The sequence below is a fragment of the Bacillus sp. ISL-77 genome (assembly GCF_018613105.1).
Window position 1 is genome coordinate 115,344 of sequence record NZ_JAGGQY010000031.1, and the last position, 57,671, is coordinate 173,014.

53 protein-coding genes (2 of these 53 cut by a window edge) are annotated in these 57,671 nt (G+C 38.7%); 1 reads left to right on the forward strand and 52 read right to left on the reverse strand.

Annotated features, from left to right (window positions below):
- From J7E77_RS11825 to J7E77_RS12025, 41 genes are all read right to left on the reverse strand, one after another.
- Positions 1-4,272: the 5' portion of a PolC-type DNA polymerase III gene (locus tag J7E77_RS11825; RefSeq protein ID WP_214714551.1), read on the reverse strand. The gene continues 54 nt to the left of window position 1, outside the view; 4,272 of the gene's 4,326 nt are visible here — the first part of the coding sequence; its start codon is at positions 4,270-4,272; its stop codon lies beyond the left edge, outside the window.
- Between the two features lie 185 nt (positions 4,273-4,457).
- Positions 4,458-5,717, reverse strand: coding sequence for an RIP metalloprotease RseP (gene rseP, locus J7E77_RS11830; RefSeq protein WP_214714553.1), 1,260 nt, complete (start codon positions 5,715-5,717; stop codon positions 4,458-4,460).
- Between the two features lie 60 nt (positions 5,718-5,777).
- Complete coding sequence (gene dxr, locus J7E77_RS11835; RefSeq protein WP_214714555.1) at positions 5,778-6,920, reverse strand: 1-deoxy-D-xylulose-5-phosphate reductoisomerase; 1,143 nt, start codon at positions 6,918-6,920, stop codon at positions 5,778-5,780.
- A 36-nt stretch (positions 6,921-6,956) separates the two neighbouring features.
- The gene (locus J7E77_RS11840) at positions 6,957-7,751 is read right to left on the reverse strand and encodes a phosphatidate cytidylyltransferase (protein WP_214714557.1); all 795 of its coding nucleotides are present in this window, start codon (positions 7,749-7,751) and stop codon (positions 6,957-6,959) included.
- A gap of 25 nt (positions 7,752-7,776) precedes the next feature.
- The gene (locus tag J7E77_RS11845) at positions 7,777-8,553 is read right to left on the reverse strand and encodes an undecaprenyl pyrophosphate synthase (RefSeq protein ID WP_214714559.1); all 777 of its coding nucleotides are present in this window, start codon (positions 8,551-8,553) and stop codon (positions 7,777-7,779) included.
- Between the two features lie 369 nt (positions 8,554-8,922).
- Positions 8,923-9,480, reverse strand: a complete 558-nt coding sequence (gene frr / locus J7E77_RS11850; protein ID WP_098933008.1) for a ribosome recycling factor — start codon at positions 9,478-9,480, stop codon at positions 8,923-8,925.
- Positions 9,480-10,205, reverse strand: coding sequence for a UMP kinase (gene pyrH, locus J7E77_RS11855; protein WP_168242772.1), 726 nt, complete (start codon positions 10,203-10,205; stop codon positions 9,480-9,482). The genes frr and pyrH overlap by 1 nt, the downstream gene beginning before the upstream one ends.
- Before the next feature lie 210 nt (positions 10,206-10,415).
- A complete protein-coding gene (gene tsf, locus J7E77_RS11860; protein WP_214714562.1) occupies positions 10,416-11,297 on the reverse strand; it encodes a translation elongation factor Ts in 882 nt (293 codons plus the stop codon).
- Between the two features lie 132 nt (positions 11,298-11,429).
- Positions 11,430-12,134, reverse strand: a complete 705-nt coding sequence (gene rpsB, locus J7E77_RS11865) for a 30S ribosomal protein S2 (protein WP_088086379.1) — start codon at positions 12,132-12,134, stop codon at positions 11,430-11,432.
- Positions 12,135-12,330: 196 nt separating this feature from the next.
- Positions 12,331-13,110 (reverse strand): GTP-sensing pleiotropic transcriptional regulator CodY, encoded by a 780-nt coding sequence (codY, locus tag J7E77_RS11870; RefSeq protein WP_168242771.1) that lies wholly within the window; start codon positions 13,108-13,110, stop codon positions 12,331-12,333.
- 124 nt (positions 13,111-13,234) lie between these two features.
- The gene (gene hslU, locus J7E77_RS11875) at positions 13,235-14,638 is read right to left on the reverse strand and encodes an ATP-dependent protease ATPase subunit HslU (protein ID WP_214714564.1); all 1,404 of its coding nucleotides are present in this window, start codon (positions 14,636-14,638) and stop codon (positions 13,235-13,237) included.
- A 20-nt stretch (positions 14,639-14,658) separates the two neighbouring features.
- Complete coding sequence (hslV, locus tag J7E77_RS11880) at positions 14,659-15,201, reverse strand: ATP-dependent protease subunit HslV (protein ID WP_088086376.1); 543 nt, start codon at positions 15,199-15,201, stop codon at positions 14,659-14,661.
- A 330-nt stretch (positions 15,202-15,531) separates the two neighbouring features.
- Positions 15,532-16,839 (reverse strand): FADH(2)-oxidizing methylenetetrahydrofolate--tRNA-(uracil(54)-C(5))-methyltransferase TrmFO, encoded by a 1,308-nt coding sequence (gene trmFO / locus J7E77_RS11885; RefSeq protein ID WP_214714566.1) that lies wholly within the window; start codon positions 16,837-16,839, stop codon positions 15,532-15,534.
- Positions 16,840-17,006: 167 nt separating this feature from the next.
- Positions 17,007-19,085, reverse strand: coding sequence for a type I DNA topoisomerase (topA, locus tag J7E77_RS11890; RefSeq protein WP_214714568.1), 2,079 nt, complete (start codon positions 19,083-19,085; stop codon positions 17,007-17,009).
- Between the two features lie 338 nt (positions 19,086-19,423).
- Positions 19,424-20,311: a DNA-processing protein DprA gene (gene dprA / locus J7E77_RS11895; RefSeq protein WP_214714570.1), complete on the reverse strand. Its 888-nt coding sequence runs from the start codon at positions 20,309-20,311 to the stop codon at positions 19,424-19,426.
- A 90-nt stretch (positions 20,312-20,401) separates the two neighbouring features.
- The gene (gene sucD / locus J7E77_RS11900; RefSeq protein WP_088086372.1) at positions 20,402-21,304 is read right to left on the reverse strand and encodes a succinate--CoA ligase subunit alpha; all 903 of its coding nucleotides are present in this window, start codon (positions 21,302-21,304) and stop codon (positions 20,402-20,404) included.
- A gap of 22 nt (positions 21,305-21,326) precedes the next feature.
- Positions 21,327-22,487, reverse strand: coding sequence for an ADP-forming succinate--CoA ligase subunit beta (sucC, locus tag J7E77_RS11905; protein ID WP_214714572.1), 1,161 nt, complete (start codon positions 22,485-22,487; stop codon positions 21,327-21,329).
- Positions 22,488-22,722: 235 nt separating this feature from the next.
- Positions 22,723-23,490 (reverse strand): ribonuclease HII, encoded by a 768-nt coding sequence (locus J7E77_RS11910; RefSeq protein ID WP_214714574.1) that lies wholly within the window; start codon positions 23,488-23,490, stop codon positions 22,723-22,725.
- 96 nt (positions 23,491-23,586) lie between these two features.
- Positions 23,587-24,492: an L-serine ammonia-lyase, iron-sulfur-dependent, subunit alpha gene (gene sdaAA, locus J7E77_RS11915; protein WP_214714575.1), complete on the reverse strand. Its 906-nt coding sequence runs from the start codon at positions 24,490-24,492 to the stop codon at positions 23,587-23,589.
- A gap of 30 nt (positions 24,493-24,522) precedes the next feature.
- Positions 24,523-25,185, reverse strand: coding sequence for an L-serine ammonia-lyase, iron-sulfur-dependent subunit beta (gene sdaAB, locus J7E77_RS11920; RefSeq protein WP_214714577.1), 663 nt, complete (start codon positions 25,183-25,185; stop codon positions 24,523-24,525).
- Between the two features lie 130 nt (positions 25,186-25,315).
- On the reverse strand, positions 25,316-26,179 hold the full coding sequence (gene ylqF / locus J7E77_RS11925) for a ribosome biogenesis GTPase YlqF (protein WP_214714579.1): 864 nt from the start codon (positions 26,177-26,179) through the stop codon (positions 25,316-25,318).
- A gap of 20 nt (positions 26,180-26,199) precedes the next feature.
- Positions 26,200-26,757, reverse strand: coding sequence for a signal peptidase I (gene lepB / locus J7E77_RS11930; RefSeq protein ID WP_088086366.1), 558 nt, complete (start codon positions 26,755-26,757; stop codon positions 26,200-26,202).
- Between the two features lie 221 nt (positions 26,758-26,978).
- Complete coding sequence (gene rplS, locus J7E77_RS11935) at positions 26,979-27,323, reverse strand: 50S ribosomal protein L19 (RefSeq protein WP_026566443.1); 345 nt, start codon at positions 27,321-27,323, stop codon at positions 26,979-26,981.
- A 145-nt stretch (positions 27,324-27,468) separates the two neighbouring features.
- A complete protein-coding gene (trmD, locus tag J7E77_RS11940) occupies positions 27,469-28,209 on the reverse strand; it encodes a tRNA (guanosine(37)-N1)-methyltransferase TrmD (RefSeq protein WP_214714635.1) in 741 nt (246 codons plus the stop codon).
- On the reverse strand, positions 28,209-28,727 hold the full coding sequence (gene rimM, locus J7E77_RS11945) for a ribosome maturation factor RimM (RefSeq protein ID WP_088086364.1): 519 nt from the start codon (positions 28,725-28,727) through the stop codon (positions 28,209-28,211). Before rimM ends, trmD begins: the two co-directional genes overlap by 1 nt.
- Positions 28,728-28,739: 12 nt before the next feature.
- The gene (locus J7E77_RS11950) at positions 28,740-29,126 is read right to left on the reverse strand and encodes a YlqD family protein (protein ID WP_214714580.1); all 387 of its coding nucleotides are present in this window, start codon (positions 29,124-29,126) and stop codon (positions 28,740-28,742) included.
- Positions 29,127-29,273: 147 nt separating this feature from the next.
- On the reverse strand, positions 29,274-29,504 hold the full coding sequence (locus J7E77_RS11955) for a KH domain-containing protein (RefSeq protein WP_214714582.1): 231 nt from the start codon (positions 29,502-29,504) through the stop codon (positions 29,274-29,276).
- Positions 29,505-29,517: 13 nt separating this feature from the next.
- Complete coding sequence (rpsP, locus tag J7E77_RS11960; protein ID WP_214714584.1) at positions 29,518-29,790, reverse strand: 30S ribosomal protein S16; 273 nt, start codon at positions 29,788-29,790, stop codon at positions 29,518-29,520.
- Between the two features lie 267 nt (positions 29,791-30,057).
- On the reverse strand, positions 30,058-31,410 hold the full coding sequence (ffh, locus tag J7E77_RS11965; RefSeq protein ID WP_214714586.1) for a signal recognition particle protein: 1,353 nt from the start codon (positions 31,408-31,410) through the stop codon (positions 30,058-30,060).
- Between the two features lie 12 nt (positions 31,411-31,422).
- On the reverse strand, positions 31,423-31,755 hold the full coding sequence (locus J7E77_RS11970) for a putative DNA-binding protein (RefSeq protein ID WP_214714588.1): 333 nt from the start codon (positions 31,753-31,755) through the stop codon (positions 31,423-31,425).
- A gap of 95 nt (positions 31,756-31,850) precedes the next feature.
- Entirely contained in the window at positions 31,851-32,837 is a 987-nt protein-coding gene (gene ftsY, locus J7E77_RS11975; RefSeq protein WP_214714590.1) for a signal recognition particle-docking protein FtsY, read from the reverse strand.
- A 17-nt stretch (positions 32,838-32,854) separates the two neighbouring features.
- Complete coding sequence (smc, locus tag J7E77_RS11980) at positions 32,855-36,421, reverse strand: chromosome segregation protein SMC (RefSeq protein ID WP_214714592.1); 3,567 nt, start codon at positions 36,419-36,421, stop codon at positions 32,855-32,857.
- A gap of 55 nt (positions 36,422-36,476) precedes the next feature.
- Positions 36,477-37,217 (reverse strand): ribonuclease III, encoded by a 741-nt coding sequence (gene rnc / locus J7E77_RS11985; protein WP_168242755.1) that lies wholly within the window; start codon positions 37,215-37,217, stop codon positions 36,477-36,479.
- A gap of 170 nt (positions 37,218-37,387) precedes the next feature.
- Positions 37,388-37,621 carry an acyl carrier protein gene (acpP, locus tag J7E77_RS11990; protein WP_026566432.1) on the reverse strand — a complete coding sequence of 78 codons (234 nt, stop codon included), beginning with the start codon at positions 37,619-37,621 and terminating at the stop codon, positions 37,388-37,390.
- A gap of 69 nt (positions 37,622-37,690) precedes the next feature.
- On the reverse strand, positions 37,691-38,434 hold the full coding sequence (gene fabG / locus J7E77_RS11995; RefSeq protein WP_168242754.1) for a 3-oxoacyl-[acyl-carrier-protein] reductase: 744 nt from the start codon (positions 38,432-38,434) through the stop codon (positions 37,691-37,693).
- On the reverse strand, positions 38,431-39,378 hold the full coding sequence (gene fabD / locus J7E77_RS12000) for an ACP S-malonyltransferase (RefSeq protein WP_214714594.1): 948 nt from the start codon (positions 39,376-39,378) through the stop codon (positions 38,431-38,433). Before fabD ends, fabG begins: the two co-directional genes overlap by 4 nt.
- Before the next feature lie 12 nt (positions 39,379-39,390).
- Positions 39,391-40,395, reverse strand: coding sequence for a phosphate acyltransferase PlsX (gene plsX / locus J7E77_RS12005; RefSeq protein ID WP_214714596.1), 1,005 nt, complete (start codon positions 40,393-40,395; stop codon positions 39,391-39,393).
- 15 nt (positions 40,396-40,410) lie between these two features.
- Positions 40,411-40,977, reverse strand: a complete 567-nt coding sequence (fapR, locus tag J7E77_RS12010) for a transcription factor FapR (RefSeq protein WP_214714598.1) — start codon at positions 40,975-40,977, stop codon at positions 40,411-40,413.
- 142 nt (positions 40,978-41,119) lie between these two features.
- Positions 41,120-43,168 carry an ATP-dependent DNA helicase RecG gene (recG, locus tag J7E77_RS12015; protein ID WP_214714600.1) on the reverse strand — a complete coding sequence of 683 codons (2,049 nt, stop codon included), beginning with the start codon at positions 43,166-43,168 and terminating at the stop codon, positions 41,120-41,122.
- A gap of 217 nt (positions 43,169-43,385) precedes the next feature.
- Positions 43,386-45,068: a DAK2 domain-containing protein gene (locus J7E77_RS12020; protein WP_214714601.1), complete on the reverse strand. Its 1,683-nt coding sequence runs from the start codon at positions 45,066-45,068 to the stop codon at positions 43,386-43,388.
- 37 nt (positions 45,069-45,105) lie between these two features.
- Positions 45,106-45,468, reverse strand: coding sequence for an Asp23/Gls24 family envelope stress response protein (locus tag J7E77_RS12025; RefSeq protein ID WP_088086349.1), 363 nt, complete (start codon positions 45,466-45,468; stop codon positions 45,106-45,108).
- A gap of 284 nt (positions 45,469-45,752) precedes the next feature.
- Between J7E77_RS12025 and rpmB the strand changes: the two genes are divergently transcribed.
- A complete protein-coding gene (rpmB, locus tag J7E77_RS12030) occupies positions 45,753-45,941 on the forward strand; it encodes a 50S ribosomal protein L28 (protein ID WP_026566424.1) in 189 nt (62 codons plus the stop codon).
- Between the two features lie 155 nt (positions 45,942-46,096).
- On the opposite strand, the gene spoVM is transcribed toward rpmB, so the two are convergent.
- The 11 genes from spoVM to priA all read right to left on the reverse strand — a co-directional run.
- A complete protein-coding gene (gene spoVM, locus J7E77_RS12035; protein ID WP_035445740.1) occupies positions 46,097-46,180 on the reverse strand; it encodes a stage V sporulation protein SpoVM in 84 nt (27 codons plus the stop codon).
- A gap of 105 nt (positions 46,181-46,285) precedes the next feature.
- Positions 46,286-46,933: a thiamine diphosphokinase gene (locus J7E77_RS12040; protein ID WP_214714603.1), complete on the reverse strand. Its 648-nt coding sequence runs from the start codon at positions 46,931-46,933 to the stop codon at positions 46,286-46,288.
- Positions 46,934-46,988: 55 nt separating this feature from the next.
- Positions 46,989-47,633 (reverse strand): ribulose-phosphate 3-epimerase, encoded by a 645-nt coding sequence (gene rpe / locus J7E77_RS12045; RefSeq protein ID WP_088086347.1) that lies wholly within the window; start codon positions 47,631-47,633, stop codon positions 46,989-46,991.
- Between the two features lie 2 nt (positions 47,634-47,635).
- Entirely contained in the window at positions 47,636-48,517 is an 882-nt protein-coding gene (rsgA, locus tag J7E77_RS12050; RefSeq protein WP_214714605.1) for a ribosome small subunit-dependent GTPase A, read from the reverse strand.
- Between the two features lie 89 nt (positions 48,518-48,606).
- Positions 48,607-50,598 carry a Stk1 family PASTA domain-containing Ser/Thr kinase gene (pknB, locus tag J7E77_RS12055; RefSeq protein WP_214714607.1) on the reverse strand — a complete coding sequence of 664 codons (1,992 nt, stop codon included), beginning with the start codon at positions 50,596-50,598 and terminating at the stop codon, positions 48,607-48,609.
- On the reverse strand, positions 50,595-51,353 hold the full coding sequence (locus J7E77_RS12060) for a Stp1/IreP family PP2C-type Ser/Thr phosphatase (protein ID WP_308160559.1): 759 nt from the start codon (positions 51,351-51,353) through the stop codon (positions 50,595-50,597). The genes pknB and J7E77_RS12060 overlap by 4 nt, the downstream gene beginning before the upstream one ends.
- A gap of 5 nt (positions 51,354-51,358) precedes the next feature.
- Positions 51,359-52,450: a dual-specificity RNA methyltransferase RlmN gene (gene rlmN / locus J7E77_RS12065; protein WP_168242744.1), complete on the reverse strand. Its 1,092-nt coding sequence runs from the start codon at positions 52,448-52,450 to the stop codon at positions 51,359-51,361.
- A gap of 3 nt (positions 52,451-52,453) precedes the next feature.
- Positions 52,454-53,803: a 16S rRNA (cytosine(967)-C(5))-methyltransferase RsmB gene (gene rsmB, locus J7E77_RS12070; RefSeq protein ID WP_214714611.1), complete on the reverse strand. Its 1,350-nt coding sequence runs from the start codon at positions 53,801-53,803 to the stop codon at positions 52,454-52,456.
- Position 53,804: 1 nt separating this feature from the next.
- On the reverse strand, positions 53,805-54,743 hold the full coding sequence (gene fmt / locus J7E77_RS12075; protein WP_214714613.1) for a methionyl-tRNA formyltransferase: 939 nt from the start codon (positions 54,741-54,743) through the stop codon (positions 53,805-53,807).
- On the reverse strand, positions 54,740-55,225 hold the full coding sequence (def, locus tag J7E77_RS12080) for a peptide deformylase (protein WP_214714615.1): 486 nt from the start codon (positions 55,223-55,225) through the stop codon (positions 54,740-54,742). Before def ends, fmt begins: the two co-directional genes overlap by 4 nt.
- A 116-nt stretch (positions 55,226-55,341) precedes the next feature.
- Positions 55,342-57,671: the 3' portion of a primosomal protein N' gene (gene priA, locus J7E77_RS12085; protein WP_214714637.1), read on the reverse strand. The gene runs 82 nt beyond the window's last position; only the last 2,330 of its 2,412 coding nucleotides appear in the window; its start codon lies beyond the right edge, outside the window — the gene reads right to left on this strand; the stop codon is at positions 55,342-55,344.

The following is a 57,671-nucleotide window of genomic DNA, read 5'->3' on the forward strand; positions in this document are numbered from 1 at the left end:
GTCTAAATATTCAAGGATAGTCTTAGATACCTTTCCTCGTTGCTGTAAATCTTCTTTGGATAAAAATTCTCCTGATTCCCTTGCCTTGACAATATTATAGGCCGCATTCGTTCCTAAGCCTGGAATCGAATTAAACGGCGGTATTAAGGTATTGCCTTCAATGATGAATTCGGATGATGAAGATTTATATAAATCGTAGTTCTGGAAAACAAAGCCCCTTTCAGTCATTTCAAGTGCTAGTTCCAAAACCGTTAATAAGTTTTTTTCTTTGTTAGATGCTTCTAGGCCTTTTGCATTTATTTCTTCTATTTTTGCACGTATCGATTCTGAACCGCGCGACATTGCTTCAATGTCAAAGTCTTCCGCGCGGACAGTAAAATAAGCGGCGTAATAAAGGAGCGGCAGATGTACCTTGAAATATGCAATTCTAACTGCCATAAGTACATATGCAGCAGCATGGGCCTTTGGGAACATGTATTTAATCTTCTTACAAGAGTCGATATACCATTCTGGAACTTCGTTTTTCCGCATCTCTGCTTCCATTTCTTCACTTAAGCCTTTACCCTTACGAACTGATTCCATAATTTTAAAAGCAAAGGATGGGTCCAGTCCCTGATAAATTAGGTAGACCATGATATCATCACGACAGCCAATAACTTCACTAAGATTACATGTTTGATTATGGATTAATTCTTGGGCATTCCCAAGCCATACATCGGTACCATGTGATAGCCCCGATATTTGAACAAGTTCAGAGAACGTTGTTGGTTTCGTATCCTCAAGCATTTGCCGAACGAATCGAGTTCCAAACTCTGGAATACCAAGCGTTCCAGTTTTACACATGATCTGCTTTTCTGTTACGCCTAATGACTCGGTCCCGCTGAAAATTTTCATGACTTCAGGATCATCTGTAGGGATTGTTTTCGGATCCATTCCGCTCAAGTCCTGAAGCATCCTAATCACGGTCGGGTCATCATGTCCGAGGATATCTAGCTTTAGGACATTATCATGGATGGAATGGAAATCGAAATGTGTTGTCTTCCATTCTGAATTTCTATCATCTGCCGGGAATTGAATCGGTGAAAAATCATAAACATCCATGTAATCAGGTATAACAATAATACCACCTGGATGTTGACCCGTTGTTCTTTTAACACCAGTACAGCCTGAAGCAAGGCGTTCTACTTCGGCACCACGCAGTTGTAGATTGTTATCCTGTTGATATGCTTTAACATATCCAAAAGCAGTCTTGTCTGCGACTGTACCAATCGTCCCAGCGCGGAATACATTATCCTCACCAAACAGGACCTTTGTATAATTATGGGCCCGCGGCTGATATTCACCAGAGAAGTTTAAATCGATATCAGGAACTTTGTCCCCTTTAAAGCCAAGGAACGTTTCGAACGGAATATCGTGCCCATCCTTATGGTATTTTCCACCACATTGCGGACAATCCTTATCAGGTAAATCAAAGCCTGAACCGACAGAACCATCATTAAAAAACTCTGAATGCTTACAGGTTGGACACACATAATGAGGTGGTAGTGGATTTACCTCGGTAATTTCTGTCATTGTAGCTACAAGTGATGAACCCACAGATCCCCTTGAGCCTACAAGGTAACCATCATCCAAGGACTTTTTAACAAGCTTATGAGAAATCAAATAAATTACGGCAAAGCCATGCCCAATAATACTTTTCAATTCCTTTTCTAACCTGGCTTCCACTATTTCCGGCAAGTTGTCACCGTAAATTCTCCGCGCCATTGCATAACTCATTTCACGCATTTCTTCATCGGCGCCTTCAATTTTCGGTGTATACAAATCGTCTTTAATTGGTTTAATGACTTCAATCATATCCGCAATTTTATTCGTGTTAGTTACAACAATTTCTTTTGCCTTCTCTATTCCTAAAAATGAAAAAGCATCAAGCATTTCATTAGTTGTCCTAAAGTGAACATCGGGAAGTTCATGGCGATTTAGCGGGTTAGCTCCACCCTGGGAATTAATTAATATTTTTCGATAAATTTTATCATTTTCATTAAGGTAATGGACATTTCCAGTTGCAACAACTGGCAATCCTAATTTATCACCAAGCGTAATGATTTTCGCAATAATATCTTCCATTGCTTTTTCATCGCTAACCAATTCCATTTCAATCAACGGTGCATTTACTTCTTTCGGCATGACTTCAAGATAATCATAAAAACGGGCAGCGCTTTCCACTTCCTCTGGGGATTTTTGCATCATCCCTTCAAATACCTCACCTTTATTACAACCGGAGCCAACTAAAATCCCTTCCCTGTATTTTTGCAAAACAGATCTTGGTAATCTAGGAACTCGATAAAAATATTCAAGGTGTGATATAGATACGAGTTTAAAAAGGTTTTTTAATCCCGCTTGTGTTTGGGCTAAAAGTGTACAGTGATAAGGACGTGCCCGTTGGTAGGCATTTCCTTTCCCCATATTATCATTAAACTGGTCATGGTATTCAATTCCTTTTTCGAGGGAATCCTTTAACATTTTCAAAAGTAGATAACCGGTTGCCTCTGCATCATAAATGGCGCGGTGATGTTGGGTTAATTCAATATCAAACTTCTTAGTTAGTGTATTTAAACGATGGTTTTTCATCTCTGGATAGAGAAATCGTCCAAGTTCAAGTGTATCAATAACAGGATTCTTAGCCTTTTCAAAGCCTATTTTTCTATATCCGACATTGAGGAAACCCATATCAAAGGAAGCATTATGGGCTACAAGAACAGCATCACCAGCCCAATCACTAAAATTCCGAAGAACTTCCTCAATTTCTGGGGCGGTTTGGACCATATCATCGGTAATTCCAGTGAGATTGATCGTTGTTGCCGATAAACGGTGATGAGGATTGGCAAAAGATTCGAAGCGGTCAATGATTTCACCGTCATGTATTTTCACAGCAGCAAGCTCAATAATTGTATTGTACACCGCTGATAGTCCCGTAGTTTCAACGTCAAATACAACATAGGTATCCTCAGCTAGTTGACGATGTGCGTCATTATAGGCAATTGGCACCCCATCATCCACTAAATTTACTTCCACCCCAAAGAGAATTTTAATATCATTTTTCTTCCCAGCACCATACGCTTCAGGGAATGATTGTGCAACCGCGTGATCGGTTACTGCAATTGCTTTATGTCCCCATTTTTTCGCCTGTGCAATCAGTGCGCTAACAGGTGTGACTGCATCCATTTGACTCATTGGTGTATGAAGATGGAGTTCTACACGTTTCTGATCTTCGGGTGCAGTATCCTTTCGGCCAACAGGCTTAATTTCATTAATATCATTTCCAATCATCACGAGGTCACGAACAAAGGTATCATTCTGAATGCTGCCTCGAACTTTTACCCACATTCCTTTTTTGACAAGCTGGAACAGGGCCGCATCCTCTTTATCGCGTGAAAACATTTTTACCATAATAGAGCTTGTGTAATCAGTTATTTTGAAGGTCAGCAGGGAACGGCCGCTCCTGAGTTCACGTATTTCCGCATCAAAAATAAACCCTTCTACAGCTATTCGTCTTTCTTCATCAACAATATCAATCAGACTTCGGAAGTCATTATTATCCTTAATGGTAAGACCAATAGTAAGCGGTCCAGATGGAAGATCACCAGATGCCTGATCCTTTTCAGCTTCTTTTCTCTGCAATTCAACCATTGCTTGAAGTCCGCGTTCTTGATCTTCCTTTTGCTTTGCAAGAAGAAATTGTTGATATTCTTCATTTTTCTCGTTACTTTTTATTACTGTCTCAATCGATAAATTGGGAAATCCAAATGATTGGTAGATTTTAGCGATCGTCTCGCCATATTTCCGCTTTAGTGCTTGTCCCTCAGTATCATTACGAACTGAAATTGTAAGCTTATTACCGTTCACTTCGGGAAGTTGTTCATGTAATAGTTTTAAAAGCGGCGGAGCAATTCCATCAATTTGCTGAATGCTATAACTCCAATAATCTCGTAATAATTCCGGTGAAATAATTTGATTTGTTACATTTATATGGAAGGAAATCGTTGCAATGTTTGAAAATGTCCGTTCAAGCTGTGACGTAAACATTACATAAACATTATAGGGAAGTATATTTTCAAATAAAAATTGAAAATGCCACTTTCTAGCTTTTTTTTCAACTAATAACCTTTCAATTTGCGCATTGTTGAAATGCACTACAACAGCATCCTCAATCAATTGCAGCTGCTGGAGCAAGAGTTGGAATCGCTCTTTTTTGCCTAGGGCATGTTCGCTCATCGTTCTCTCTCCCATCTATTAAATATCGCTTTTTTTATCTCGTCAAAAAGTAATTATATCATATGACTCAAAATGATTCGGCTTTATTCGACAGAAAAATTTCTCCATTTTAGTCAAATAGTTTTCTTTAAAAATAAGAATAGGGGCCGTATTAACGGCCCCCAAAATAAATTAAAGATTACATACTACAAGAAAAACCTTTGAATGTCATTCCAAGTTACAACTAGCATGAGCAGCATTAAGAGGGCGAATCCTATAAAATGAACCATACCTTCCTTTTGACGGTCTATCGGCTTGCCTCTAACAGCTTCGACAGCAAAAAACATTAATCTTCCACCGTCAAGAGCGGGAATAGGTAATAAGTTCATAATACCTAAGTTAATGCTTAAAATCCCTGCCCATTTCATTAAATAATAAATACCCGATTTAGCTACAGAATCTGTTGCTTGGTAAATACCAACAGGACCAGAAAGTGCATCAATTGAAAATTGGCCAGTGACTAATTTACCAACCATTACAAAAATCTGTTTCGTCCAAAAATAGGTTTCTGTGAAACCTGCCTTAATTGCTTGAATAGGAGACTTTTCAACAGGACTATAAACACCAATAAGCCCAATTTTCTTCCCTTCAACCGTTTTTTCAATTGGGGTTACCGTGATATCTAAATCCTTTTTGTCACGGCGAATAGAAAAGTCGAGCTTTTCATTTGGATTTTTCCGAATGACCTCCACTACATCAGACCAACTCGAAATTTCTGAACCATTAATCGTCTGGATGAGATCACCTTTTTTAAGACCAGCAGCCATCGCTGCCCCATCAGGAGTTATTTCACCTAACTTAGGTTCATTCGTAGGTACCCCCTGTATAAAAGCAATAATAATAAATAAAATGAATGCAAGTACAAAATTCATCATCGGACCAGCAAAAATAGCCATCGTTCTTTGTCCTAATGTTTTTGATCCGAATTGACGGTCAATTGGAGCAATCTGTGACTCGATTCCATTTTCCACGATGACTGCTTTTGGGTCAATGATAAAGGTTTTTAATACTTCATCTTCATCTTCAGGAAATCCTTTAATAACTAAATCCTTTTCGATATCAGCATATTCCACTTCAACGATCCGACAATTAGGAAACTTCTCTTTATTATTTAAGATGATTTTATTTACTTTTTCATCCTTATCAAACAACAAGCCAATACGATAACCAGGCTTTATTTCAATCATTTCCGGGTCTTCGCCAGCCATGCGCACAAATCCACCAATCGGAAGTAACCGAATGGTATAGGTTGTCTCCGCTCTTTTATGGGAAAATACTTTTGGGCCAAAACCAATTGCAAATTCACGGCATAAAATACCAGCCCTTTTTGCGAAAATCAAATGACCTAATTCATGAAAGAATACGAGTGCGCCAAAAATCACTATAAAGGCAATAACTGTAGTCAAAATAAAACCACCTTTTTTTTCAGGATAAGAGAGATTCTTTTACTTGCGCTTCCGTTTTTCTTACAGGAGTGAATGAACATATTCTCTTGTTTCTTTGTCTATCTCTTGGATTGAAGTTAGGCTAGGGTGTTCCGTGATTTGGTGGGCGGTTAGGGCTTTCTCAATCAAATCTTCAATCTGCAAGAACCGAATTTTCCCTTCTAGAAAAGCTGCCACGGCCACTTCATTCGCTGCATTCAATACCGTTGGCATCGATCCACCTTTTTTCCCAGCCTCATAAGCAAAACCAAGACAGCGGAATCTCGCGGCATCCATTTCCTCGAAATGCAATTTCCCAATCCTTGCCAGATCCAAACGTTTAGATGAAGGCAATGGCAAACGATCAGGATAGGTGAGCGCATATTGAATCGGCACTCTCATATCTGGTGTTCCAAGCTGAGCAATGATACTGCTATCGTGAAACTCAATCATTGAATGGATGATGCTTTCTTTATGAAGCAGTACATCAATTTTTTCATATGGCATATTGAAAAGCCAATGAGCTTCAATTACTTCTAAACCTTTGTTCATCATTGATGCCGAATCAATTGTGATTTTTGCCCCCATCGACCAATTTGGATGGTTTAGTGCTTGCTCCACGGTAACATTTTTCAATTCTTGCCTGGAGAGGTCACGAAAGCTCCCGCCGGAAGCAGTTAGAATTAATCTTTCAATGTTTTTCTCCTTTTCCCCCTGCAAGGCTTGAAAAATGGCAGAATGTTCACTATCGACCGGAAGGAGTGGTACATTATTTCTTTTAGCCGCATCCATAACTAAATGACCTGCAGTAACCAGTGTTTCTTTATTGGCAATAGCGATTATCTTCCCACATTCAATTGCTTGTAAAGTCGGGTTTAACCCCACACTTCCAAGAACTGCGTTGACAAGAATATCGGCTTTTTCATAAACTGCTGTCTCGATTAGTCCTTCCTGACCAAAAGTGAATTTAATATTAGGAAATTCTGCTTTTAATGTATTACAGTCATGATAGTCTTGTACAGAAACAAGCTCAGGCTGAAATTCAACAATCATTTTTCGAGCCAAATCGATATTTTTACCCACAGAAAAGGCTGCTAATGTAAATTCAGATGGATGCTCACGGATAATATCTAAGGTTTGGGTTCCTATCGATCCGGTTGCACCCAATAAGCTAATGGTTTTCAATAAAAAGTCAACTCCTAAATGTGAAGCGCACGCGCTCTATAACCAAAGGTGAAAAAAATGTAACAAGGGCCAAACAAATAATAGGCTGTCAAATCGATCAAGAATTCCACCATGACCTGGCAAGATTGTACCAGAATCTTTGACATTAAAATGACGCTTAAAGGCTGATTCAACTAAGTCACCAATTTGTCCAAAAACGGAAAGGACGATTGTAATTCCCATTAAAGTTAAAAGACCGACGTTAATGTTTGAGAGGAGTACAAATATGACAGCCACAACAACTGCGCAGGCGATTCCGCCAATCGACCCTTCAACTGTCTTATTCGGGCTAATTTCGGGCCATAGCTTCGTTTTACCAAGAGCTTTTCCAATAAAATAAGCACCTGAATCAGTAGCCCAAATCATAAATAAAGAATACAAAATATAGACAAGTCCCCCATCCTGCCTCGTTTCAAAGAAAAAGTAAAAGCCAATACCTACATAAATGGCTGATAGGATAGAAAAAGAAACGTCTTCAAATGTAAATTGATTTTTGGTAATTACGGTGTAAGTTAATAACAAAAGAATTAATGCCATGCATATTTCTATTTTTGAATAATAGAAGGAATCTATAACGGAATGATATTCTCCGGGGAAGAGCAACACCCATAGAAATAAAAGTGCTAATATACCATTAACCGAAAAAATAGGAAGTTTTTTCATTTTCAATAACTCATACAATCCGATCGTCGCTAAAAAGTACGTTAAAATTATAAGTGGAAATCCACCATAATAGACAATTGGTAAAAATAGTGCAGCTGCAATGACTCCTGTTATGATTCTTTGCTTCATCTAATTTTTCAACACCTTTGTTGTTCTATATGCCACCAAACCGACGCTGTCGTTTCTGGAACGTTTCAATTGCTTCAAGTAAATGTTCTTCATTAAAGTCTGGCCATAAGACTTCTGTAAACCAAAACTCTGAGTAAGCCAACTGCCAAAGCATAAAGTTACTCAAGCGGATTTCACCACTAGTACGGATTAAAAGATCTGGGTCTGTAAAATTAGCAGTCATTAAGTAGGAAGAAAAGACTTTTTCGTCTAACTCCGTCTCGTTCAGTTTACCACTTTTGCTGTCATTTAAGACTTGCTTCACAGCATCAAGAATCTCAGCCCTGCTCCCGTAATTTAATGCAAAGTTTAATACTAATCCATCATTATTTTTTGTTTCTTCTATAGCTTTTTCTATTGCACGCAGTGTATGTACTGGAAGTTGATTTTTATAGCCCATCATTTTCACTTGAACATTTTCCTCAATTAAATCCGGTAAAAATGTGCCTAAAAATTCATCAGGCAGACTCATAATATATTCGACTTCATTTTTTGGCCTTTTCCAATTCTCAGTTGAAAAAGCATACAATGTTAAGGTTTTAATGCCGAGTTCATTTGCTAATTTCGTTGTTTTCCGAACAACCTTCATGCCCTCATGGTGACCAGCAATACGTGGTAATGCCCGTTTCTTAGCCCAACGTCCGTTGCCATCCATAATAATTGCCACATGCTCAGGAACAGGCGATTTTTTTATTTCTTCTATTTTATTTCGGAGTGTGGAAGTGTTATTTCGGTTCTTCCCAAGCCTTAATTTATTAAACATAACATTGCTCCTCCAATTAGTTAATCATTTCCTCCGAAAATTAAATCATATATCAATTCCATTGAAGCATGTGTGTTGTTATGTAATGGACATTTCGGGGTAGCATGTTTTTATCATACCAAAAAAGCATAAAGATATCTCTAATAATTAACTTATGTAAAATAGTAGGAATTAAGAATTATATTCAGACAACTTTCGGGAACAATCAATAATTCTTAAATTAAGTATTAAAATAGTGAAAAACCCCCTAAAACAGAGGGTTCTTATTTATTAACTAGGCTGTGTTAAATTTGTCTGTTGATTTCCGCTCCATGCGCTCCAATCAACAGAATTTGTAAAATCACCATTTAGTTTTAACACAGCCATTAATTAAACTTCCAAAATTTCCTTTTCTTTGTCTTTTGTAATTTGATCAACTTTACTAATATATTCGTCGGTAAGTTTTTGGATATCCTCCGAATGACCGCGAAGACTATCCTCAGTAATTTCACCATTCTTCTCTAGCTTCTTTAATTCGTCATTACCATCTCGACGGATATTACGGATAGCTACCTTCGCTTCTTCTGATTCCTTTTTGACCAATTTTACTAACTCCTTGCGGCGCTCCTCAGTCAATTGTGGAATAGCAAGGCGGATTACCATACCGTCGTTGGTAGGATTTAATCCTAAATCAGATTTAAGAATTGCTTTTTCGATATCCCCAAGGGTGGATTTATCATATGGTTGAATAACAATAAGCCTAGCTTCAGGTGTTGAAATTCCAGCCATTTGGTTGACAGGTGTTGGTGCACCATAATAATCAATTGTAATTCTGTCCAATAACGAAGCGCTTGCTCTCCCCGCACGGATGCTGGCAAGCTCACGCGAATATGACTGAATCGCTTTTGTCATACGATCTTTAATGGTAGAGATGACTTGTTTTGGCATTAATGTTTCCCCCTAACAATTGTTCCTATTTTTTCCCCCATAACGGCTCGTTTAATATTCCCCTGCTCCATAATCGAGAAAACAATCAATGGAATATCATTGTCCATGCATAAGGAGGAGGCAGTAGAGTCCATAACTGCTAATCCTTCTTTAAGAACATCTAAGAAAGACAAATCTTCATATTTAGTAGCATTTGCATCTAATCGAGGGTCTGCAGAATACACTCCATCGACATTATTCTTTGCCATTAAGATTACTTCAGCATCGATTTCCGCTGCTCGAAGTGCAGCGGTTGTATCCGTTGAGAAATATGGATTTCCAGTACCCGCCGCAAAAATGACTACCCGTTTTTTTTCTAAATGCCTAATTGCACGGCGTCGAATATAAGGCTCAGCCACCTGGCGCATTTCAATAGAGGTTTGCACCCGTGATTCAATTCCTAAGTGCTCCAAACTATCTTGCAGTGCTAAAGAATTCATAACCGTTGCAAGCATCCCCATATAATCTGCAGTTGCCCGGTCCATACCCATTTCACTGCCAATTTTTCCGCGCCAAATGTTACCGCCACCGACAACGACAGCAACTTCTACACCAAGCTCTGCTATTTCTTTAACTTGAATGGCAATCGATTTGATCACAGAAGGTTTAATTCCAAAGCTCGATTCACCTGCAAGTGCTTCTCCGCTCAACTTTAATACTACGCGTTTGTACTTAGGACCGCTCATATAAACCTCCATTATGTAATTAATTCTTTTTAAAAAAGGGAACACACCGTGTCCCCTATTTAAAAACCTATTTCATTAACATTCCCTTAAAACTATTTTGTTTTTGGCTTTGTTATACTTGGCTGTTGATTTCCGCTCCAATCAACATGTGTCAAAATTAACAATGAGCTTTAAGATAGCCTTGTTTTTACGCTAGAGAATAGTTTTTGATTATTTTTTAATTTGATTCATAACTTCTTCAGCAAAGTTATCTTCACGTTTTTCGATACCTTCTCCGACTTCGTAACGGACGAACTCACGGATTGTAGCACCCTTAGATTCAACAAACTGACGTACTTTTTGATCAGGGTTTTTAACGAAAGTTTGATCAAGTACACAAACATCTTCAAAATATTTTCCAAGACGGCCTTCAACCATTTTTTCAACGATTTTTGCAGGCTTGCCTTCGTTAAGTGCTTGTTGTGTTAATACTTGACGCTCATGCTCAACTTCTTCTTGTGAAACTTCGTCACGAGATACATACTTTGGTTTTAGTGCAGCAATATGCATTGAAACATCCTTCGCAGCATCCGCATCTGTTGTACCTTCAAGTACTGATAGGACAGAAATGCGGCCACCCATATGAATATATGCTCCAAATGCATCATTGTCTGTTTTTGATGTAACAGAAAAGCGGCGAAGTGTTAATTTTTCACCAATCTTAGCAATAGAAGCATTGATATGATCTGCAATAGTAGCACCATTTTCCATCGTTTGAGCAGATGCTTCTTCAACAGTTGCAGGCTTGTTCTTTAGAAGATGCGCAGCTAGATCTTTTACAAGAGCTTGGAACGCTTCATTCTTCGCAACAAAGTCAGTTTCAGAGTTTACTTCTAGAATAACTGCATCGTTACCTTCAGTTACAACATAAGTTAAACCTTCTGCAGCAATACGGTCACCCTTCTTAGCAGCAGATGCAATCCCTTTTTCGCGTAAGAAATCAATTGCTTTGTCCATATCTCCATCAGTTTCAGTTAGTGCTTTTTTACAATCCAACATACCTGCACCAGTTTTTTCACGTAGTTCTTTAACCATTTGAGCAGTAATTGCCATAATGTAAATTCCTCCTTTATTTTACTATGTATCCATATCTTAGCCAATGACAGCTATTCTAAAACTTTCCAATAAAAACCTTCTTTAAAAAAAGGTGATAAAGGGTCTCCCTCTTATCACCTTTTGATTTAATTAAGCCTGAACTTGTACTTCTTCACCTTGTTTAGCTTCAAGGATAGCATCTGCCATTTTACCTGTTAAAAGCTTAACCGCACGAATCGCATCGTCATTCGCAGGAATAACTACATCGATTTCGTCTGGATCACAGTTTGTATCAACAATACCTACGATAGGAATGTTCAATTTCTTAGCTTCTGCAACCGCGATACGCTCTTTACGAGGGTCAATAATGAAAAGTGCATCTGGAAGTTGTTTCATATCTTTGATCCCGCCTAAGAATTTCTCTAGACGCTCTTGTTGTTTCTTTAATTGAACAACCTCTTTTTTAGGTAATACTTCAAAAGTTCCGTCTTCAGACATTCTTTCGATATCTTTTAAGCGGCCAATACGCTTTTGAATTGTTTCAAAGTTTGTTAAAGTACCACCTAACCAACGTTGGTTAACATAATACATACCAGAACGGCCCGCTTCTTCTTTAACAGAATCTTGAGCTTGTTTTTTTGTACCAACAAAAAGAACTGTTCCGCCGTTACCAGCAAGTTCCTTTACCCAGTTATAAGCTTCTTCAACTTTTTTAACTGTTTTTTGAAGGTCAATGATATAGATACCGTTACGCTCTGTGAAGATATATTTCTTCATTTTAGGGTTCCAACGGCGAGTTTGGTGTCCGAAGTGTACACCAGCTTCAAGCAATTGCTTCATAGAAATGACTGACATGATTTTTCCTCCTAATGGTTTGTTTTCCTCCGCTCACCTCATCTTTAAACAGAAACTGTTATGAACAGCACCATCTGATTAAATCAATGAGCGTGTGTATTAACACCATGAAATAATATAGCATATGTAATAATAACAATCAAGCATTAGTTTAATAAAAAAACAAAATCCCCAGTTAGCTGGGGATTAGTTATGATTAATTTGATCTTAATTTATCGAGTTCCATCAGAAACTTATCATTTAAAACTTTGATATATGTTCCTTTCATCCCTAGTGAGCGTGATTCAATTACCCCTGCACTTTCAAGTTTTCTTAGTGCATTAACGATAACAGAACGAGTAATACCAACACGATCAGCTATTTTCGAAGCAACCAATAAGCCTTCACGGCCATTTAATTCTTCAAAGATATGTTCAATCGCTTCAAGTTCACTATATGATAATGAACTAATAGCCATTTGAACCACTGCTTTGCTTCTAGCTTCTTCTTCAATTTCTTCAGACTTTTCTCGTAAAATTTCCATACCTACAACAGTTGCACCATATTCCGCAAGGATTAGATCATCATCGTGGAACTTTTCTTGTAATCTTGCAAGAATTAACGTGCCAAGGCGTTCCCCGCCGCCAATAATTGGAACAATTGTAGTTAAACCTTCTTTAAATAAATCTCTGTTTTCTATTGGAAAAGCTGTATATTGGCTTTCAATATCAAGATTTGATGAAGTTTCTTGAATATTAAATAAACCATTTGTATATTCCTCAGGGAATTGACGATCCTCAAACATCTTTTTCATTCTTTCATTTTCAATTTGCTGATGAATAGAGAATCCTAAAAGTTTACCACGACGGCTAACAATATACACATTTGCTTCAATCGTTTCACTTAAAGTGACTGACATTTCCTTAAAGTTAACTGGCTTTCCTGCTGCTTTTTGTAATAAAACATTAATTTTTCTCGTTTTTGTAAGTAAATCCATCTGTTTCTTCCTCCTAATAACTACAACCATTATTAAATTATTAATTAATCTTCAAATACTACATTTATTGGGGTATTTAAAAAATGAACATTTCTTCATACATGGGATTATCAGACGTTCATTTTTATAAGATAAACTGACTTAAATCTTTATTTTTCGAAATAGCACCAAGTTTATCGTCGACATACTGTGGTGTAATTGTTATCTTCTCCATCGAAATTTCTGGAGCTTCAAAAGATAAGTCTTCTAAAAGCTTTTCGAGAATCGTATGAAGACGTCTTGCACCAATATTGTCTGTATTTTGATTCACTTCAAATGCAACTTCGGCAATTCTACGAATAGCATCGTCAGAAAATTCAATTTGTATACCTTCTGTTTCCAATAATGCCTGATATTGCTTAATAAGGGCATTATCTGGTTCGATTAAGATTCTGAAGAAATCTTCCACAGTTAGCTTTGTTAGTTCTACACGAATTGGGAAACGCCCTTGAAGTTCTGGAATTAAATCGGAAGGTTTCGCCATGTGAAATGCTCCAGCAGCAATAAATAATACATGGTCGGTTTTTACTGACCCATATTTGGTCACTACTGTTGAACCTTCAACTATAGGCAAAATATCTCTTTGGACCCCTTCTCTAGATACATCTGCAGAAGAGCCTCCCGAATTTTTACTAGCGATTTTATCAATTTCATCGATAAAAATAATACCTGCTTGTTCCGCACGATAAACGGCCTCAGAATTTACTTCATCCATATCAATAAGCTTAGAAGCCTCTTCACTAGTCAGCACCTTGCGAGCTTCACGGACAGTCAATTTTCGCTTTTTGCGTTTTTTCGGCATAAAGCTGCTTAGGGCATCCTGCATATTCATTCCCATTTGTTCAATCCCTGAGCCTTGCAGCATATCAAACATGGATGGAGCTTGCTCATCTACTTCAACCGTAACGATTTCTTCCTCTAGTTGACCAAGTGCTAATTTTTCTTTGACAATTTTTCGTTTTTCAGTAATCGAATAATCCTCTTGATGTGTTTCTGGTTCAGTTGATGTATTCCCGCCTCCAAATAACATTTCAAGCGGGTTTTTATAGTTACTAGTTTTTTTGGCTGATGGCACAAGTAAATCAACTAGCCTGCTGTTGGCATTCTCTTCTGCACGTTCCTTCACACTTTGCATCCGTTCCTCTTTTACTAAACGAACAGAGGTTTCAGCAAGATCTCTAACCATGGATTCTACATCTCGCCCAACATAGCCTACTTCAGTAAACTTAGTTGCTTCAACCTTAATAAAAGGGGCACCCACAATTTTGGCAATCCTTCTGGCAATTTCCGTTTTCCCAACTCCAGTCGGACCTATCATCAATATATTTTTGGGGATAATTTCATCCCTAAGTTTTTCATTTAACAATCCTCTTCTGTAGCGATTTCTTAAGGCAACAGCAACCGCTTTCTTAGCATCCTTTTGTCCAATAATATATTGATCAAGTTTTTCAACAATTTGACGAGGGGTTAAATTAGTTGTTTTTCCCATGATAATTAGTCTCCTTCCCGTTATAGCTCTTCAACAATAATGTTATGGTTCGTATAGACACATATTTCAGCTGCTATTTCTAAAGAAGCTTTTGCTATTTCCTTTGCAGATAAATGGTCTCCTGAGTATTTCTTTAAAGCACGTCCAGCAGATAATGCATAATTTCCACCTGATCCAATCGCAAGAATTCCATCGTCAGGTTCAATTACTTCTCCTGTTCCTGAAACAAGCAGCAAATATTCACGATTCATAACAATTAGCATCGCTTCAAGCTTCCTGAGCACTTTGTCACTTCGCCACTCTTTGGCAAGCTCAACAGCAGCTCTTTGAAGGTTACCGTTAAATTCTTCTAATTTCCCCTCGAACAGTTCGAAAAGAGTAAAAGCATCTGCAACAGAACCTGCAAAACCTGCTAATACCTTTCCATTAAATATCTTTCTTACTTTTCTCGCTGTGTGCTTCATCACTACCGCATTACCAAATGTCACTTGTCCATCACCTGACATTGAATATTCACCATTATGATGGATTGCAAAAATCGTTGTCGCATGAAATTGGTTCATTAAGATGAGCCTCCCTTTGGAGTGATTTCTATTCACATTACCTCGCAGATAAGTATGTAACAGGTGAACTACCATTTACATGAAAGTTACGAAAACTGACTATGTTAACTGGAATATTTGACCTCATTACTTTATGAGTTATTTCCACCATGAAGATAAGAAATTTTACTGATGTCATGTTGATTAGGTTCAAGTGTATATTTTGAGTAATTAAATTCTATTTGTAAATACTCAATAATTAACTTAAAAAAAACATTCACATTTGTCATAATATTCACCTCGCAAGGGCTACTAAATCGTAACATACTTCGTATCCCCTTGCAATAAACTTTACAAAACTTTCACAAAGTTCTGAATTGTTTCTAACGCTCTATTTGCGTGTTCTAAATTCCTTTCCTGCTTTCCTTTAATTCTTACCGCCAGCTCTGGAAATAAACCAAAGTTAGCATTCATTGGCTGAAAATTTTTAGCGCTCGTCGTAGTAATATATCGGGCCATGCTTCCAATCGCGGTCTCCTCTGGAAATTCAAGCGGCTCCATTCCTTGTATTAAACGCGCTGCATTTATACCAGCAACTAAACCGCTAGCAGCAGATTCTACGTATCCTTCAACTCCAGTCATTTGACCAGCAAAAAATAAATCTTCACGATTACGGAATTGGTAAGTTGCTTTTAGTACCTTAGGAGAATTGATAAATGTATTCCGATGCATCACACCATATCGAATGATTTCTGCATTTTCTAACCCCGGTATTAATTGTATAACTTCCTTTTGCGCACCCCACTTTAAATGTGTCTGAAAACCGACAATATTAAAAAGTGTGCCAGCGGCATCATCTTGACGGAGTTGTACTACGGCAAATGGACGTTTTCCTGTTTTGGGATCCTCTAAACCAACTGGTTTTAACGGACCGAAAAGCATTGTTTTCTTTCCTCGTGACGCCATCACTTCAATTGGCATGCACCCTTCGAAAAAGACTTCCTTTTCAAATTCCTTTACTGGAACAGTTTCAGCGGATATAAGCGCTTCATAGAAACGGTTAAATTCTTCTTCAGTCATTGGACAATTAAGATAGGCAGCTTCCCCTTTATCATAGCGGGATTTTAAATAAACTTTCTCTAGGTCTATGCTTTCCTTTTCAAGTATCGGTGCTGCAGCATCATAAAAATAAAGGTAATCCTCACCGGTTAGCCCTTTGAGCTGCTCTGAAAGGTCTGGACTTGTCAGCGGCCCCGTTGCAATGATTGTTGTTCCCTCTGGAATTTCAGTTACTTCTTCATTAATAACCGTAACATTTTCATGGTTTTTAACCAAATTTGTTACTTTGGCGGCAAATTCATGGCGATCAACAGCTAACGCACCGCCTGCTGGAACTGAACAAGCATCCGCTGCAGCGATAATAACGGAATCAAGCTTTCGCATTTCTTCCTTTAACACCCCTACTGCATTTGTTAGTGTGTTGGCACGTAATGAATTACTACAAACTAATTCTGCAAATTTATCTGTATGGTGTGCAGGTGTTTGCTTCACTGGTCGCATCTCATATAAGCGAACTTTTACTCCACGCTTCGCAATCTGCCATGCGGCTTCACTTCCAGCTAATCCCGCACCGATTACGTTAATTGTGACATCTTTCATTTAGAATCCTCCTAATAGATACCATGGTTTTATGTAAATAAAAGGTAGTGCACGTACCTATCAATACTTTTCCCACTTTTAAGTCCATCTTGCATTGTACTATACGAATGAAAAAGAAAAAAGTTTTATGCAAAAAACGAAAAGAGTGGACTATGCCCACTCTCACTTTAACTTTGCGGTTCTTCCTTGTAATCGCAATTAACGCATTGAACTTGAACACCTTTTTTTAATTTCTTTTCAACAAGCAGCCCTTCACATTTTGGGCATTCCCTCGGTAATGGTTTATCCCAAGAGATAAACTCACATTCAGGGTATTGTGTGCAACCGTAAAAGAGTCGCTTTTTCTTACTTTTACGCTCAATGATCTGTCCTTCTTTACAATTAGGGCAGGTAACACCGATTTCTTTAACAATCGGTTTTGTATTTCGGCAATCTGGAAAATTGCTGCAAGCCATAAATTTTCCGTAGCGACCCATTTTAAAAACCATAGGGTTTCCGCAATTCTCACAGTCTTCACCAGCTGGTTCATCTTTGATTTCAACAGACTGCATTTCTTCTTCTGCTTTTTTTAAATGAATTTCAAAATCTTGATAAAACTCATCGATAATATTGACCCAAGGTACTTTTCCATCTTCGATATTATCTAAGCCCTGTTCCATTTTCGCTGTAAATTCGACATCTAGAATATCTGGAAAAAACTCTAAAATCAACTCATCGATAATTTCACCTAGCTCGGTTGGAACAAATCTTTTATTATCGAGTGCCACATAGCCCCGCTTTTGAATCGTATCAAGGGTTGGTGCGTAAGTAGACGGGCGACCAATACCAAGCTCCTCAAGTGTCTTAACAAGTCTTGCCTCCGTGTACCTTGGCGGTGGCTGAGTGAAATGCTGCTTTGGCTCGATATCCTTTTTAAACACTTCATCCCCTTCTTTAAGGTCAGGAAGCATTCTGTCTTTTTCATCCACTTGGTCATCTGATCCCTCAACATAAAGCTTGATGAAACCAGGAAACTTAATTTTTGAACCATTTGCTCGGAAAAGGACATTACCATTTTGTAAATCTACGCTCATTGTATCCATGACGGCCTGAGCCATTTGACTAGCTAAAAAACGATCCCAGATTAATTTATATAATCGGAGTTGGTCTCTTGATAAAAATGTTTTTAAACTATTGGGATCCCTTAAAGTACTGGTTGGTCGAATCCCTTCATGTGCATCTTGGGCATTCGATTGCTTTTTCTCTTTTCTTTGTTCATCTTTTAAATAATCTTCACCATATTCTGAGCGGATGTAATTAGCCGCCTCTGTTTGAGCGACTTCAGAAATCCGTGTTGAATCCGTTCTCATATATGTAATGAGACCAACCGTACCCTCTTTGCCAAGCTCAATCCCTTCATAAAGCTGCTGTGCAAGCATCATCGTTTTCTTTGCTCGGAAGTTAAGTTTTCTGGCTGCTTCTTGTTGCAATGATGATGTAATGAAGGGCGGTGCCGGGTTCCTCTTTCTTTCTTTTTTGGTAACAGATACAACTTTGAATTTATTATCATCCATTTGTTTTAAAATGGTTTGGACATCTTGTTCAGATTTCAGTTCGAATTTTCCTTTGTCAGCTAAAGAAAAATATTGGGCACTAAAATGGTCTTTCCCCTTTAAAAATTCTCCATCAATCGTCCAATATTCTTCAGGGACAAAGGCTTTGATTTCCTTTTCCCTAACAATAATTAAATGGACGGCAACAGATTGAACCCGGCCTGCACTTAAACCTTTCTTTACCTTCTTCCAGAGCAACGGGCTGATATTATACCCAACAAGACGGTCAAGAATCCTACGAGCCTGCTGAGCATCCACCAAATCCATATTAATTGGCCGAGGATGTTTAAACGACTCTTTTATCGCATCTTTTGTGATTTCATTAAAAACCACCCGGCAATCTGAATTAATATCGACAGATAAACTATGGGCTAAATGCCATGCAATTGCTTCCCCTTCGCGATCCGGGTCAGCTGCCAGATAGATTTTTTTTGCTTTTTTTGCCGCTGTTTTTAAGTCTTTTAAAACAGGACCTTTTCCGCGGATTGTAATATATTTTGGTTCATAGCTATTTTCTACATTGACCCCCATTTGGCTCCGTGGCAAATCGCGAATATGTCCCATTGATGCTTTTACTTTATATTTATTCCCTAAATATCGTTCGATCGTTTTCGCTTTTGCTGGCGATTCAACGATTACAAGAAAATCTGCCATTTAAAAATCCTCCTTAAGAGGGAAAGTGTAGAAGCGCCCCGAATCTGGCAAATGCTGTTTCTAAGGTGCTAATCATTTGAGAAGCTTTCCTAAATTCCAGTTTTACCTAATTAGACCGGAGAAAATACTTTACAAAACTGCCCTATCCCAAGTTTTTCTTTATATATTAATATGAATATTATTTATTCCATTTCCAAATATTCTTTTTTTCGAACATCTGTTGGAAAATGTATAACAAATTAGAAAATAATGCAACCTTTTTTAGCTAAATTCTCCGTTTATTCATAAAAACCTTCAAAATTAACGATTTTTAAGCAAAATTTCTTTAGATAAGAGTCTTATCTAATTTCCTCTAAAATATCCTCTGCACCGGTTACAAGTTTAGCCCCTTGTTGAATTAATTCATTTGCCCCGATAGAATATGGATTAAAAATGCTTCCAGGCAAGGAAAATACATCTCTTCCTTCATTTACTGCAAAATTCGCCGTGATGAGTGATCCGCTTTTTCGTTTTGCTTCTATAATAAATGTCCCTTTTGACAAACCGCTAATAATTCGATTTCTAGATGGAAAATGCCATCTAAGCGGCTTAGTATCTGGAGGGTATTCCGAAAGAACTAGCTGGTTTTTCATCATTTCTAGGGCTAAGCTCGTATTTTCCTTTGGATAGATATGATAGAAACCACCAGCAATCACAGCTATTGTTTTTCCTCCATTTTTTATTGCATATTCATGTGCGAGGGCATCAATTCCCCGTGCTAAGCCGCTAACAATTAGAACACCTTTGTCAATTAAACCTGGAAAAATCAACCGAATTGCATTTTTCCCATATTGAGTCGCTTGCCGTGAACCAACAACCGCAAGTTTGGGGTCTGTTTCAAGTAGCGAGAGATCACCCTTGGTAAACAATGCCCATGGCGGCTGATATATTTCTTTTAATAATGGTGGATATTCCTTATCTAAAATAGTAATGACTGTAATCTCATTTGTTTTGTATTGACGAATTTGATCACGAATAATGTCAGGATGAAGAGGTACGCTAGAAGACTTTTCTGAAGGGTTATTGGTGGTAGTGGGTGGAAACAAGCATTTTTGCTGAGGGGATTGCTTTTGTAACTGATATAAGTTCTGCAGTGTCGGGTCTTTTTTTAGCATTTGTAAAACGGTGTTCCAGGAGATATTGGGGTAATGCAGCAAGGAAATAAGTTTTTCTTTGAATTCATCCATTTAAATATTTGCCTCCCTATAGATATAAAATTAGAATAAATAGCCCCTCGTTTTTGAGGGACTATCTGAAATTATCTAGTTGCACAATTATTAGTGGGTTTTACACTTTTCGTACAAACCTTGTTCTTTTAATACTTCAATTAATGTGTCACCCATCACAGATGGAGTGTCAGCTACTTTAATACCGCATTCGTTCATAACGCGGATTTTTTCATCTGCAGTACCTTTACCACCTGAAATAATCGCACCTGCGTGTCCCATACGTTTTCCTGGAGGCGCTGTACGTCCACCGATGAAGCCAACAACAGGCTTGGTCATGTTTGCTTTAACCCACTCAGCTGCTTCTTCTTCGGCAGTACCGCCGATTTCACCAATCATAATAACAGCATATGTTTCAGGATCTTCATTAAATGCTTTTAATACATCGATGAAGTTTGTTCCGTTAACAGGGTCGCCGCCGATACCAACAGCAGTTGTTTGGCCTAATCCGGCTTGTGTTAATTGGTGAACCGCTTCGTATGTTAATGTTCCAGAGCGTGATACAACACCTACATGGCCTTTTGTATGGATATAACCAGGCATGATGCCGATTTTACACTCATCAGCTGTAATAACACCAGGACAGTTTGGACCGACTAAGCGAGTCTTTTTACCTTCCATATAACGCTTAACTTTAACCATATCCAATACCGGAATATGTTCAGTGATACAGATAGCAAGATCCAATTCTGCATCAACCGCTTCGATAATCGCATCTGCAGCAAATGGTGCCGGTACGTAAATAACGGATGCAGTTGCACCAGTTGCTTCAACAGCATCTTTAACCGTGTTAAAAACAGGCACACCTTCTACTTCCAACCCGCCTTTTCCTGGAGAGGTACCGCCAACAATCTGTGTACCATATTCAAGCATTTGCTTTGTATGAAACAGGGCTGTTGATCCTGTAATCCCTTGAACAATAACCTTTGTATCTTTATTAATAAAAACGCTCACGTTAATTCCCCTTTCTTCGATCCTATTTCACTAATGAAACGATTTTTTGTGCGCCGTCAGCCATGGATTCAGCAGCAATAATGTCTACACTTGACTCTGATAGGATCTTCTTACCTAAGTCAACATTTGTTCCCTCTAAGCGAACAACAAGTGGAACACTAAGTCCAACCTGCTTAGCTGCTTCTACTACACCCTCAGCAATAACATCACACTTCATGATTCCACCAAAGATATTGACGAAAATACCTTTTACGTTTGGATCAGAAAGGATAATTTTGAATGCCTCTGTAACCTTTTCAGCTGTCGCGCCGCCCCCAACATCAAGGAAGTTTGCGGGATCGCCGCCGTAATGTTTAATAATATCCATTGTTGACATGGCAAGTCCTGCGCCATTAACCATACAGCCAATGTTTCCATCTAAAGCAACATAGCTTAAATCATATTTAGATGCTTCAATTTCCTTTGCATCCTCTTCTTCAAGGTCACGGTACTCTAGTACATCTTTCTGACGATATAGGGCATTTGAGTCAAAGTTCAATTTTGCATCAAGGGCCATTACCTTACCGTCACCTGTAACAACGAGCGGGTTGATTTCCGCAATCGAGCAATCTTTCTCGATATAGGCATTATACAAAGCCGTCATAAATTTTACAGCTTGATTAATTAATTCTTTTGGAATATTAATATTGAACGCAATTCGGCGAGCTTGGAATGGTTGTAATCCGACGACTGGATCAATTTCTTCCTTAAAAATTTTCTCTGGAGTCTTTTCAGCAACCTCTTCGATTTCCGTTCCGCCTTCTTCAGATGCCATTAGGACAACACGTGAAGTAGCGCGGTCTAATACTAAACCAACATAATATTCTTTTTTGATGTCACAGCCTTCTTCAATAAGCAGGCGCTTGACTTCTTTTCCTTCAGGACCTGTTTGGTGTGTTACAAGTGTTTTGCCGAGGATTTCGCTTGCATATGTACGAACCTCATCAAGGTTTTTCGCAACTTTAACACCACCAGCTTTCCCCCGTCCGCCAGCATGGATTTGTGCTTTTACCACACAAACCTGTGTGCCTAGTTCTTTCGCTGCTTCCACTGCTTCTTCTACAGTGAATGCTACTTTTCCATTCGGAACTGCTACCCCGTATTTTCTGAGGATCTCTTTCCCTTGATACTCATGGATATTCATTTCCCATCCTCCTATTCAAACTCTTCTAAAAACTGACTCCGTTTTCATTTTATATAATGACAGTTACCTTGTCTACCATTATGCTAAAAAATTATATACATCTTAAAAATATTCAGAATAGTCAATCGTTTGTTTTGAATAAATCAAGGGAGTCTACACCTTATTTGGTATAATTTGTTTTCTACAATAATAAAAAAAACAGGCACTGCCTGATTTTTATTATTGTGTTTTATAATTAAACAAAATCCTTTACTGGTGCGAAACTTTTTCTGTGATAAGAAGTTATTCCGTGTTTTTGGATGGCTTCGATATGTTCCTTTGTTCCGTAGCCCATGTTCTGTTGAAATCCATAGACTGGATAGGTCTGTGAAATTTCCTTCATCAAATCATCTCTTGCTACTTTTGCTATAATCGAAGCCGCGGCGATAGAGATACTTTTTGAATCACCCTTAATAATAGATTCAGAGGTAAAGGGGGTTTCCAGCTTCATTGCGTCAATTAGCAATAAATCCGGCTTTGGATCTAAGGATGAGATGGCAGCTTTCATTGCTTTTTTTGTAGCTTCATAAATATTAATTTCATCTATTTCCTTGGCATGGATCATTGCAATACTGAAGGAAATCGCTTCTTTTCTAATAATCGAATCGAATTCCAAGCGTTTTTTTTCAGAGAGCTTCTTAGAGTCGTCTATCCCTGCTAAGTAAAAGTCTTTTGGCAAAATGACAGCTGCTGCAACCACCGGACCTGCAAGCGGCCCTCTACCCACTTCATCGATACCGGCAATCTTTTCATATCCTCTTTTGCGCCATTTATGCTCATAGACATTCATTTCAACAAACTTTTCTTTTAGTCGATGATTCTCCGCAAATTTCTTACTCCATCTATGTATCAGCTGTTGGACACCCTTCCGCTCATCTTGAAGGATACCCAACAAGAACGGATCAGTTTCTACTGATATATTTTCCAATTGTCGTTCAATTTCTGCGATTGTTAATTGTTTCATCTTATCACCCATTGTAATTGTTATCTTGGTCGTTATGTTAAAAAACAACAAATAACACCCAATATTCGAGATGAACTTGGGTGTTATTTCATTCCGTTAGGATATAACTAAGTCTTTTAGTTTAAATGTTTTGCTTGTGCCAAAAATTTCTTGTTCAAGTCTTCTTCCTGTCGGTGTCGCTGCAAGACCACCTTCCGCTGTTTCCCTTAAGACAGATGGCATGGATTGGCCAATTAAGAACATCGCATGAATGACTTCATCGCAGGGGATTCTGCTTGAAATGCCAGCAAGTGCCATATCCGCTGCCGTGATGGCATTGGATGCACCCATTGCATTTCTTTTCACACAAGGAACTTCAACTAAGCCTGCTACAGGATCACAAACTAATCCAAGCATATTCTTCAATGTGATTGCCATCGCTTCTGCAGCTTGCTTGGGTGACCCACCAGCCAATTCTACAATCGAAGCTGCAGCCATACCACTTGCAGAGCCTACCTCTGCTTGACATCCCCCTGCCGCACCAGAAATAGAGGCATTATTTGCGACAACAAATCCGAAAGCCGCTGAGGTAAATAAAAATTCAATCATTTCTTGTCGGGTTGGATTTAATTTTTCTTTTACTGCAAATAATGTTCCTGGTACGACACCTGCTGAACCAGCTGTTGGCGTTGCACAAATTACGCCCATTGCGGCGTTCACTTCATTGGTCGCCACCGCTTTACTGACGGCATCTAATAAAATGGTCCCCCCCAGCGCCTTGCCACTTTTAATGTAGTTTTGGAGCAATACTGCGTCTCCACCGGTAAGGCCTGTATGTGAGTACACACCGTTAAGTCCTCTTTCCACTGCTTGTTCCATAATCGTTAAGTTCTTATCCATTTTAGCAATTATATCTTCTCTAGAAAGGCCAGAAATTTCTATTTCTTGCCGGATCATAATTTCCGCTATTTTTACTTGATTGCTCTCTGCCAACTGAACAAGTTCTGCTACATTTCTAAACATAATGACACCTCCCGCTGGCTAATTAATGGTCTATTCCACCATACGAATAATTTGCGATACACTTGAAAGTTGATGTAGTTCCTCTATCACTAATTCATCAATTTTCTGATCAACTTCAATAACCATTAAAGCCATTTCTCCTTTTTCTAATCGAGAAACTTCCATATGACCAATATTAATTTGATATTTTGATAACACACTTGTTACTGCTGAGATAATACCAAATCGATCTTGATGAACAACCAAGATTGCGGGATGTTCACCGGAAAGCTTCAACGGGAAGGAGTTTAACTCTGTTATCTCAATCGTACCCCCGCCAATTGAAATCCCAACTAATTCGAGTTCGTTATCATCATTATATAAATTAATTTTTACGGTATTGGGATGATCCATCACAGCCTCTTCAATACAAAAGATCACCTCTAAACCCATTTGTTTTGCTATTTCCAAGGATTGTGGCATCCGTCCATCAAAAGTATCAAAATCTAACAGCCCTGCCACTATGGCAAAGTCTGTTCCATGTCCCTTATAGGTTTTTGCAAATGAACCGTACAATGAGATGATGGCTTTCTTTGGCAGCTGACCAAATAAGGTTCTTGCTACCCTGCCAATTCGCGCTGCGCCTGCGGTATGAGAGCTAGATGGTCCAATCATGACGGGACCAATAATATCAAATGCAGATCGATATTTCATTTAGAACGCTCCTTTACTTTCACTCAATTTATTTTACAAGATACACGGCTAAATTGCCTATAATATATAGTGGTAAATTATTACATAAAAAAGACTCTCCGCCTAGGAGAGCTTAAGCTATATTTTTTCTTTATTCAATCAAAAAATCAGTCGGTCGTTCAAATGTAATTCGACCAAACTTTTCTGACCTAATTTCCTTGATGACCAATTCTGAAACCTTATCATAATCAACGATACCACCAGCCATAAGACATCCACGCAGTACTCCTATTTTGTCAAACATCTCTACAACATCCTCAGGAAGGGTATCAAGATTGTACCGTTCTTTTAAACGATCTGGATATGCTCGTTCTAAATACTTAAGAGTATAGACAGTAAGATCCTGAAGATTTAATAACGTATCTTTGATTGCGCCTGTAACGGCAAGTTTTTTGCCGACTTCTTGGTCTTCAAATTTTGGCCATAAAATCCCCGGGGTATCAAGCAGTTCCATTTCCTTCCCCACTTTAATCCATTGTTGGGCCTTTGTCACACCAGGCGTATTTCCTGTTTTAGCGATATTTTTCTTTGCCAATCGATTGATTAACGTCGATTTACCAGCGTTAGGAATTCCAACTATCATCGCTCGGATCGCTCTTGGATTATTGACACCTCTAGCTCTTAAACGGTCAAACTTTTCCTTCAATATTTCCTTTGAAGCGTTGGCAATGTCTCTCATGCCTTCTCCCGCATGAGAATTTATTGCGAGTGCCTTAATACCTTTATTCGCAAAAAACTCAATCCATTCCCTTGTTGCTTCTTTATCAGCCATGTCAGCCTTATTTAATAAGACAAGCCTTGGCTTATGCTGAATGATTTCATCTATCATCGGATTTCTCGATGAATAGGGAATCCTCGCATCCACTAATTCAAAAATAATATCTACTAATTTTAACTTTTCCGTGACCTCTCTGCGAGCCTTAGCCATATGGCCTGGAAACCATTGGATCGTCATAGCTGGCCACCTCCCAAACTCTATTTCACTGTTACGATATGTGCATCATTTAACGGCCAGTAAACGAAACTGGTTTTACCGATAATTTTATCATAGGAAATCGTCCCAATATGCCGACTATCTTTACTGAAGCGGCGATTGTCGCCCATAACAAACAATTCACCTTCCGGAACTGTTTTACGTCCTATTTTTTCTTCCAAGGTAAATGGATCTGTTAACGGTCCATCCTCTACTTCTTTTTTATATTTATCCAAATATGGCTCTTTATACGCTTTTCCGTTAACATATAATGTATCATCTTTATACTCAATTGTGTCGCCGGGCAATCCAATCACGCGCTTTATGTAATCCTTTTGCTCAGGTGCATGAAAGACAATGATATCAAATCGCTTTGGCTCACCAATATTATAACTAAACTTATTTACAATCATTCGATCCTGATCCTTCAATGTCGGCATCATCGATAAACCATCGACAACGATTGGAGCAAAAAGGAAGTACCGGATAACTGCAGCTAATATGACAGCAATCAAAAGGGCCTTTGTCCATTCCCAGAGTTCATTTTTCTTTTTTGTCATAACAATCCCCGCCATTCTCCGTAAAAAAATGTTTTATAAAATTTATTTTACATAACTTCAATAATTTTTAACACGATGGGATCATATTTTTAATCAAACTTTAATAATTTGTTAAAAAATCAGCACCAATTTATAAACTCATAATTTAATATTACAAGGGCATCAAATCGATTATATAAAAAAAAGAGCCTGCTCCCGAGCAAGCTCTTTTTCTTTTCATATTATCGAATCTCTTTAATTCTTGCTTTTTTACCACGAAGGTTACGCAAGTAGTAAAGCTTAGCACGGCGAACTTTACCGCGACGAAGTACTTCTAGCTTCGCAATTTTTGGTGTGTGTACTGGGAAAGTACGCTCAACGCCTACTCCGTAAGAAATTTTACGAACTGTAAAAGTTTCGCTAATTCCACCACCACGACGCTTAATTACAACACCTTCAAATAACTGAATACGCTCACGAGTACCCTCGACAACTTTAACGTGTACACGTACAGTGTCACCAGGACGGAAAGCAGGAAGATCAGTACGAAGTTGTTCTTTTGTAATTTCTTCAATCAATTTTTGCATCGTTTTCAACTCCTTCCAACAGACGCTCATGCACATCAAACTCTTAATCATATTGCAGCGGAACATCGTTATAAGACCACAATCTGATTCATATCAGCTCAAGTCACAAGTAGTATCATACCATAATCGCTAAACTCGCGCAATACTACTCGAATTCTTTTTTTACTTCTTTAAGCCATTTTTCCTGTTCATTCGTCAATTCTATTTTCTCAAGTAGGTCTGGACGTCTTAAAATTGTTCGCCTTAACGCTTCTTTATTACGCCATTCTTCTATTAATTTATGATTACCTGATAATAGAACTTCTGGAACCTTTAGTCCCCGGAAATCAGCAGGTCTTGTGTAGTGAGGATGCTCAAGCAGTCCTGTGCTGAAAGAGTCCTTCATATGAGATTCTTGATTTCCCAGCACTTCTGGTAAGAGTCGGACTACACTATCAACGATAACCATCGCACCAAGTTCACCGCCAGTTAAGACATAATCACCAATTGAGATTTCATCTGTTACTACATGTTCACGAATTCGTTCGTCATAACCCTCGTAATGCCCACAGATAAAAATCAAATGCTCTTCCTTTGCCAATTCCTCCGCTTTCCGCTGCTCATATCGTTCACCCTGCGGACAAAGAAGAATCACCCGTGGATTCGTATTTTTTGATTTTTCCTTGAGGGCTGTTACAGCGTCAAATATGGGCTGCGGTTTTAATACCATACCAGCTCCGCCGCCGTAGGGATAGTCATCTACAGTTGAATGTTTATTATCAGCAAACCCGCGAAAATTGACGACGTTATAGTTGACCGCAGATTTCTCAGCAGCCTTTTGCAAAATCGATTGTCCCAGTACCCCGGTAAACATCTCCGGAAATAAGGTGAGAATATCTATTTGCATCATGAAAGTAACCCTTCGATCGGATCGATTAGTATGACTTTTTCTTTCACATCTACTTTCTTGACCACATCATGGATATAAGGGATTAGTATTTCTTTGCCGCCTTTACCTTTAACCACCCAAACGTCATTGGCACCAGGAGATAGAATTTCAGAAACTTTTCCAAGCTCCTCGCCTTTTGTTGTAGCAACAAGGCATCCAATAATCTCATGGTAATAAAATTCATCCTCATTTAATGTACCAAGCTGTGTTTCAGGTACTTTTAGAATTCCATCCCTAAACTTTTCTACTTCATTGATATTGTTATAACCTTCAAATGTAAGTAATTCAAAATTTTTATGGGTTCGGCGACTTTTAACTGTTAGTTCAATCGGCGAACTAGAATTAGGCATAAACAAATATAATACATTTCCTGCCTTATAGCGTTTCTCAGGGAAGTCAGTCTTTGATATAACTCGGACTTCACCCTTTAGCCCCTGTGTGTTTACAATTTTTCCGACATTAAACCATTTTTCCATAGCTTTACACCTCTAGCGTATATCTTCTATTATTCCATCTTTTATGATAATTGTAGGTTGCCCAATCCGCCCGTCCCATATGTCACCTATCTTAATTTCAACGAGGGCTTGTACTTCCTTTTCCTTTAACTCACTGCCTAATGGCAGCATATGTAATTGTTCGATTTGAAACTCAACAAGCTTTTCTTTTTCCAAACGTTTATTGATTTCTTTTTCAAAATGATTCTTTAATGCTCCAGGTGAATATCCCTTGGTTTTTTCCAAACGCTTCAGCTCAAATTGAAGCTGACTAATCTCCCTTTGATACTGCAGCTTTTGCGCCTCGTAATGGTCAGCTAATTTTTTCTTACTATTTTCCGTTAGAATTTGTTTTACCACAACAGTTTGAATGATTTGCAAAGAAATGCCTCCCTCGTTCATTGAACTTTGAGAACTGTCTAGCTCCAGCGCCCAGCGGCTAGTGGAATTCGCTAAACGGGCGCTTCTGCTTTTCTTATAGCAAAAAAGGGAGGAAATAATTCCTCCCTTTTATCTAGATGCAAAAAGCTATTCACCAATTTCTAGAAAAATTTTCTTTTGTTGTGATGATCCTGCTGCATAAACAACAGTTCTAATGGCCTTTGCAACGCGCCCCTGCTTACCGATAACTTTTCCCATATCTGTTTTATTAACAAATAACTGATAGGTTACACGGTTGTCATCTTCCACGACATCCACACGAACGTCATCTGGAAAATCAACTAAGGGCTTAACAATCGTTTCGACTAATTGTTTCATCGTCGTCCCTGAGTTACTTACTTAATTTTGCATTATGGAATTTTTCCATGATGCCTTGATTAGAGAAAAGGTTACGAACTGTATCAGATGGTTTAGCACCATCTTGTAACCATTTAAGAGCTAATTCTTCGTTGATGTCAACTTTAGCTGGTTGTGCAACCGGATTGTAAGTTCCAACGATTTCAATGTAACGTCCATCACGTGGTGAACGAGAATCTGCTACTACGATACGATAGAATGGGTTTTTGTTTGCTCCCATACGTTTTAAACGAATTTTTACTGCCATTTTAAATAAGCACCTCCGAATAGTTTCACACAAGATAGTATAATATCAATTCTTTTATAGTTTGTAAAGTGTTTTTTCTTTACATACAGTATTACCAATAATTAGCAAAATAAAACAGATAAAAAAGTGAACTTAGATGACTGTCTAGCTCCAGCGCCTAGGGGCTCGGGGTCATAAGCCAATCCGTCAAGAAGGCCAAAGAGCAGCCTTCTCGCCGCCTTGTCTTATGCCTGTCGCCCCTGAACAAGGCGCTTCCGCTTTTCGATTTTAAAACGGCTTGAAAGGAAGTTTAAATCCCCCTTTTTTCTTACCTTTTTGCTGCATTCCTGTCATTTGTTTCATCATTTTTTTCATATCTTCAAACTGTTTCAACAAACGGTTTACTTCAGTTACAGAACGACCGCTGCCCTTGGCAATTCGGTTTTTTCGTTTAGCGTTCAAGATTTCCGGATTATTTTTCTCAGCCATCGTCATTGAACGGATAATCGCTTCAACATGAGCAATTTGCTTTTCATCGATTTGAAGATTATTTAACCCTTTAATCTTGTTTGCACCAGGCATCATCTTTAATAGTTCATCAAGCGGTCCTAAATTACGAACCTGACCAAGCTGATCCAAAAAATCCTCAAGCGTAAACGTAGCTGTCCGCATTTTTTGTTCCAACTCTTTAGCCTTTTCTTCATCAACATTGGCTTGTGCCTTCTCAATCAAAGTCAGCACGTCACCCATACCAAGGATTCTAGATGCCATACGTTCAGGGTAAAAAGGTTCAAGTGCATCTAACTTCTCGCCTAAACCGACAAATTTAATTGGTGTTTGCGTTACTGCGCGGATTGAAAGTGCCGCCCCGCCTCTGGTGTCACCATCCAGCTTTGTTAACACAACCCCAGTTAATCCGAGCTGTTCGTTAAAGCTTTGTGCCACATTGACTGCGTCTTGACCTGTCATGGCATCAACGACTAGGAAGATTTCATCTGGTTTAGTCAGTTCTTTAATATCCTTTAACTCACCCATTAATGCTTCATCAACATGAAGTCGGCCGGCGGTATCAATAAGGACATAGTCATGATGCTCTTCTTTTGCTTTCACAATAGCTTGCCTAGCAATTTCGACAGGGCTTACCTGATCTCCAAGTGAGAAAACTGGCATGTCTAATTGCTTTCCTAGTGTTTCCAGTTGTTTGATTGCAGCAGGCCGATAAATATCAGCAGCAACAAGCAATGGCTTACGGTTATACTTTTTGCGAAGCAAGTTGGCAAGCTTTCCGGATGTTGTTGTTTTACCAGCACCCTGTAACCCGACCATCATAATGACCGTTGGCGGACGATTAGACACGGCGATTTTGCTTTGTTCTCCGCCCATCAATTCCGTCAATTCTTCATTAACGATTTTAATAATTTGCTGTCCAGGTGTTAAGCTTTTCAGTACTTCCTGCCCAACGGCACGTTCACTGACCTTTTTCACAAAATCTTTAACAACCTTGAAGTTTACGTCTGCTTCTAGTAAAGCTAGACGTACTTCACGCATCATTTCTTTTACATCCGCTTCTGAAACTTTCCCTTTTCCGCGGATTTTTTGAATTGTATTTTGCAGTCGGTCGGCTAATCCTTCAAATGCCATTCATGCCGCCTCCTAATCTAAATTCTCCAACTCGGCAACAGCTTCTAACATTGCCTGCTTTGAAGGGTGATCCTCATTGAGCAATACTTTTACATTTCTTAAAAGTTTGCTGCGCTCTTGAAATTTCTGAAATAATAGCAACTTTTCCTCATACGCCTCGAGCATTGCCTCAGTCCGCTTGATATTATCATAAACGGCTTGGCGGCTTACATCATACTCTTCAGCTATTTCTCCTAAAGAGTAATCATCTAGATAATAGAGAGACATATAGCTTTGCTGCTTTGGGGTTAACAACGAATGGTAAAAGTCATAAAGATAGTTCATTCGTGTCGTCTTTTCAAGCATGCAATCCCCTCCAATGCGCATGTTAAGTGAAAAGCCTTTACATAAGTAGTTTACAAGGTCAGAGATTATCTGTCAAGATAATACCTTTACATCAATTAATCTGCTTTTTCCACTTCATCTGCAAATAAACCATACACATATTTTTCCGCTTCAAATTCTTGAAGGTCATCCATTTTTTCGCCAAGACCAACAAATTTCACAGGAATTTTTAATTCATTGCGGATGGCAAGGACGATTCCGCCTTTTGCTGTTCCGTCTAATTTTGAAAGAACAATTCCACTAACATTTGTCACTTCTTTAAATGTTTTTGCCTGGATAAGGGCGTTTTGACCAGTTGTTGCGTCAAGGACTAAAATTACTTCATGAGGGGCCCCGGGAATTTCTTTTTCTATCACACGTTTTACCTTTTCAAGCTCCTTCATTAAATTTACTTTGTTTTGCAAGCGGCCAGCGGTATCACATAACAAAATATCTGTTTTTCGAGATTTAGCTGCCTGTATGGCATCGTACATAACCGCGGCAGGGTCCGACCCTTCCGATTGCTTAATAACATCGACGCCGACTCTTTCTCCCCAGACTTCAAGTTGTTCAATTGCACCAGCACGGAAAGTATCTCCTGCTGCTAATAGTACTTTCTTTCCTTCATACTTAAACTTGTATCCAAGCTTACCGATTGTTGTTGTTTTGCCAACCCCATTAACTCCAACAAATAGAATGACTGTCAGCCCGTCCTCTTGAATATTTAATTTTGAGGATTGTTCTTCACCCGCATTGTAGATATCAACCAACTTTTCGGATATTACACTTTGTACTTCCTGTGGGTCTTGGATGTTCCGGCGTTTAACTTCCATTTTCAACTCTTCAATCAGTTTCATCACTGTATCAAAGCCTACATCAGCCTGGATCATGATTTCTTCTAATTCTTCAAAAAAGTCTTCATCTACTTTACGGTACCTAGCAACAAGGTCGTTTACTTTTCCTGAGAAATTATCCCTTGTTTTTGTAAGACCTTCCTTAAACTTCTCTGTCACCGTATCCGTGGATTTTGTGATTTTTTCTTTTAATTTTTTAAAAAAACTCATTTTTTCACTTCCTAATTTTAAGATTCAACAAGCTCTTTTGTTTCCTCTAAGCGAACAGATACAAGCTTTGAAACACCTGATTCTTGCATAGTTACCCCGTAAAGCACATCTGCTTCCTCCATTGTTCCTTTGCGGTGGGTAATCACAATAAATTGCGTCTCCTTACTATATCGTTTTAAGTATTGGCTGAAGCGTTGGACATTGGCTTCATCCAATGCTGCTTCTACCTCATCAAGGATACAGAACGGAACAGGCCGTACCTTTAAAATAGAAAAAAGAAGCGCAATCGCAGTTAATGCACGTTCACCACCTGATAATAAACCTAAATTTTGCAGTTTTTTACCCGGTGGCTGCGCAACAATTTCGACACCTGTATTTAACAAATCTCCTGGGACAGTTAGAACGAGGTCGGCTCTCCCACCACCAAAAAGGGTTCTAAATACCGGCTCAAAATGTTCACGAATTCCATTAAAGGTCTGTTCAAAGCGTTTTTTCATTTCTTCATCCATTTCGTCAATAACCTTGTAAAGGGTTTCTTTAGCTTCCTGGAGATCATTCTTCTGTTCATTCAGGAACTCATACCGTTCAGAGACACGCTCATACTCTTCAATCGCACCAATGTTGACATTACCAAGTTCTTCAATGGCAAGTTTGATAAGTTTGACCTTTTTTCTCGCTTCTTCAATCGATATCGTTAATGGATATTGTTCCTTTGCACCTTCAAACGATAAAAGATATTCTTCTCTTAACCGTGCAAAACGGTTTTCAAGATCGACATCCAAGCGGTTGATTTTCACTTCCTCGTCTTTTAAAACGACAATCATTCCTCGGTGGAGTCTTTTTAGTTCTTTAACTTCCAATTCTAAGTCCTCTAAGGCGGACTTTAAGGACAAACGTTCTTCTCTTCTAACCGTAATTAACTGTAATGCAGCTTCTTTATCCTGTTGTTTTCTAATTGCAGCTGTTTCTAACTGTTCTTCACCTGATGAACTGTTTGTCATTTCCGAACTTAACAGATTAAGATCTTCTGTATAAAGAGCATGCTTTTGTTCACTCTCTTCTAAATCTGCTTGTAGAAGTGTAAAACGTTCTTGGGTACTCAAATACTGTTCATTTTTAGAAGCAAACGCTACTTTTAAATCATTTATTTCAATAGTTAGAGCTTCTTTCGAGGTCAAATCACTCGACTTTTGTTCGGTAAGCTTCGCTATTTGCACCTCAAGCTTATCTATCGTTGTTTTGTATGTCTCCATTGCAATGGCTAATTCTTTTTTTCTATTTGTTAAGGTTGTTTTCTCATCAGAAAATTGCCCTTTTTCAAGGTCATAAATAGCTAAGCGTTCATTGATATTTTTCTCTTCGAGCTCTGCTTGGCGAAGGTCACCCTTCAAAGAAAGTTCATTTAATCTCAACTCTTCGCCATCTTTGCGCATTTCTTCAAGTTGTTTTTCTGTACGATGAACGTCTTCTTTTAATGACTTTACAAGTTGTTCTAGATGGGTGGTTTTTTCTTCCATCACGACTAACTTCTCTTTTAATTCTTCAAGTTCGCCTTTACGAGTTAATAAGGAAGAGTTCTTTTGTTTACTGGCACCACCTGTCATTGAACCGCCAGGATTAACGATATCACCATCAATCGTTACCATTCGGCAGCGGTATTGAAGAATTTTTGCTAATTCATTGGCGCCTTTTAAGTCTTTTGTAATGACAACATTCCCAAGCAGACTGCTCATAACCTCGGAGTACCTTTGATCAAATTTAACAAGACTTACGGCTGTTCCAATAAAGGATGAATGATTTTGGATGGAAGCTATTTGCGCGGAAGACAACGGTCTTCCCTTAATGACACTTAACGGTAAGAAGGTTGCACGGCCAAAAGAATTCTGTTTCAAATATTGGATTGCTGTCCGCCCATTTTGTTCATTATCAACCACAATATGCTGCAAAGCCCCGCCAAAGGCTGTTTCTAAGGCAGTTTCATACTGTTTCGGAACAGTCACAAGCTCGGCAACGGCTCCCTCAATTCCCTTTAGGTTTTTCCCACGTGCTTTAAGGATTTCTTTTACTCCCTGAAAAAAGCCTGAATAATCTTCTTCCATTTCTTCGAGCATTTCTTTTCTTGACTTTGCCTGTTGGAGAATTTGGTAAGCCTGATAGAGTGTCTTTTCTTGTTTTTGATAATTATTTCTTGTGGACTCAAGCTTATGCTGCTTTTCTCGAAAAGCTCCTACTTGATCTTCTATTTTTTGTTGTACTTCGTCTAATGCTGATTGGATAGTTGCTTTTTTATCCTTTGCAATTTGCCGTTCTTCAATAAACTTGTCATTCTCAACATCAAGTCGTGAACTTCTTCTTTCCTGCTGTTCCAGCTGCTGTTCAATATATTTCATTTCATTTTTTGCGCCCGCTTGATCGTTTAGCCATTCGATATATTCACTTTTTAAACTCTCTATTTTTTCTTCAATATTTTCGGTGAATAACTGCAGTTTCGCCTGTTTTCCCTTTAATTGAGTTTGTAATTCCGTGACCTGCTTTCCAAGATCCTCGGCAGACATTGAAAGGATGTCGCGATTCATTTTTAGCTGGCTAATTTTTTCCGTTAATTCCGAAATGTTCGTTTGAAGCTGTTCTTTATTTTGTGAAGCATTTTTCTTTCGTTCTTTTAAGACTTCTTTTCGGCCTTCCAGTTTTTCTAACTCCTCTGTAGCATGAAGAAGAACATTCTGCAGGTCGGTGATTGACTCATCAAATGCTGTCATTTGATCTCTTTTTTCAACTATTTTTGCTTCCTTTACTTGCAACTCAGAAGAAATCTTAAGTTCTTCCTCCTGATGTTCGTTCAACAGTTTGGAAAGTCCCTCCCATTTTTGATGAAGATCTTCAATTTCATACACTGTTAAGGCAACTTCAAATTTTTCAAGTTCCTCTTTCTTCTCCAGAAAATCTTTTGCCATCGAGGCCTGAATTTTTAATGGTTCTACTTGGCTTTCAAGTTCGTGTAATATATCATTAACACGGTTTAAATTGTCTTGTGTTTCAAACAGTTTTACTTCTGCTTTTTTCTTTCGATGTTTATACTTTAGTACTCCAGCTGCCTCATCAAATATGGTTCTTCGTTCTTCTGCTTTACTATTTAAGATTTCTTCCACTTTTCCTTGGCTAATTATCGAAAATGCTTCTCTCCCCAACCCAGAATCCATGAATAAGTCGATAATATCTTTAAGACGACACTGTTGCTTATTTATCAAGAATTCACTATCACCTGAACGGGATACTCTCCTTGTGACACTAACTTCGTTATAATCCAGTGACACGCCTTGATCCTGATTATCTAAGCTTAAAGTAACTTCAGCAAAATTTAGGGGTTTTCTGGTATCGCTTCCCCCAAAAATAATATCTTCCATTTTACTGCCTCTAAGCGATTTGGCCGACTGTTCACCCAATACCCAACGAATTGCGTCGGTAATATTACTTTTCCCACTGCCATTTGGACCTACCACAGCCGTTACTCCTGGAACAAAATCAACTCCAATGCGATCAGCGAAGGACTTAAAGCCAATAATGTCCAACCGTTTTAAAAACATTTCTTAATCCTCCCTATGCATGCAAGCTGGACTACTTACAAACATTTTGTCATTTCTAAGTTGTTTTTTCCTTTAATATGTCGAGAGCCATTTGGGCGGCATGTTGTTCGGCTTCCTTCTTTGATTTTCCCGTACCTACACCTAATTCCTTGCCATTCAACGAAACTTTCGATACAAATTCTTTATTATGGGCAGGCCCAATTTCTTGAAGAACACGATATTCAATAGCGCCTGTCCCATCCCGTTGAATGAGTTCCTGTAACTGGCTTTTATAATCCATCACATGAGAAAAAGCACCGGCATTAATTTTAGGAAAAACTATTTTCTCGAGAAATTTAATGACTGTTTCAATTCCTTGGTCCAAATAAAGAGCTCCAATGAACGCTTCAAAAACATCTGCTAGTAAGGCGGGACGCTCTCTTCCGCCTGTCATCTCTTCACCTTTACCCAACAAAACTAATTTTCCGAAGTTCAGTTCGTTGGCAAATGATACAAGAGATGGCTCGCAAACAATTGCAGCCCGAAGTTTCGTCAATTCTCCCTCTGTCATCGTAGGATATTTTTTGTATAGGAATTGTGAAACAGTTAACTCAAGAACGGCATCTCCTAAAAACTCAAGCCTCTCATTATCTTCAAAAGGCTTTCTTCGATGCTCATTCACATAAGATGAATGAGTAAAAGCTTGTTTTAATAATTTCTCGTTTTCAATCGTAATACCAATCGTATTTTGAAAACCCTTAAATAGATTTTCTTTTGCGCGATTATTTAAATCTTTTTCATTATTATTTCTGCGCATATAAAACGTCTCCACCTTGCATTAAATAATTTACACACCACTCAAGTATAAGTTTAAAAAAAGTATTTAGCAAAACGCAAAGAAACTTGGCATCACAGTTGGAAGCCAAGTTCTATTTTACAGAATAAAGCTCCGTTTGAAAACGGAGCTTTTGTGAATAAATCTAACGATTACTTCGTGCTTTGTATGTAATTAACAGCGTCACCAACTGTGCTAATTTTTTCAGCATCATCGTCAGAAATTTCCATATCGAACTCATCTTCTAATTCCATAACTAGTTCAACTACGTCAAGGGAATCAGCTCCAAGATCATCTTTGAATGAAGCTTCAAGTTTAACTTGAGATTCATCCACGCCTAAGCGGTCAACGATGATTTTTGTTACACGTTCTAATACCTCTGCCATGCCTGTTCACCTCCCCTCAAGCTATTATAGAGTATTTCAACAAAATAATACACCTTGTTTTTATTAAAATTACATTACCATGCCGCCATCTATATGCAATGTTTGTCCTGTCATGTAGGCAGAATCATCAGAAGCAAGGAATGCGGTGATTTTGGCGATGTCTTTAGGCTCTCCTAATCTTGCTAAAGGAATCAGTTTTAACATTTCTGTTTTTACATCTTCAGGTAATTTTTCGGTCATATCCGTTGTGATGAAGCCAGGTGCAATGGCATTTACGGTAATATTGCGAGATGCCAGCTCTTTAGCCGTTGTTTTTGTTAAACCAATGACCCCAGCTTTTGCCGCCACGTAGTTTGCCTGTCCTGGATTCCCACTTACACCAACAATCGATGCAATATTAATGATGCGTCCTACCCGTTGCTTCATCATTTGTCTTGTTACTGCTTTTGTACAAAGGAAGACACCTTTAAGATTGATATTAATTACGTCGTCCCATTCTTCTTCTTTCATTCTCATTAATAAATTATCTCTGGTAATACCCGCATTATTGACGAGAATGTCAAGTTTCCCAAAGCGGTCTATCGTTCCCTTAACCATTTCTGCGACTTCTCCTGAGTTTGAAACATCACATTTTACAGCGAATGCCTCTCTCCCAAGTGCCTTTATTTCATCAACAACCTCATTTGCTTTGGCTTCACTGCCAGAAAAATTAACCGCCACATTTGCTCCTTGTCGTGCAAGTTCAAGAGCGATTTCTCTGCCAATACCTCTTGATGCACCTGTTACAAGTGCTGCTTTTCCTTCAAGATTCATAGTCTTTCCTCCTTTAACGCATCTATTACAGCTTGTGCGCTTTCCTCGTCCGATACAGAATACGTTGACACTGTTTTATCAATTTTTTTGATTAACCCTGATAAAACTTTCCCAGAACCCACTTCAATAAATGTATCGACACCCAAATCAATCATTTTTCGAACGGAGTCTTCCCATTGTACCGGGGAATAAAGTTGTTCAATTAACTTATCCTTAATTTCTGAGGCAGAACTGATTGGTTCAGCAGAAACGTTTACCACGATTGGGATCCTAGCATCCCTCATTTCAATTTCGTCCAATACTTCACGCAATTGAACTGCTGCTGGCTTCATTAACACGGAATGAAAAGGGCCGCTTACTTCTAATGGAAGCACTCTTTTTGCCCCTGCTTCTTTCGCTTTCACGGCTGCAAGTTCTACCCCTTTTTTCGAACCTGAAATTACAATCTGACCTGGGCAGTTTAAATTTGCTAAAGACACAGGAAAACCAGCATCACTGATTTCTGCCGTCACATTTGATAGCGGAGTGCGATCAAGACCCAGCACAGCCGCCATCGATCCTTCCCCATTAGGTACAGCACTTTCCATAAATTCGCCTCGTTTTCTAACAGCATACACCCCTTCTTCGAAAGTAAAGGTGCCCGCTGCAACAAGGGCCGTATATTCACCTAAACTGTGACCAGCAACAAAATCAGCTTTAATCCCAGATTTTTGGAAGTATTCCAATATAGCAATACTTGTTGTTAAAAGGGCTGGCTGTGTATTATAGGTAATTGTCAATTCTTCTTTTGGTCCCTCAAATATAAGTTTACTCAGTTGAGTGTTAAGCTTTTCATCTGCTCTCTTAAAATAATCCATTACCTCGGAGTGTTTCTCTGCTAATTCTTTCCCCATCCCGACGGCTTGTGACCCTTGACCTGGAAACACAAATGCTATTTTCTTCATTTCAATACTCCTTTACCTTTCTACTTTGGCAATACTCGCTTCTTCTGTTGACATTTTAATTAATCCAACAACATCGTTACTTACCATTTCCCTCGTTTGCCGGATGGCGCTAAAAATAGCTTGCCCATTCGAAGATCCGTGAGCCTTAATTACAGGTGCATTTAAACCAAACAGTGCAGCACCGCCATATTCGGAATAATCCATTGTATTCTTTAAAGTTTTAAGATTCGGTTTTAACACAGCGGCAGCTAACTTACTTGTAAAACTGCTCATTAAAGCCGTTTTTAACATTTTAAACATGGACAGTGCCGTTCCTTCAATCGTCTTTAGCACCATGTTACCCGTAAATCCATCGGTAACAACTACATCAGCTGCACCATCAAGTAAATCCCTTGCTTCCACATTACCGACAAAATTGATATTAGCCGTGTTTAATAGTTCAAAGGCCTGCTTGGTAAGTTCATTCCCTTTCTTTTCCTCTGTGCCAATATTTAATAGGCCCACTCTTGGTTGTGTAATTCCTCTTACTTTTGCACTATAAATGGAACCCATCAATGCATATTGCAATAGATGCTCAGGTTTGGCCTCAGCATTGGCCCCGACATCTAGTAAAAGGAAGCCTTCGCCGCCAATGGTCGGAAGCGTTGGTGCTAAGGCCGGGCGGTGAATCCCAGTTATCCTGCCAACCACAAAAAGGCCTGCCGCGACTAAGGCACCTGTATTTCCAGCAGAGATACACGCATCTGCCAATCCATCTGCTACCTGCTGGGCCGCTAGCACCATGGAAGCATTCTTTTTGCGGCGAACTGCTTTTACAGGCTCGTCTGTTCCGAGAATCACTTCGGTTGTATGTATAACTGAAATCCGTTCATGATCAGTTAACGTTTCATTAATTTTATTTTCATCCCCGACAAGGGTAATATGTATATCAGAAAATGCTTGTACAGCTTTTAGTGCGCCTAAAACGATTTCCTTTGGAGCATTGTCGCCGCCCATTGCATCAATTGCTAGGTTCATTTTTTTCCTCATCCTTTACCGATTTTTCGAACGGTACATTTCAAATTCTCCGGTAAAAACAAGTTCATTATTTACAAAACTTGTCACTTCGACACTTGTTCTGCCTAAGTTCCCATCGATTTTTGTTATTCTTGCCTTGGCTATGACACGCTCATTTAATTTTACCAAACGCTTAAATTGAATATTCGCCTTTGCTGTCAACGCCAATTCATCGTTAATGACGGCTACTGCTAGGGAATTTGCCTGTGCGAATACATGATGACCACGGGCAATGTTATTACGAATAAACACATGTTCTTTTTTTACATCAAAAATCGAAATGGCATTTTGATCTAATTCTATATGAATAATTTCACCAATGACTTCTTCAAGCGGAAGGGAGCGGACCTCATCATCCAATCGTTTTTCAGCAACAGTCTTAATTCGTTCCCGTAGTTCCGGGATTGATAATTCTAACCGATCAAGACGGATTGTTTGTACACTTACTTGGAATTTTTCTGCTAAATCTTCATCAGTAATAAATGGATTATCTTTTATTGTAGAGGTTAACAATTGCTGGCGCTCTTTTTTACTTTTTCTCATGAATTTTTACACCGTCCGAGATCTTATGACTAGGTACTAATAGTAGTATAAAATTTGAAATAGCAGATTGCAAGAGTTTGTTTTTTATACATAGCATCTGCTTTTTTTATTCCGGAATTCATTTAAAGGGAAAAAAACTTTATTAATCAAGCTTTTCCCCTTCTAATACACCTGATTCTTCAAGCATTTTTCTTAAAAATTGATATTCTTCCGCTGTCCAAAAGGTTTTTGATTGGATAAGCATCATCGCATCACTTCTCGCTGTTTCTAGTGCCCGATAATCATGAACCATATCTGCAACCTTAAATTCAGGAACACCACTTTGTTTTCTGCCAAAAAAGTCGCCAGGACCTCTGAGTTCTAAATCCTTTTCACTTAGAACAAATCCATCGTTCGTTTCTGTCATGATCCGCATTCTTTCTTGGCCCACTTCTGATTTAGGACTTGCAAGCAAAATACAGTAGGATTGATCGCTGCCACGTCCAACACGTCCACGAAGCTGGTGAAGCTGAGACAGGCCAAATCTTTCAGCATCATAAATAACCATCATGGTCGCATTTGGTACATTAACACCGACCTCAACAACTGTAGTTGAGACAAGCACCTGTACTTCGTTGGTACTAAACGACTTCATTACGTAGTCTTTTTCTTCCGAACCTAAACGCCCGTGCATAAGGCCTGCTTTATAACGGTTTTGAAAGTATTGGCTTAAAGTATTAAATACATCGATTGCGTTTTGGACATCAAGCTTTTCTGATTCTTCAATGAGCGGGCAAATAACATAGGCCTGATGCCCTTTTTGTAATTCCTTTTCTACAAAAGCAAGAACGCGCTCCAGCATTTCTGGTTTTGCCCAGTAGGTTTCAATTGATTTTCGGCCAGCTGGCATCTCGTCAATAATGGAAACATCCATTTCACCAAACACAGTGATTGCAAGTGTTCGTGGAATCGGTGTCGCAGTCATAAAAAGAACGTCAGGATTCTCACCTTTTTCCCTGAGCACTCTTCGCTGCTCGACCCCAAAGCGATGCTGTTCATCGGTAATGACAAAACCGAGTCTTTTGAAGGTGACCTCATCCTGTATGAGAGCGTGCGTACCAATTAATAGATCAACATTTCCTTCTGCCAGTTCATGAAGGATTTCCTTTCTCCGTTTACCCTTAATAGAACTCGTTAAAAGCTCGCACCTGACATCAAATGGTTCTAGCATTCTTTTTAAGCTTTGCGCATGTTGCTCTGCTAAAATTTCTGTTGGTACCATTAGAGCACCTTGGTAACCTGCTGTTACACTGGCATATAAACCAATTGCAGCCACTACAGTTTTCCCCGAACCAACATCCCCTTGCAACAATCGATTCATGCGTAGGGGTGATTTTAGTTCCGCTAACAATTCATTGACAACCCGTGTTTGAGCATTTGTTAACGGAAATGGAAGACTATTGATAAAACCCTCTACCTGAGTAACTTTATAGTTTTGGCAAATTCCTGGGGAATGTTCCCGTTCAAATTTCCTTAAGGCCTGCATTTTTAGTTGAAACATAAGAAATTCTTCGTAAACAATGCGCCTTCGTGCCTGTTTCACATCCTCTTGGCTGCTCGGAAAGTGCATTGCTTCAATCGCCCCCTGTCTATCAAGAAGGCGATACTTTTTTAAGAATGCTGCTGGCAGTGTTTCTTCAATAAAATGTCCATATTGCTGGAAAGCAATGCTGATAAACTTTCGTATTCCCTTCGTTGTTAATTTCCCTCTTAATGAGTACACAGGCTCAAAATCCTTTGTCTTGGCGTTTGTGCCTGTCTGCATTTCATTTGCAGTGATCGTTTGCCGATGGGCATCCCATTTTCCTGTGACCGTTATCGTTTCATTAATAATGATTTTATTTTTCAAATAGGGTTGGTTAAAAAAGACTACTTTGATTAAATGAGAACCAACGAAAAGTCGGATCATTAGTTTGGATTTCTTCCTTCCATAATAGACAAGAGAAGGCTCGCTATGAACCTTCCCTTCCACTGTTACTTTCTCATCATGCTGTACCTCTGTTATTTCACGAAGGCGGTAATCTTCATAACGATAAGGAAAATATTCCAATAAATCTTGTATCGTAAAGATTTTCATTTCTGAAAAAATCTCAGCAGTCTCTTCACCAATTCCCTTAATGACAGTTATTGTTTGATTAAGATGTGGATTCACTATTACACGACTCCCCCACTAAGCGCTGTTATATCTATTGATATTGTTTTAATTTACTTTTTCTAACTTCTTTTTTACAAAAAGGCTGTGTTATACTTGCCTGTTGATTTCCGCTCCAGGCGCTTCGCTCCAATCAACATTGCTACAAAATCAACAATGACCTTTAACACAGCCTACAAAAAAAAGAAGGGAACTCCCCTTCTATTTTAGCGGTTCATTATTCAATTGAAAAGATAAATGAATACAACGGCTGCCCGCCGTTATGGATTTCTACTTCTACATCTTCATAAGTCTCTTCCACAAACTGTGTCAGCTGATTTACTTCTTCTTCGCTAACGTCTTCCCCATAAATGATGGTCAAGATTTCTGAATCGTCTGCGAGCATTTGTGAAAGTAATTCTTCAGCTACTTTTCCTTTGTTCTTGTTCTTTACCACAATTTTCCCCTCAGCAATACCCATAAAATCATCTTTCTCGATTTCTAAACCATCAATCTGGGTATCTCGTACAGCGAAGGTTATTTGACCAGTCTTTACGTGTTTTAGGGCATCATTCATTGCAGACTCATTGGCGTGAAGTTCCGCTGACGGATTAAATGCTAAAAGAGCCGAAAGTCCTTGAGGGACAGTTTTGGATGGTATAACATAAATATCTTCTTCTGCCACATCGGCTGCCTGCTGGGCTGCCATAATAATGTTTTTATTATTAGGTAAAATAAATACCTTTTTAGCATTAACTTCCTTAACAGCCTTAACGATATCCTCCGTACTTGGATTCATCGTTTGCCCGCCTTCTATTACGGCATGGGCGCCAATACTTCTAAATAAATCTGCAATTCCTGCTCCCATGGAAACCGTTACAATTCCGTATTCTTGCTGCTCTTTTGGCGGCTTCTGTTGTACAGCAACGGGTGCCATATGTGTTTCACCAACAATATTGGTATGTTGTTGACGCATGTTTTCAATCTTCATATTTATTAAATTTCCGTACTTTTGTCCGTAGCTTAGTACTTCGCCAGGCTGTTCGGAATGTATATGGACTTTTACAACGTCTTCATCCGCTATGACTAATAAAGAATCACCTAATTTGCTGAGGTCATTTCGGAAAACCCCTTCACTGAAAGGATGCTTGGCTGTCTTTTCCTGTTCAAAGCGAACCATAAATTCGGTGCAGTATCCAAATTCAATATCTGCCGTGTTAATATGTCCCTGGACATTTTTGTGGTGTTCAGTATTAACCAATTCATCCATAGAAAGAGATGCAGAAGGTGTATCGGGAAGTTTTTCGCCTTTTAGGACCGCAAGAAATCCTTCGTAAACAAACACAAGACCTTGTCCGCCACTATCGACAACACCGACTTCCTTTAACACTGGAAGCAGATCAGGAGTGCGCTTTAATGAAGCTTTTGCTTCTTGTAAAACTTCTTCCATAATTACAATAATATCATTTGAATTCTGGGCAGCTTGTACGCCCTTTTTAGCTGAATCCTTTGCTACAGTTAAAATGGTTCCTTCAACAGGCTTCATTACTGCTTTATACGCAGTTTCTACTCCAGCCTCGAAGGCATGGGCAAAATCATTCCCTGAAATTTGCTCTTTCATTTCTACTGCCTTAGAAAAACCACGGAACAACTGTGAAAGGATCACTCCTGAATTTCCGCGAGCCCCCATCAGCAATCCTTTAGAAAGGGCTACTCCAACTTTACCAATATGTTCTTGAACATTATTTTTTACTTCTTTCGCCCCTGATGTCATTGATAAATTCATGTTTGTTCCAGTATCACCATCGGGCACGGGAAAAACGTTTAGAGCATCAACCATTTTTGCATTTGCAGCCAAATGATTTGCACCTTGAATCACCATCTCGGCAAAACGTTTTCCATCTAAAGCTGTTATTGACACAAACTTTCCTCCTCTACTTGAGGTTCATTACACGAACTTAAGGGTTCGTCACTCGAACTCCCTGAACGTAAATATTTACCGAGTCAACGGCAAGTCCAACAGTCTTATCGAGGGTGTATTTAACCTTTGATTGCACGTTGTGGGCAATTTCGGAAATTTTCGTTCCATAGCTAACAATAATGTACATATCAATATGTAATGCCTCATTTTCTTGGCGGACGATCACGCCGCGAGTGAAATTTTCTCTTCGTAGTATTTCCGTAATTCCGTCTTTAATTTGATTCTTTGAGGCCATACCGACAATTCCATAGCATTCGATTGCCGCTCCTCCAGCGATGGTCGCGATTACTTCGTTTGAAATATCAATTTGTCCGAACTTTGTTTTTAATTCAATGGACATGAATCGTTCCCCCTCTTGAAAAAATTGCTCCTTGACTACAGTCATTTTACTATAGTCAATGCAATATTGAAAGTTATTCCTGCCTGTTTAAAATAAGAGCATTTAATTAATAGGGATGTCAAGGCTTTTTTCTTGAAAGGTAACTATTGCAATCAAATAAGTTGTATGATAAATTATTAAGGTATCTCAAGTCTAGAAAATTTGTTCAATCAATTTTCTTTTTTCAGATGAGGATCTTAAAGATAGCTGTATAAAGCTTTTGGTAGTTAAGGAGGGAAATCATTATGCCACGTCAATGTGTTGTAACTGGAAAGAAAACAACAACTGGTAACGCACGTTCTCACGCTATGAACGCAAATAAGCGTACATGGGGTGCTAACCTACAAAAAGTACGTATTCTTGTTGATGGAAAGCCTAAACGTGTTTGGGTTTCTGCAAGAGCGTTAAAATCAGGTAAAGTAGAACGCGTTTAATATGGAAAAGGCATCCGTTGAGGATGTCTTTTCTTTATATACAAAAAGTACAATTACTCTACAACCCTATTATTCCCTATTTAACCAAATAAAAAGCACCCAAATTAAACGGGTGCCATTCGTTAATGAAAAGATTATCTAGATAAAAACCCATGCTATTCGTTCTTTTTAAACGCCCCTATCATCGCACGGACAAGTCCGCCTAAAAATTTCGGCAGTTTAATTGTATAGAATTTCATACTGTCCCTCCTCACAAATCTCCCCAGCTTATTCATCTCAACTTTTTTCGAACGCCCTACCATTTTATTCAAACGAACGAAATCAGTACCAAATTGTATTGCATATTAATCGTGACTTCTTATCACTATTAATATGCCTTCAGAAAATGAAAAAGTACCATATTCACTAATAAGTTCATTACTAATACATAGTGTTGACCCGATTGGAATATGACGATTTTCCAAAGGAAATTTAAAGCCCTTTAGGGTGAGATTGCTGACATTTAGCGTTAAAGGAACAAAGGAAATATATTTTTTTTTGTTTATTTTTTCAATTGTATAGTGCCCAGGTTCTTTAATAAAAATGATGTTATAGCGGTCAATCAAGCAGATATCAGCCGATTTTTTGGCTTTGAACTGATTCAGCAATAAGTGCACATTGGCAAATAAATGATCAAGTCTCCCCCCAGTTGCACCGAACATACGGATCATACTTGGATTCTGATCAAGTGCCCAATTGAAGGCTAACTCCATGTCTGTTTCATCTTTTTCCGGCTTATACTTCTTTAATTCTACTACACGTTCTTCAATAAACATTAATTCCTCAGATGATACTGAATCGAAATCCCCAAAGGCAATGACCGGAGTTATATTTCTTTTTAACAAATGATAGACACCTCGGTCAACTCCGACCCAAATTGCATCTTTCTCTAGATACTCTGTTAAATCAGGTAATAGGCTTTCAGGTCCTCCGGCTAGAATATTAATAATCATAAAACTAACTCCTTTTCCATATGCAAAAAGCCAGCGCTAAAGCTGGCTCTTATCATTAACCTCTTATTTGCGAAATTGCCTTGGCATAATCTTCTTCATTATAAATAGCCGAGCCTGCAACAAGTACATTTGCGCCGGCTTCCATGCATAGCTTTGCCGTTTCTGAATTAACACCGCCGTCAATTTCAATCTCAATGTCTAAGCCTTTTTGTTCTGCCATTTCTTTAACTTTTCTTATTTTCGGAAGTACCTCTGGTATGAATTTTTGCCCACCGAACCCTGGATTAACCGACATTAATAATACCATATCAATGTCTCCAATTATGTGCTGAATGGATTCCACGGGGGTTGCCGGGTTTAAAACAACACCCGCCTTGATACCAAAGGATTTAATATTTTGGACTGTGCGGTGAAGATGACGACATGCTTCCACATGTACGGTAATAAAATCGGCTCCAGCTTTGGCAAATGCCTCAATATATTGATCAGGGTTTTCAATCATTAGGTGTACATCAAGTGGCAGCTTCGTAATCGGACGAATGGCCTCAACAATAAGCGGACCAATCGTAATATTTGGTACAAAGTGACCATCCATGACATCGACATGAATATAGTCTGCTCCACCTTTTTCAACAGCAATAATCTCTTCACCTAATTTCGAAAAATCGGCGGAAAGAATCGAAGGTGCTATTTTTACCATCTTTAATACCTCGGCTTTCTATCTTTTATCTCCTGTAGGAAATCCAGATAATGGTCATATCGGTACCTAGGGATTTCACCTGATTCAACTGCATGTTTCACACCGCATTTCGGTTCGGTCCCATGCAAGCATCCTCGGAATTTACAATTCTCACTTGCTCTTTGCATTTCAGGAAAACATGAAGTCAAATCTTCGGCTTCAATATTGGTAAATTCTAATGAACTGAAGCCTGGTGTATCAGCTATTAATCCATTTCCAATCTTTATTAACTCCACATGTCTTGTCGTGTGTTTTCCACGGCCAAGATGCGACGAAATATCATTTGTTTTCAAATCAAGATCAGGTCTAAGGACATTTAGCAAAGATGATTTTCCTACACCTGACTGACCAGCAAAAACAGATATTTTATTATCAATGTGTGGACTTAACAGTTCAACCCCCGCTTCGGTTTCGGAAGAAGTTAGGATTACTTTATACCCTGCAGACGAATACTGCTCTGCATAAATCTTAATCTTCTTTTGCTGCTCTTCGTTTGTGAGGTCCATTTTAGTGATACAAATAAGCGGTTCAATCCGATTAAATTCAACTAGCACAAGGAAACGATCTAAAAGAACAGTACTGAAATCTGGTTCAACAGCCGAAAACACAAGGATCGCTTGATCTACATTCGCAATGGGGGGACGTATCAATTCGTTCTTTCGTGTCTTCACTTCCATAATGTAGCCTTCCAAGTCATTTTCTGCTTGAAAAACAACTTCGTCTCCAACAAGGGGGGTAATTTTATTCTTTCTAAATATCCCTCTACCACGGCATTGGATCAACTTGTCATCATCAAGAACATAATAGAAACCGCTTAATGCTTTAACAATTTTCCCTTCAGGCATAGCCACACTCCTTGTCATTCATTTCGAAAACATCAACTTATCATTCAAAATTCTGTTAACTGATTTGATAAAGAGCAAAGTAATATTAATTACTCTGTTTCTGGATAGTTAATTACGTCCTCTGCTATCACCTTGCTGTCACGAATAATCTTATAGCCCGCTTTTCCGCCATATGGAATAGTAAGTTCTATTTGTTTTTTTGTCGTTTCAGTTATAAAAAATGATTCGGCAGGTTCCGTCATACTATGATTCATATCTTCGATGTAGATTAAAACCTCTTGTTTTTGAACAGGATCTCCTGGCACTGGCACTGGGACAGTCGGTTCATAATCAATTGTTATATCTTTAACTACCGTTTTGGGCGGTTTTTCTTCTTTTCCTTTTGAAATAATGACTGATACCTTATCGCCTTTTTTCAGTTCTGTTCCAGACTTTGGTGTTTGTGAAATTACCATGCCAGCAGGAATTTTTTCATCATATTTTTCTTCTGAGACATCTAAAGTCAGCCCTACTAATAAGGCATAATCCTCGGCCCCTTTTAAATTGTATTCGGTTAGGTCCCTTAGGACAATTATTTCAGGTCCTTTACTGACTTCAAATTCTAATGCAGTATCTTCAGGAATAATTTCTTCGCCTCCTGAAGGGTTTTGGCTAATAATGGTTCCTGGTTCACTCTCATCGTATTTCTCAGTTTTCAAAATATCTTTAAAACCCCTGTCTTCTAATAAACGGAAAATATCATCATATATCCGGCCTACATAATTAGATAGCTCAATTTTTTCTTTACCAGTACTAATATATAAATTAACCTTTGCGTTCTCCTTGACTGTACTGCCAATTTCGGGGTCGGTCTTGATAACCTTTCCTTCAACCACCAGATCATCAGGAATTTCAACCTGTTTGTCAACCACTATTCCGCTGAGCTGAAGCTCAGAAATCGCATCATCAACATCCATTCCACTTACGTCAGGAATTTTGACGTCCTTAGCAGACAATAAATCAGGTAAAAATGTAACCGTTAATAGTCCGAGAATGGAAAGTATAAGGAAAGTCGAAATTAAGATCATCGGCCATTTTTTCCGCTTTTTCTTACTAGTTTTCTCCTTATTAGGTGTATCCTTTTTGGCAGGCAATATTTTATCATTACTATGCACTAATGTTTCATCAAGGTTTTTATGTGGACGGTCATTTGTTATGATTGGAATGGCTTTTGTTGCCTCATCATCAATTGGAATAATAAACTTCGGTTCATCCATTCTTTCAGGATTTAGCGCCGTCCTTAAATCCTCCTCCATTTCATCGACACTGTTATAACGATGGAATGGATCCTTTGCCGTTGCTTTTAGGACTATATTCTCCACACTTTGCGGTATAGTTGAATTCCACCTTCTAACAGAAGGTGTTTCTGACTGGAGATGTTTCAATGCAATCGAAACGGCTGATTCCCCTGAGAATGGAAGCCTGCCTGTTAAAATTTCGAACATGACAATCCCAAGTGAATAAATATCAGATTTCCGATTAGCCATTCCCCCACGAGCTTGTTCCGGTGATAAATAGTGGACAGAACCCAACACAGAATTTGTTTGGGTAATGCTTGTCGCGCTTAAGGCCATGGCTATCCCAAAATCAGTAATTTTCACACTGCCATTAGGATCAATTAGAATGTTATGCGGCTTTATATCACGATGAATAATATGATTTTGATGGGCATGGGAAATTGCAGATGTTAATTGCATCATTATGTCTAATGCTTTTTCTACACGGAGTGACGAATGCTGGTTTATGTATTGCTTTAATGTTTGCCCATTCACATATTCCATAACAATATAGTAAAGAGAATCTTCTTCACCCACATCATAAATACTAACGATATTTGGATGGGTAAGACTTGTGGCAGATTGTGCTTCTCTATGAAAGCGTCGAATAAATTCTTCATCATTGGCAAAATCAAGGCGGAGCATTTTCACGGCAACTTCTCTATCCAGTATCATATCATGTGCTAAATAGACATTGGCCATTCCGCCTCCGCCTATCATTTTAAGAATTTTATAGCGGCCGCTTATTCTTTTCCCTATAATCACTGCTCATCACCCAATTCAAAATCATTAGCATATTCTAATATGATCAGGGTAATATTGTCTTCTCCACCGTTATCATTTGCAATCTTAATTAATGTGGAAGCCTTTTGTTCAAGTGATTCTTCATTTTGAAGAATTTCAACCATTTCCTGTTCGTTTACTTTATTTGACAACCCATCCGAACATAATAGGAGAAAATCTCCTTCTTCGAACATTATCGTTTTTATATCGATTTTTACATCCTGTTCTGTTCCTAACGCTCTTAATATCCAATTTTTCCTGGGATGATGTTCTGCATCCTCTTTAGTGATTTGTCCAGTTCGGACTAACTCATTCACAAGTGTATGGTCCTCAGTTAGCTGCTGGAAGCCAGTATCATTTAAGATATAACAACGACTATCCCCCACATGTGCAATCGTTGTAAAATTTTCAGAAGCAATCACTGCCTCTATAGTAGTACCCATACCTTCGCATTCCACGTGACTTCTTGAATGGTCAAACAATAATTGATTAACCTGGAGAACATGGGTTTTCAGCCATGCTTCGGCTTGATCTGCTGTACGAATTCCTTCAGATTTCTCCCACATTTCTTGAAGATGCGTAACGCTCATGCTACTAGCAACATCACCGGCAAGGTGACCGCCCATGCCATCTGCTACGATGGCAAGACGGTGTCCATCCCGATTAACAAAAGTACCACCACTATCCTCATTATTCTGGCGAACTCTACCTTGGTCCGTTTTAAAAACAGCCTTCACTTTTGTCACCTCGTCTCCTCTTTCCGCTCCTTTGCACGAAGTTGCCCACATGCTGCAGCGATATCTGAACCTTGCTCCCTGCGAATGGTTACATTAATACCTCGGTTTTTCAATGTTTTTTCAAAAGCAAAAATTTTGTCTCTTGGAGTCCGTACATAATCTCTTTCAGGAACATAGTTTACAGGAATTAGATTCACATGACATTTTAATCCTTTTAATAATATAGCTAACTCTTCAGCATGCTCGACTGAATCGTTTACACCGCCAAAAAGACCATATTCAAAGCTTATTCTACGACCTGTCTTATCGATATAATACCTTACTGCTTCCATTAAGTCATCAAGTTTATAAGCCTTATTAATAGGCATTAGCCTTGAACGTAATTCGGTATTGGGAGCGTGGAGAGAAATAGCAAAATTAATTTGTGTATTTTCATCTGCAAATTGATAAATTTTCGGAACGATACCACTTGTTGATACGGTTATATGGCGTGCTCCGATATTAAGAGCCTTTTCATGATTGATTATTTTTAAAAATGATAACATATTATCATAATTATCAAATGGCTCACCAATTCCCATGATAACAACTGAATTTACACGCTCATCTGTTTCATCAAGTGTTTGCTGAACTTTTACAACTTGTGCGACAATCTCTCCTGCCTCTAAGTGTCTTTTTAAGCCGCCTAATGTAGAGGCACAAAAAGTACAACCTATTCGGCAGCCTACCTGTGTCGTAACACAAACGGAGTTTCCATAATCATGACGCATTAGCACCGTTTCAATGGAGTATCCATCTTGAAGTTCAAAAAGGAATTTTATGGTTCCATCAGATGATGTTTGTTGAATCGCCGTATTTAATGTTGTTAATTCAAAATGGCTAGCAAGCTTATCTCTTAAGCCTTTTGATACATTACTCATATCCTCAAATGATGTAATTCGTTTTTTATAAAGCCATTCATAGATTTGTTCGGCACGGAATGCCTTTTCAGCATTTTCAGTCAGCCAATTCTTTAATTCGTTAAGCTGCAATGAATAAATTGATTTCTTCTTAATTTCCTTAGCTGTGTTTGTCTCAGTTGTATTTAATTGTTCCAACTGTTACACCTTCTTCCTTAAAACTGCAATATAGAACCCATCTGACCCAAGATCTTGTGGGAATATCTGTAAATCAAAACCCGTAATCAATGGTTGGATAGCTTCAGGCATCCTGTTTTTAAATGATAAATCTCCTTCGAATTCAGGGTTATTCTCGAGGAATGTCTTAACCGTGTATTCATTTTCCTCTTTATCTACAGTACAAGTACTATAGACTAGGATGCCATCCTTTTTCAATAAAGGGGATACGGACATTAATAAGTCTTGCTGGATCGTACTTAACCGCTCAATATCCTTCTCTGTTTTTGTGTATTTCATATCAGGCTTTCTCCTCATTACTCCAAGACCCGAGCACGGAGCATCCAGAAGGATACGATCAAATGATTCTTTGTTGAATTTTTCTTGTATTTGTCTGGAATCAGATACGCTTGTTTTTATATTTTCTAACCCTAGTCGCTTGGCATTATCATTGATTAATCTGACTTTGTGCTGATGAAGATCAACCGATATGACTTCTCCCGTATTATCCATTTTTTCAGCGATATGTGTACTTTTACCACCTGGTGCTGCACAAGCATCAAGGATAAATTCGTTTTGCTTTGCCCCTAATGCAAAGGCGGCGAGCATCGAGCTTTCATCTTGAATAGTAAACATTCCATATTTAAAAGCAATGGTAGAAGCTAAATTCCCCTTTAACGATCTGATCGCCTCAGGAATAATTGGACTTTTTTCGATTTGAAAACCATCTTCTTCTAAAATCGCAACACATTCATCTCTTGAAATTTTCGTGAGATTAACTCTAGCTGTTTGCAATGGTGCTGTTAGGTTAACTTCACACATTTCTTTTGTTTTTTCATAGCCAAATTGGTTAACCCATCGGGTAATTAGCCATTCAGGGTGGCTAGTTTCAAGTGATAGTCTTTTGTTTGGGTCCGAGACTTCCTCCATGGATGGGAGCCCTTCTCTTTGAATACTCCGCAATACTCCATTTACCAAACTTGCTATCCCCTTATGACCACGACTTTTGGCAATTTCTACTGCTTCGTAGATCGCTGCTCTGTCCGGAATTCGATCGAGATAAATCATTTGATAAAGCGTTAGTCTAAGTAAATGATGAACCCAATTGGCTAATTTTTTATTATCTTTGACAAAAGGCTCTAAATAATAGTCAAGTGCCATTCTTCTTTGTAAGGTTCCATAAGTCAATTCCGTTAGCAGTCCGACGTCTTTAGGAGACAATTCGTGTTTTTCAATTGTATTATTTAGAAGTAAATTGCTGTAAGATTGGTTTTTCTCAATAGCAACTAAACTATCCATTGCGATTGCCCGTACATTATTTATTGTTGAAGTCATTTTATTCTCCCAGCTTGGTGCCTATTGAAATTTTTGAACCCCGTAAAAATTGTTCACTCATCATTTTTGTTTTTCCAGAGGGCTGAAGTTCAATGATTTTGATTGCCGTTTCATTACCGGCTGATACCGAAAAGCCATCCGATTCTATATTAATAATTGTTCCAGGTACTTCCATTTTCTGTCCAGATACCTTTTCTGCCCGCCATATTTTTAAGACCTGACCATTCACGGTTGTAAACGCAACTGGCCATGGATTTAGAGCACGAATATGATTAAAGATTTCTTCACCTGTTTTTGTCCAATTAATTTTTTCTTGTTCTCGCTTAATATTGGCAGCAAATGTGGCTTCCTCATTGTTTTGAGGCTTAGGCGTCAGACGGCCTTCCAAAAGAAGCGGCAAGGTTTCTGCCAACAATTTAGCCCCGGCTGTACTTAATTTAATGTGCAATGTACCAACATTGTCCTCTTCAGCAATTGGGACTTCAATACTTGTTAAAATATCCCCAGCATCTAATTTTTCAACCATATACATGATGGTAACACCTGTTTTTTGTTTTCCTTGCATAATTGCATAATGAATAGGAGCACCACCACGAAGTTCTGGGAGCAGGGATGCATGAACATTTATACAACCGTATTTAGGCGCTTCTAACAGCTTATTGGGTAGGATTTGCCCAAACGCAGCAGTAACAATTAAATCTGGATTCAAGGAAAGGATTTTTTCAAGTTCTTCTTCTTGACGGATTTTTTCTGGTTGAAAGACAGGAATAGAATGTTTCAAGGCTTCTACCTTAACCGGGGGAGGTGTTAAAATCTTTTTTCTTCCCACCGGTCGATCTGGTTGTGTAACTACTCCAATGACATCATATCCATCTTTAATCAGTTGTTGTAAGATTGGCACAGAAAAATCTGGAGTACCCATAAAAACAATTTTCGTCATTCAACTTCTACTCCTTTTAACTCATCTTCCTCGAGATATCTCGTCACTTTAGATGTAAATAAAATCCCGTCCAGATGATCGATTTCATGTTGAATCGCCCTTGCTAGGAATTCTTCTGCTTCTAATGTGTATTTTCTGCCTTTACGGTCAAATGCTTCAATTTTAACAAAATTGGGCCTTGTCACTTCACCGAATAATCCAGGGAAACTTAAACAACCTTCTGGTCCAGTTTGTTCACCGGATGTTTCTAATATTACTGGGTTAATCATTTCGATTGTCCCTAATTCATCATCGATATCAACAATTGCGATGCGTGCGTCCAATCCAATTTGCGGAGCAGCTAGTCCCACCCCATCATATTCAATCATCGTGTCATACATATTATCAAGTATTTTTGCAAGCTTTTTATCAAACTTAATCACTGGCTTGCAAGTCTGCTCAAGTATCTCAGCAGGGTAATTTATTACTTTGAGTATAGGCAAATTATTTCCCCCATTAATTCCATTCTTATATAGGCGTTTTAAATTTATTAATTGCTTACATTTTCACCAAAAATGCGAAATAATAACCTTTGATGACCAGGTTACCTTTGGCTAACTTACATTAATATAAATGGATTTACATCTATTGAAACCAACAAGCCGCTTTTAGTATCTTTCTGGTGTTGATCCAAGATGGTTTTTAACATTTTTGTCAAGTTCGGTTCCCGCTTGTATTTTATCAGACATTGATAGCGATATCTATTATTAATCCTAGGAATCGGCGAGGCTGCAGGTCCTAAAACGACGGCATCCTTTGAAACCTGCGAACGTACATAATTAACAATTTTCTCTGTCGCTGTAACGACAGTCATCAACTGGTCATGACTGACTGTTATGAGTGATAGATAATAGAAGGGTGGATAATGATGGGTTTTTCGAATCATCATTTCTCTTTGGTAAAAGAGATCATAATCCTGTGTTCCCGCAAGTTCGACACTATAGTGTTCAGGGGTGTAGGTCTGAATGATGACCTCCCCCGGCAATTGATGACGTCCCGCTCTTCCGCTTACCTGTGTTAATAATTGAAATGTTTTTTCAGACGCACGGAAATCAGGTAAATGCAGCATCGTATCAGCCGAAAGCACACCAACTAGGGTGATATTTGGGAAATCCAGCCCTTTTGCAATCATTTGAGTCCCGAGGAGAATATCTGCTTTGCCATTCTGAAAATCAGTTAATAATCGTTCGTGTGAGCCCTTTCGACCAGTTGTATCAACATCCATCCGAATAACCCTTGCTTCCGGGAGAATTTTACCAAGCTCGTCCTCTACCTTTTGAGTACCAGTCCCAAAATACCGAATATAATCACTGGAACACTCCGGGCATTGCTTTGGAACATGGCTTTCATACCCGCAATAATGGCATTTCATTTGTTCATTTACTCGGTGGTAGGTAAGCGATATGTCGCAGTTTGGGCAGTTCATCACATAACCGCAGTCCCGGCACATTACAAATGATGAATGACCCCGTTTATTTAAAAATAAAACAGATTGTTGTTTTTTTTCTATTCGGTCCTTTAGCATATCAAAAAGCTTACGTGAAAACATTGACCGATTTCCGTCACGAAGCTCCTCACGCATATCAATGATCTCTACTGAGGGCAGGGTTTGATTATTCATCCGGTTAGGGAGCGATAATAGATGATACACCTTCTTTTGAGCCCTGGCAAACGACTCGAGTGATGGGGTAGCGCTTCCGAGCACAACCGGACAGTTATACGTTTTAGCTCTTTCAACTGCAACATCCCTAGCATGATATCGAGGCATATCCTCCTGCTTATAACTTGTTTCATGCTCCTCATCAATAATAATAATTCCTAAGTTCTCAAATGGGGCAAAAATCGCTGATCTTGCTCCTACAGCTACTTTTACTTCTTTACGTTGAATCTTCCGCCACTCATCATATTTTTCTCCAGCTGACAAACCGCTGTGCAAAACAGCCACTAAGTCCCCAAATCTCCCTTTAAAACGATTCACCATTTGGGGAGTGAGTGAAATTTCTGGTACAAGTACTATTGCTTCCTGTCCTCTTTCAATAACTTCTTGAATGGATTGAAGGTAAATTTCGGTTTTTCCGCTTCCTGTTACACCATAGAGCAAGAATACCTCATGTCGATTTGATTCAATCGCATTTAGAATCGGCCCAATCACGGTCTGTTGAGAATTTGTTAATGGTAAGGGCTTTGTTCGTTTAAAGGTCTTATGTTCAAACGGATCGCGGTAAACCTCCATTTCATACTCAGTAAGAAGTTTCTTTTCTACAAGTGCCTTAACAGTTGAGGATGTCGTATTTAATGCAGCGACAAGCTGCCTCAATTCGACTGGTTCGAAATGATTGATAAAATAGCTCAATACTAGTTTTTGCTTTTCAGCTTTTGCTGGAAATCGGACTACTTCATCTTTCAATTCAGCAAGCGATACAAGTGGGCGGACAAACTTACGCTGTTTCTTTTTGACCTTCTCCTTAACGATGTAAAGGACTTCAAGTTTACCTTTTGCTGCTTCCTTTTGTAATAAGGGAACCACTCCATTATTCAAAGCATCTTCCCAGTCAATCATTGGATTGTTTTCAAAAAGAGTTTGAAGGGGTTCTGATAAATCAGCAGCCTCCACCCCTGCAGTAATCTTCACTTTTTTTTCGTATTTAGCTTTTAACGCGGCTGGAAGCATCACCTGAAAAGCAAAGATTTTAAAACAAAGTGTATTCTCAGTTAGCCAGTCACCCAGGTCAAGTAAATCCTTATTTAAGATTGGCTCAAGATCCATGGGCTCGATAATTTCTCTTAATTTTTTAAATTCAGATTGTGTTTTAAGCGATGTGACAAATCCTTGGATTTTTCTCGGACCAAACGGAACGATTACCCTCATTCCCGGCTGGATTGTTCCCC

Bases quoted from the DNA above. Each gene is read 5' to 3' on its own strand.
- J7E77_RS11840 (WP_214714557.1), bottom strand. From the start codon at position 7,751: ATGAAGCAAAGAATCATAACAGGAGTCATTGCAGCTGCACTATTTTTA.
- J7E77_RS11845 (WP_214714559.1), bottom strand. From the start codon at position 8,553: ATGTTTAATAAATTAAGGCTTGGGAAGAACCGAAATAACACTTCCACA.
- frr (WP_098933008.1), bottom strand. From the start codon at position 9,480: ATGCCAAAACAAGTCATCTCTACCATTAAAGATCGTATGACAAAAGCG.
- pyrH (WP_168242772.1), bottom strand. From the start codon at position 10,205: ATGAGCGGTCCTAAGTACAAACGCGTAGTATTAAAGTTGAGCGGAGAA.
- tsf (WP_214714562.1), bottom strand. From the start codon at position 11,297: ATGGCAATTACTGCTCAAATGGTTAAAGAACTACGTGAAAAAACTGGT.
- rpsB (WP_088086379.1), bottom strand. From the start codon at position 12,134: ATGTCAGTCATTTCTATGAAGCAATTGCTTGAAGCTGGTGTACACTTC.
- codY (WP_168242771.1), bottom strand. From the start codon at position 13,110: ATGGATTTACTTACAAAAACGAGAAAAATTAATGTTTTATTACAAAAA.
- hslU (WP_214714564.1), bottom strand. From the start codon at position 14,638: ATGGGAAAAACAACTAATTTAACCCCTCGTCAAATTGTTGAAAAACTT.
- hslV (WP_088086376.1), bottom strand. From the start codon at position 15,201: ATGAACCAATTTCATGCGACAACGATTTTTGCAATCCATCATAATGGT.
- trmFO (WP_214714566.1), bottom strand. From the start codon at position 16,839: ATGAAAGATGTCACAATTAACGTAATCGGTGCGGGATTAGCTGGAAGT.
- topA (WP_214714568.1), bottom strand. From the start codon at position 19,085: ATGGCAGATTTTCTTGTAATCGTTGAATCGCCAGCAAAAGCGAAAACG.
- dprA (WP_214714570.1), bottom strand. From the start codon at position 20,311: ATGGATGAATTCAAAGAAAAACTTATTTCCTTGCTGCATTACCCCAAT.
- sucC (WP_214714572.1), bottom strand. From the start codon at position 22,487: ATGAATATCCATGAGTATCAAGGGAAAGAGATCCTCAGAAAATACGGG.
- J7E77_RS11910 (WP_214714574.1), bottom strand. From the start codon at position 23,490: ATGAAACAATTAACAATCGCAGAAATTGAACGACAATTGGAAAATATA.
- sdaAA (WP_214714575.1), bottom strand. From the start codon at position 24,492: ATGTTTAGAAATGTAGCAGAACTTGTTCAGTTGGCAGAGAGCAATCAA.
- sdaAB (WP_214714577.1), bottom strand. From the start codon at position 25,185: ATGAAATATCGATCTGCATTTGATATTATTGGTCCCGTCATGATTGGA.
- ylqF (WP_214714579.1), bottom strand. From the start codon at position 26,179: ATGACGATCCAATGGTTTCCAGGCCATATGGCTAAGGCTCGCAGAGAG.
- lepB (WP_088086366.1), bottom strand. From the start codon at position 26,757: ATGACAAAAAAGAAAAATGAACTCTGGGAATGGACAAAGGCCCTTTTG.
- rplS (WP_026566443.1), bottom strand. From the start codon at position 27,323: ATGCAAAAATTGATTGAAGAAATTACAAAAGAACAACTTCGTACTGAT.
- trmD (WP_214714635.1), bottom strand. From the start codon at position 28,209: ATGCAAATAGATATTCTCACCTTATTTCCGGAGATGTTTACCGGGGTA.
- rimM (WP_088086364.1), bottom strand. From the start codon at position 28,727: ATGGAAAAATGGTTTAATGTCGGAAAAATTGTAAACACACAGGGGCTA.
- J7E77_RS11955 (WP_214714582.1), bottom strand. From the start codon at position 29,504: ATGAAACAATTAGTCGAAACGATTGTTAAGCCCTTAGTTGATTTTCCA.
- rpsP (WP_214714584.1), bottom strand. From the start codon at position 29,790: ATGGCAGTAAAAATTCGTTTAAAACGTATGGGAGCAAACAAAAACCCA.
- ffh (WP_214714586.1), bottom strand. From the start codon at position 31,410: ATGGCATTTGAAGGATTAGCCGACCGACTGCAAAATACAATTCAAAAA.
- J7E77_RS11970 (WP_214714588.1), bottom strand. From the start codon at position 31,755: ATGCTTGAAAAGACGACACGAATGAACTATCTTTATGACTTTTACCAT.
- ftsY (WP_214714590.1), bottom strand. From the start codon at position 32,837: ATGAGTTTTTTTAAAAAATTAAAAGAAAAAATCACAAAATCCACGGAT.
- smc (WP_214714592.1), bottom strand. From the start codon at position 36,421: ATGTTTTTAAAACGGTTGGACATTATTGGCTTTAAGTCCTTCGCTGAT.
- rnc (WP_168242755.1), bottom strand. From the start codon at position 37,217: ATGCGCAGAAATAATAATGAAAAAGATTTAAATAATCGCGCAAAAGAA.
- acpP (WP_026566432.1), bottom strand. From the start codon at position 37,621: ATGGCAGAGGTATTAGAACGTGTAACAAAAATCATCGTTGACCGCTTA.
- fabG (WP_168242754.1), bottom strand. From the start codon at position 38,434: ATGAATCTTGAAGGAAAAGCAGCACTTGTAACAGGTGCATCAAGAGGT.
- fabD (WP_214714594.1), bottom strand. From the start codon at position 39,378: ATGAAGAAAATAGCATTTGTGTTTCCAGGTCAAGGGTCACAAGCCGTC.
- plsX (WP_214714596.1), bottom strand. From the start codon at position 40,395: ATGAACCTAGCAATTGATGCAATGGGCGGCGACAATGCTCCAAAGGAA.
- fapR (WP_214714598.1), bottom strand. From the start codon at position 40,977: ATGAGAAAAAGTAAAAAAGAGCGCCAGCAATTGTTAACCTCTACAATA.
- J7E77_RS12025 (WP_088086349.1), bottom strand. From the start codon at position 45,468: ATGTCCATTGAATTAAAAACAAAGTTCGGACAAATTGATATTTCAAAC.
- rpmB (WP_026566424.1), top strand. From the start codon at position 45,753: ATGCCACGTCAATGTGTTGTAACTGGAAAGAAAACAACAACTGGTAAC.
- spoVM (WP_035445740.1), bottom strand. From the start codon at position 46,180: ATGAAATTCTATACAATTAAACTGCCGAAATTTTTAGGCGGACTTGTC.
- J7E77_RS12040 (WP_214714603.1), bottom strand. From the start codon at position 46,933: ATGATTATTAATATTCTAGCCGGAGGACCTGAAAGCCTATTACCTGAT.
- rpe (WP_088086347.1), bottom strand. From the start codon at position 47,633: ATGGTAAAAATAGCACCTTCGATTCTTTCCGCCGATTTTTCGAAATTA.
- rsgA (WP_214714605.1), bottom strand. From the start codon at position 48,517: ATGCCTGAAGGGAAAATTGTTAAAGCATTAAGCGGTTTCTATTATGTT.
- rsmB (WP_214714611.1), bottom strand. From the start codon at position 53,803: ATGACTTCAACAATAAATAATGTACGGGCAATCGCAATGGATAGTTTA.
- fmt (WP_214714613.1), bottom strand. From the start codon at position 54,743: ATGACGAAAATTGTTTTTATGGGTACTCCAGATTTTTCTGTGCCAATC.